The sequence below is a fragment of the Gleimia hominis genome (assembly GCF_032085515.1).
Taxonomy (GTDB): Bacteria; Actinomycetota; Actinomycetes; order Actinomycetales; family Actinomycetaceae; genus Gleimia; species Gleimia hominis.
Window position 1 is genome coordinate 599,309 of sequence record NZ_JASXSX010000001.1, and the last position, 57,671, is coordinate 656,979.

At 55.4% G+C, this 57,671-nt stretch carries 40 protein-coding genes and 1 riboswitch (2 of these 41 running past the window's edge); of the genes, 30 read left to right on the forward strand and 10 right to left on the reverse strand.

Features of this window, described 5'->3' with window-relative positions; genetic code table 11:
* A protein-coding gene (locus tag QS713_RS09195; RefSeq protein WP_512699825.1) for an ATP-binding cassette domain-containing protein crosses the window boundary here: on the forward strand, positions 1-1,698 show its 3' portion. Its footprint begins 219 nt before the window's first position; only the last 1,698 of its 1,917 coding nucleotides appear in the window; its start codon lies off the left edge, out of view; it ends in the stop codon at positions 1,696-1,698.
* A gap of 15 nt (positions 1,699-1,713) precedes the next feature.
* Here QS713_RS09195 and QS713_RS02530 read toward each other — a convergent pair whose 3' ends face one another.
* The 3 genes from QS713_RS02530 to chcB1 all read right to left on the reverse strand — a co-directional run bounded on the left by QS713_RS02530 (position 1,714) and on the right by chcB1 (position 5,581).
* A complete protein-coding gene (locus QS713_RS02530) occupies positions 1,714-3,780 on the reverse strand; it encodes a hypothetical protein (RefSeq protein WP_313272189.1) in 2,067 nt (688 codons plus the stop codon).
* Between the two features lie 132 nt (positions 3,781-3,912).
* Complete coding sequence (locus QS713_RS09115; protein WP_376779544.1) at positions 3,913-4,740, reverse strand: ABC transporter ATP-binding protein; 828 nt, start codon at positions 4,738-4,740, stop codon at positions 3,913-3,915.
* A gap of 88 nt (positions 4,741-4,828) precedes the next feature.
* Positions 4,829-5,581, reverse strand: a complete 753-nt coding sequence (gene chcB1 / locus QS713_RS02535) for a trans-4-hydroxycyclohexanecarboxylate dehydrogenase (RefSeq protein ID WP_313272191.1) — start codon at positions 5,579-5,581, stop codon at positions 4,829-4,831.
* A gap of 317 nt (positions 5,582-5,898) precedes the next feature.
* Between chcB1 and QS713_RS02540 the strand changes: the two genes are divergently transcribed.
* Both QS713_RS02540 and QS713_RS02545 read left to right on the forward strand, forming a co-directional pair.
* Entirely contained in the window at positions 5,899-6,963 is a 1,065-nt protein-coding gene (locus tag QS713_RS02540; protein WP_313272193.1) for a GIY-YIG nuclease family protein, read from the forward strand.
* A gap of 189 nt (positions 6,964-7,152) precedes the next feature.
* The gene (locus tag QS713_RS02545; RefSeq protein WP_313272194.1) at positions 7,153-7,752 is read left to right on the forward strand and encodes a riboflavin synthase; all 600 of its coding nucleotides are present in this window, start codon (positions 7,153-7,155) and stop codon (positions 7,750-7,752) included.
* Between the two features lie 217 nt (positions 7,753-7,969).
* Here QS713_RS02545 and QS713_RS02550 read toward each other — a convergent pair whose 3' ends face one another.
* Positions 7,970-9,415: a sodium/glutamate symporter gene (locus QS713_RS02550; RefSeq protein WP_313272196.1), complete on the reverse strand. Its 1,446-nt coding sequence runs from the start codon at positions 9,413-9,415 to the stop codon at positions 7,970-7,972.
* Between the two features lie 225 nt (positions 9,416-9,640).
* Here QS713_RS02550 and QS713_RS02555 point away from each other — a divergent pair, with 225 nt between their 5' ends.
* The 4 genes from QS713_RS02555 (at position 9,641) to QS713_RS02570 (ending at position 15,359) form a co-directional block, all read left to right on the forward strand.
* Positions 9,641-10,072 (forward strand): organic hydroperoxide resistance protein, encoded by a 432-nt coding sequence (locus tag QS713_RS02555; protein WP_313272197.1) that lies wholly within the window; start codon positions 9,641-9,643, stop codon positions 10,070-10,072.
* 152 nt (positions 10,073-10,224) lie between these two features.
* Positions 10,225-11,406 (forward strand): SLC13 family permease, encoded by a 1,182-nt coding sequence (locus tag QS713_RS02560; RefSeq protein WP_313272199.1) that lies wholly within the window; start codon positions 10,225-10,227, stop codon positions 11,404-11,406.
* 316 nt (positions 11,407-11,722) lie between these two features.
* Positions 11,723-14,551, forward strand: coding sequence for an FAD-binding and (Fe-S)-binding domain-containing protein (locus QS713_RS02565; RefSeq protein ID WP_313272200.1), 2,829 nt, complete (start codon positions 11,723-11,725; stop codon positions 14,549-14,551).
* 58 nt (positions 14,552-14,609) lie between these two features.
* Entirely contained in the window at positions 14,610-15,359 is a 750-nt protein-coding gene (locus QS713_RS02570; RefSeq protein ID WP_313272201.1) for a DUF998 domain-containing protein, read from the forward strand.
* 29 nt (positions 15,360-15,388) lie between these two features.
* Here QS713_RS02570 and ypfJ read toward each other — a convergent pair whose 3' ends face one another.
* Complete coding sequence (gene ypfJ, locus QS713_RS02575) at positions 15,389-16,291, reverse strand: KPN_02809 family neutral zinc metallopeptidase (RefSeq protein WP_313272202.1); 903 nt, start codon at positions 16,289-16,291, stop codon at positions 15,389-15,391.
* A gap of 73 nt (positions 16,292-16,364) precedes the next feature.
* Positions 16,365-17,321 carry a LysR family transcriptional regulator gene (locus QS713_RS02580; protein WP_313272204.1) on the reverse strand — a complete coding sequence of 319 codons (957 nt, stop codon included), beginning with the start codon at positions 17,319-17,321 and terminating at the stop codon, positions 16,365-16,367.
* A gap of 51 nt (positions 17,322-17,372) precedes the next feature.
* On the opposite strand from QS713_RS02580, the gene QS713_RS02585 reads away from it, so the two are divergent.
* Entirely contained in the window at positions 17,373-17,804 is a 432-nt protein-coding gene (locus tag QS713_RS02585) for a CBU_0592 family membrane protein (RefSeq protein WP_313272206.1), read from the forward strand.
* Between the two features lie 395 nt (positions 17,805-18,199).
* Positions 18,200-21,715 carry an AAA domain-containing protein gene (locus tag QS713_RS02590; RefSeq protein WP_313272208.1) on the forward strand — a complete coding sequence of 1,172 codons (3,516 nt, stop codon included), beginning with the start codon at positions 18,200-18,202 and terminating at the stop codon, positions 21,713-21,715.
* Between the two features lie 89 nt (positions 21,716-21,804).
* On the opposite strand, the gene QS713_RS02595 is transcribed toward QS713_RS02590, so the two are convergent.
* Both QS713_RS02595 and QS713_RS02600 read right to left on the reverse strand, forming a co-directional pair.
* A complete protein-coding gene (locus QS713_RS02595) occupies positions 21,805-22,716 on the reverse strand; it encodes an ABC transporter substrate-binding protein (RefSeq protein WP_313272209.1) in 912 nt (303 codons plus the stop codon).
* Complete coding sequence (locus tag QS713_RS02600; RefSeq protein WP_313272210.1) at positions 22,713-23,888, reverse strand: phosphotransferase enzyme family protein; 1,176 nt, start codon at positions 23,886-23,888, stop codon at positions 22,713-22,715. Before QS713_RS02600 ends, QS713_RS02595 begins: the two co-directional genes overlap by 4 nt.
* Positions 23,884-23,986, reverse strand: a riboswitch (TPP riboswitch). It overlaps the preceding gene by 5 nt.
* A gap of 295 nt (positions 23,987-24,281) precedes the next feature.
* Here QS713_RS02600 and QS713_RS02605 point away from each other — a divergent pair.
* The 3 genes from QS713_RS02605 to QS713_RS02615 all read left to right on the forward strand — a co-directional run bounded on the left by QS713_RS02605 (position 24,282) and on the right by QS713_RS02615 (position 28,007).
* A complete protein-coding gene (locus QS713_RS02605; RefSeq protein ID WP_313272211.1) occupies positions 24,282-25,724 on the forward strand; it encodes a uracil-xanthine permease family protein in 1,443 nt (480 codons plus the stop codon).
* Positions 25,725-26,105: 381 nt separating this feature from the next.
* Positions 26,106-26,411 carry a DUF2316 family protein gene (locus QS713_RS02610; RefSeq protein ID WP_313272213.1) on the forward strand — a complete coding sequence of 102 codons (306 nt, stop codon included), beginning with the start codon at positions 26,106-26,108 and terminating at the stop codon, positions 26,409-26,411.
* Between the two features lie 168 nt (positions 26,412-26,579).
* Positions 26,580-28,007 (forward strand): YibE/F family protein, encoded by a 1,428-nt coding sequence (locus QS713_RS02615; RefSeq protein ID WP_313272215.1) that lies wholly within the window; start codon positions 26,580-26,582, stop codon positions 28,005-28,007.
* A gap of 82 nt (positions 28,008-28,089) precedes the next feature.
* On the opposite strand, the gene QS713_RS02620 is transcribed toward QS713_RS02615, so the two are convergent.
* The gene (locus QS713_RS02620; RefSeq protein WP_313272216.1) at positions 28,090-28,761 is read right to left on the reverse strand and encodes a TetR/AcrR family transcriptional regulator; all 672 of its coding nucleotides are present in this window, start codon (positions 28,759-28,761) and stop codon (positions 28,090-28,092) included.
* Positions 28,762-29,038: 277 nt separating this feature from the next.
* Between QS713_RS02620 and QS713_RS02625 the strand changes: the two genes are divergently transcribed.
* From QS713_RS02625 to QS713_RS02690, 14 genes are all read left to right on the forward strand, one after another.
* Positions 29,039-29,782, forward strand: a complete 744-nt coding sequence (locus QS713_RS02625) for a glycerophosphoryl diester phosphodiesterase (protein ID WP_313272217.1) — start codon at positions 29,039-29,041, stop codon at positions 29,780-29,782.
* Positions 29,783-29,784: 2 nt separating this feature from the next.
* Positions 29,785-31,248, forward strand: coding sequence for an MFS transporter (locus QS713_RS02630; protein WP_313272219.1), 1,464 nt, complete (start codon positions 29,785-29,787; stop codon positions 31,246-31,248).
* Positions 31,249-31,439: 191 nt separating this feature from the next.
* The gene (locus QS713_RS02635) at positions 31,440-32,387 is read left to right on the forward strand and encodes a biotin--[acetyl-CoA-carboxylase] ligase (protein ID WP_313272221.1); all 948 of its coding nucleotides are present in this window, start codon (positions 31,440-31,442) and stop codon (positions 32,385-32,387) included.
* Entirely contained in the window at positions 32,384-34,288 is a 1,905-nt protein-coding gene (locus tag QS713_RS02640) for an ATP-binding protein (protein WP_313272222.1), read from the forward strand. Before QS713_RS02635 ends, QS713_RS02640 begins: the two co-directional genes overlap by 4 nt.
* On the forward strand, positions 34,281-35,882 hold the full coding sequence (locus QS713_RS02645; RefSeq protein ID WP_376779545.1) for an acyl-CoA carboxylase subunit beta: 1,602 nt from the start codon (positions 34,281-34,283) through the stop codon (positions 35,880-35,882). Before QS713_RS02640 ends, QS713_RS02645 begins: the two co-directional genes overlap by 8 nt.
* 47 nt (positions 35,883-35,929) lie before the next feature.
* Positions 35,930-45,553: a polyketide synthase gene (locus tag QS713_RS02650; protein ID WP_313272224.1), complete on the forward strand. Its 9,624-nt coding sequence runs from the start codon at positions 35,930-35,932 to the stop codon at positions 45,551-45,553.
* Between the two features lie 46 nt (positions 45,554-45,599).
* Complete coding sequence (locus tag QS713_RS02655; protein ID WP_313272225.1) at positions 45,600-46,241, forward strand: holo-ACP synthase; 642 nt, start codon at positions 45,600-45,602, stop codon at positions 46,239-46,241.
* Between the two features lie 78 nt (positions 46,242-46,319).
* A complete protein-coding gene (locus QS713_RS02660; protein WP_313272227.1) occupies positions 46,320-47,045 on the forward strand; it encodes a biotin transporter BioY in 726 nt (241 codons plus the stop codon).
* A gap of 135 nt (positions 47,046-47,180) precedes the next feature.
* Positions 47,181-47,510 carry a histone-like nucleoid-structuring protein Lsr2 gene (locus QS713_RS02665; RefSeq protein WP_313272229.1) on the forward strand — a complete coding sequence of 110 codons (330 nt, stop codon included), beginning with the start codon at positions 47,181-47,183 and terminating at the stop codon, positions 47,508-47,510.
* 96 nt (positions 47,511-47,606) lie between these two features.
* Entirely contained in the window at positions 47,607-48,341 is a 735-nt protein-coding gene (locus tag QS713_RS02670; RefSeq protein WP_313272231.1) for a phosphoglyceromutase, read from the forward strand.
* Positions 48,342-48,876: 535 nt separating this feature from the next.
* Positions 48,877-50,730 (forward strand): hypothetical protein, encoded by a 1,854-nt coding sequence (locus QS713_RS02675; RefSeq protein ID WP_313272233.1) that lies wholly within the window; start codon positions 48,877-48,879, stop codon positions 50,728-50,730.
* A 325-nt stretch (positions 50,731-51,055) separates the two neighbouring features.
* Positions 51,056-51,586, forward strand: a complete 531-nt coding sequence (locus QS713_RS02680; protein WP_313272234.1) for a CarD family transcriptional regulator — start codon at positions 51,056-51,058, stop codon at positions 51,584-51,586.
* Between the two features lie 9 nt (positions 51,587-51,595).
* The gene (locus tag QS713_RS02685) at positions 51,596-52,345 is read left to right on the forward strand and encodes an IspD/TarI family cytidylyltransferase (protein WP_313272236.1); all 750 of its coding nucleotides are present in this window, start codon (positions 51,596-51,598) and stop codon (positions 52,343-52,345) included.
* Positions 52,346-52,563: 218 nt separating this feature from the next.
* Positions 52,564-53,964, forward strand: coding sequence for an MFS transporter (locus QS713_RS02690; protein WP_313273720.1), 1,401 nt, complete (start codon positions 52,564-52,566; stop codon positions 53,962-53,964).
* Positions 53,965-54,013: 49 nt separating this feature from the next.
* On the opposite strand, the gene ispF is transcribed toward QS713_RS02690, so the two are convergent.
* The gene (gene ispF, locus QS713_RS02695; protein ID WP_313272238.1) at positions 54,014-54,493 is read right to left on the reverse strand and encodes a 2-C-methyl-D-erythritol 2,4-cyclodiphosphate synthase; all 480 of its coding nucleotides are present in this window, start codon (positions 54,491-54,493) and stop codon (positions 54,014-54,016) included.
* A gap of 456 nt (positions 54,494-54,949) precedes the next feature.
* Here ispF and QS713_RS09120 point away from each other — a divergent pair, with 456 nt between their 5' ends.
* The 4 genes in view from QS713_RS09120 to cysS are tightly spaced (at most 55 nt apart) and all read left to right on the forward strand, a layout consistent with a single transcriptional unit that may run on beyond the window.
* Positions 54,950-55,222, forward strand: a complete 273-nt coding sequence (locus QS713_RS09120; protein ID WP_376779564.1) for an ATP-binding cassette domain-containing protein — start codon at positions 54,950-54,952, stop codon at positions 55,220-55,222.
* Entirely contained in the window at positions 55,192-55,788 is a 597-nt protein-coding gene (locus tag QS713_RS02700; protein ID WP_313272240.1) for an ATP-binding cassette domain-containing protein, read from the forward strand. Before QS713_RS09120 ends, QS713_RS02700 begins: the two co-directional genes overlap by 31 nt.
* Positions 55,785-56,534, forward strand: a complete 750-nt coding sequence (locus QS713_RS02705; RefSeq protein ID WP_313272242.1) for an ABC transporter permease — start codon at positions 55,785-55,787, stop codon at positions 56,532-56,534. The genes QS713_RS02700 and QS713_RS02705 overlap by 4 nt, the downstream gene beginning before the upstream one ends.
* Before the next feature lie 55 nt (positions 56,535-56,589).
* Positions 56,590-57,671, forward strand: the 5' portion of a protein-coding gene (cysS, locus tag QS713_RS02710; protein ID WP_313272244.1) for a cysteine--tRNA ligase. 367 nt of this gene lie beyond the right edge of the window; only the first 1,082 of its 1,449 coding nucleotides appear in the window; the start codon lies at positions 56,590-56,592; its stop codon lies off the right edge, out of view.

Consider the following 57,671-nt stretch of genomic DNA (forward strand, 5'->3'; position numbering starts at 1 on the left):
GGCGTAAAGCTGGACGATCCTCTTCCTGGTTATCCCAAGCATGGAATATTTGACGGCGTGATTCCAAGGATTAAAGCATCCTATTTAGAAAAAAGTGGAGTGAGAACCACGCGGCGTGAGGATGAAGCGTTACACAGAGTTGTGCGCAGAGTTACGTGTCATGAATGTGGAGGGCAACGCGTCAACCACGCAGCGCGAGCAAGTTACCTCAACAACCTAAATATTGCGCAAGTTCAACAGTTGAGTATAGAAAAGTTCGTCAACTGGCTTACTGAAGTTACTGTTAACGCAGTGGCTGGGCCGCGGCGTAGCATCTTAACGCGATGTAAATACATGAGTGAAATAGGGTTAGGGTACTTGTCACTAGATAGGCGGGCTGATTCGCTTTCAGGCGGTGAAGCGCAACGCCTACGAACTGTGGGGATACTGGGTGCTCCTATTACCGACGCGACATTCATAATGGATGAGCCGACTGCGGGTCTTCACTCAGCGGATGTTGATCGCCTACTTGTATCGTTACAAAGATTGCGCGATAAGGGCAACACCGTGATTGTTGTGGAACATAACCCTCAGATTCTAGTTGCCTGTGACCATGTTGTTGAGCTTGGGCCGGGATCTGGAATCAATGGAGGGAACGTGATATTCGCTGGAACTCCGCGCCAATTGGTTTCGAGTACTACGCCTACGGGGCGTGCGCTACGGGGTGGAATGGAACTGAACCCAGCTGCGCGCGAATCGCAGGGAAGTGTTTGGGTAAAGAACGCATGCTTAAACAATCTGCATGATGTCACCGTAGAGTTCCCACTGGGAGTATTGACAGTTGTGTCTGGCGTGGCCGGATCGGGGAAAAGTTCACTTGTTAAATCTCTAGTTGAACAGCAGCCACGCGTGTCCATGATTGACCAAGCACCATTGATGGCAACTCGCAGATCCTCTCTGCTGACTACCCTGGGAATAGCTAGTGCTGTACGGCAAGAGTTTTCGGTTGCCTCTGGACTCGACAAGAGTTGGTTCAGTGCCAATGGCAAAGGTGCGTGTCCCGCATGCAAAGGACGCGGGGTAATACGTGTAGATATGGCTTTCATGGACGACGTAGAAACCGTGTGCGAAAGGTGTGGCGGGCAGAAATTCAATGATAAGGCCATCGGAGTAAAACTAACTCGCGGTAACCGTGAGTGGTCGATCGCTGATGTGCTCAACGCGAGTCTAGATGAAGTGAATGAGTTGTTCAGTCGGCTTCCCAAGGTTAAGCAGGTCATAAACCTGGTAAGTGATGTTGGGCTTGAATACCTCACTCTTGGACAGACTTTAGATACCCTATCTGGGGGTGAACTACAACGGATTAAACTGGTAAAGTTTCTGGAAGATTACCAAGATAGCAGTGATACTGTGATCGTTCTTGATGAGCCCACTACTGGTCTGCACTCTCGCGATGTAGCCCAATTAGCTAACTTTTGCCATGAGCTGGTCAACCAGGGGCTGACAGTTATAGTTGTTGACCATAACTTAGGTTTTATAGCTCGAGCTGACCACGTTATTGATATTGGCCCTGGGGCTGGGGAACACGGGGGTTCCGTAATTTACTCAGGTAACCCTCAGGGACTTATTCGGTGCTCTAAATCTGTTACAGGCAGTTGGCTACGCAAGGCAGTAGAGCAAGGAAACACGACCGTCAGCGGGGTAAGCTATAACGGGTAAAGCTATAGTGCGCTTTCAGACCTGCAGATTACGTCTACTATCTTGATAGATTAGTGCGCTTCCGTAGACTGCTCCGATTGCGCCGACAATAAATAGGGTTATTTGGAAACTTGGTGAAACAATCGTTGACGCCCCGAAACGTGACGAAAACCCGGTAGCGAGAGCGGAATAGGCCAAGCACGATAGGGCCGCGCACACAAGAGTGGGAAGAAAAGCTATGAGACCCGTGATCGCTAAGTTAATGCTTGTTGGGAGGGCAAGAATGTCCACTAACTCCCGCAGTTTCAAACGCTTCTTCGCCTGCTGATTGGTGGAGGTCAAGAAAGCGATAATAAGTGCTAAAGCTGCGGGGAAACCAAGAAGAATGAACCAATTTACTTTGTCTGATAGTATCTTAACCCCGCCAATCCAGTTACTACCTAGACGGCTAGTGACAGCTCCCATGGAAATAGTCGCTTGTGAAACACTTTCCATGTCTAGTTGTTGGTCTGATACTAGGAACAGTGAATGTAGAGGTACCCTCGATGGTATTTCGGTGCGAATCGAAAAAGTATCGCCACCAATTATATCTAATGCCACAGCTGACTGGTCTGTAGTAGCAAGGTCTTGGTTATCAATGTCTCTATCTGGTAGTTTTAAGACTTCCCGGGCTTTCTGGTCAGTTTTAAGCACGGTAGCCCCAGTTTTTTCCTCAGGAGAAGTAGCGATTATGATGCCTCCAGCGGAAGACAGTTTTTTCGATAGTTCCTCAGCTTCTTGCACTGTGAACCCAGGGATTTTGATTTCGAGGAACCTATTTCCGAGCCCTGCGTCAACTCTAAGTGCTTGCTTCATTGGTGCCGATAACTGTGATGCATAAAGTTGTGCGCCTGCGAGACTTACGAGGGTGAGGGACATGCCGAGAAGCGAAACTATTAATGAAGGACCATGTGCTCGTAGTTTCCGCCGCGCAATAATTGCCACTGCACTCGGATTCAGTTTATGCAGTAGATTGGACACCATTTCAGCTACCCATAGCGATACTGTCGGGATTGCCATGCCTAGTGAGAGTAGAGCGCCGAAAAAGACAATCTGTAATGTCAACCCTCTTAACTCGTTTAGGGTTGCGAATGCCCACACGAAAACTAGGGATGGCAGAACAGAGAATTGTGACAGGCGCGCTATCAGTTTGTGCAGTTTTGTTGCTGGTCGCGTGTGAAATGTGAACCAACTGTTCAGCCCGCAGGCGAAGATAACTAAAAGGACTTGGGTGCAATAAATTGTTGCTGTTAACGGAAGTTGGCTCCGTAGGTCGGGTGGGGAGAGGATCACCCCCACCAGAGGTAAGTGAATCGGCTTAACACACGTGATACCTATGATAAGAACTGTAATTAAAGTGGCTGCGGATATCGGCAACAGCATGGTTCCAACTCCGCATGCAAGTCTCGTTCTTGCTCCAAAACCGATGTCTCGTAATAGGGCACTTGCATCTCTAAGCGCGAAGCTTTGAAATATTCCTGTGAGGCATAGGAATGCGCCTGGGAAAGCTAGAAATATAACTAGAAACAGAATCGCATGAGGTTGTGGTGGTAGGTTGAGGGCATCTCCGTTAACTACCAGATCAGATCCTGAAAAACTGTCAACTGCTATTCCCCAGTGTTCGGGCAGGGGACCTGTGGGGCGAGAATAAAAGAACAGTTCAGCCGGGTCGGACAAGGCTTCCTCTGGGATTAGTGCTTGCACTCTTCCGAAAGGGCTCATTGTTCCGGGTCTGTACTGGCGTGCTAGTGCGGGTGATAGAGCTACTTCTCCTGGCGCTAGCCATTTAGACATCCCCGGTGGTAGAGGAGCATTTTCCGTGCGTGGGTCAAGCAGGTATCCATGGGCTTGGTTAGTGCCCCAACTAGGAACCCATAGCAGGCGGAGTGGTCCTTCGTTTTTCTTAGCCCCCAGTTGTGCTTCAGAATCTTGTGGTGATAAAGACGCGTTCCCTAGCTCGTCCTCGGATTGAGCTTCATGGTTCATCTCCCGGTTAGTCCCAGTAACATCATCGGTTGTTGCTTGCTGAAACCCTGGGCTGCGCAGAAACTCGCGTTCACTCATGCCCTGATATGTGCCTTCTAATGCGCCTACTCCTACGGCAAAGACTCCTAGAAACACAACACCTATCAGGACGTGGATTCTGCCGGGGCTTTTCAACTTCCAGCCCAACCGAAGTGCGGCAAACATGCCGGGTTACCGTTCTGCTTCCAAAATCGCACCACTACTGGCTGCTGGCTTTAAACGTGCTACGTGAACACACTGGTTTGCTACGTTCTGGTCGTGCGAAACCATGAGCAGAGCACGTTTTCCCCGACAAATGTCAAGCAATAGGGAAAATACGGTTTGAGCTAAGACGGGATCTAGATTAGCAGTAGGCTCATCAGCAATAACTACCTGCGGGTCGCAAATCAATGCCCTTGCCACTGCAACACGGCATGCTTGTCCACCTGAGAGCGCGAGCACTTGAGTTTTGGGATCTACCTCGACACGGTCCAGTAATGCGGTTGCTCGTTCGCGAGCCGCGTTTCTGTGTGTTTTAGAAAGTAAAGCAGGGAGCATAACGTTTTCCATTACGGAGAATTCGGGAACTAGGCGTGGAGTCTGGAATACTCGTCCGATATGTTTACGCCGCAGTTCTAAACGTTTTCTTGTCGATAAGTTCCTTAGTGGGTGATCGCAAACATGAATATCACCATTAGTCGGTACGAGTGAGCCATCTACTAGACGCAGTAACGTCGTCTTTCCTAGACCTGATCTGCCAACGATCGCTAACGACTCTCCGTATGCTAGATCAAAACTTACATCCGTCAAAACTGGCGTACCTTTTTGATACGCAAAGCAGATGTGTCTGGCGGAAATCGCCGGATTCAGCCCCGAATTCACATGCTTAAGAGTAGCATGTGAGGCTTGAACGAGCGGATAAATGTGGAATCGAAATCTAGTGACAGAGCGCGAATATTGTCGTGCAAATTTGTGAGGCACCACAGCCTCGACGGAGATAGAACTGCCGTTCACCAGCACGGGAGCGTGACTAAGTTCGGAAGCTATTGGTCACGGAGGTGCTGTGGTACCTCACATGCTATTTAGCGCAGAATGAGGGTTCTAAGTTCTACGAGTCTTCACGCAGATTGTTGCCCGCAGTTTCACCGCCATCTATAGCGATATTTGCACCACTAATGAAAGCGGAATCGTCGGACGCTAGGAACACGATTAGGTTCGAAATCTCACTGACGTCCGCGTCCCGACCAAGTGGGATCTGGCCGAAACCACGTTTGAGCCCGGCCGTTAAAGGCGTGCGAACGGAACCAGGGTGGACAGAGTTAACACGAATAATATCCGGCCCGAAATCTAACGCTGATGTCTTCGTCATCCCATGCACACCCCATTTAGCTGCGGCGTAGGCCAAACGGTTTTTAAAACCAACTAGACCCGCAATAGAGGAAATGTTAATGATCGACCCGCCCCCAGCCTCACGCATAGCTGGAACGGAGGCTTTGATTCCGTAGAACGCGCCCGTCAGGTCAATGTCAATCGTCTTTTGCCAATCCTCAACGGTCGCATCTACTGCATTGCCGCGGGTAAAAATACCTGCGTTATTAACAAGAATGTCAAGGGAACCAAACTTCTTCACAGTTTCCTCGACTGCGCTTACCCAACTGTCGTAGTCCGCCACGTTCAGGTGCACAAATAGCGCCTTGTCCGCACCAATTTCTTCAGCTAAAGCCTGACCTTCTTTGTCCGCGATGTCACCTAAAACGACTTTCGCACCCTCTTCCGCCAGACGTCGTGCGTGGGATTCCCCCATTCCGCTCGCCGCCCCCGAAATCAGAGCAACTTTACCTTCTAATTTTTCAGACATCATTGACTTCCCTTCCAAAATGTTCTTGCCGAAACTGGGATTCTGTAGTTAACCGGTCGCGTACAACAAACCGTTCTTCTTAATAAAAACGTACCTACTTCAAGGAACCGACCTGCAGATGGCAGCTACGCCCAGCTAGTCCTTTAGTCCCAAAAAGGGCCTGTTTGTGTAGTCTACGCCACTTGGGGATTCTCGTGCGAGTTTTAACCCGTGAACAGGTGCGATTAAATGCTTAATGAAACTGATCTGCATAAGCTACTCTTGCTATTATGCGCCCTGAGAAATACAAGGTATCCAGTTTAAAGTTTAAACGTTGGACTTTGACAGATCCGTCTACTGTTGCCCCACTATTTGCACCCAATGAACGTCGTGGTATCTACATTTTGGAGTTCAAAAACGGTGAACGCTATGTTGGGCAGACAGAAAACGTCGTCACCCGCTATTCCACGCATAGACACGGGTCTAAACACCATGCGGCATGGCAGTACGTTACTGCGATTTCTTTTTGTCATATTCCTGAGGGCAACTTGGATGAGCCGGAGCGCATAACCATTAGGCAACAGCGGGCAGCTCATAGGCTGCGGAACCGGGCTTTTAACTTCGGGCATTGGGAACCGACAGTGTTGGATGACTATGTTGCACCAGAGGAACAACTGCACTGGGCAACCGGCCACCCCAGTTATGATTTAGCCCCATTCGCGGAGGCTGCGAAGAACCTCAAGCAAGAAACGCCCAAGTTGCTAACAAAACGACGTGGGCAAGAAGTAATGCCGGACGGCCGGCCCGTGTGGGAAGTAGTGGTGGATGAGCTGGCGCAGATCGTGGCGCTCGCGATTCCAAACGCGACCCAAACGCAGAAGCGCTTCTGGACCCTGTCAGACTACCCAAGTACCGCGGGAGGGCGGTTCGCAACCCTAAACGTCGGCTCACTAGAGCTGGCCTTTTTTCCGCGCCACAGGATGGAATCCGATTACGGATCTTGGGAAGAGAGTCTAGGATTAGTGTTCCGTCTGAATGCTGAGATGGGTTCTTTTGTGGATGAGGAGTCCTTAACGGAACGAGAGCGCGACGAGAACATCTATTTTCCAGATCAGGTAAATGGTTACCTAACTGAGTGGTATCGGGTTCCTCATGGGTACAGTGTTCCCGTTGATTCGCTTGCGGGCCCGTTGGGTGTTTTTGGGTTTTCTGTTTTTCCTGAGGAAATGCGTGCTGGCGTCCGGTCCCTGGCGATCCATTCCATGAGGAAGCAAAGTGCGCTTTTGAACGGTAGGAGTCATAGTGAACCACTCACCCGGATGGTGTTCGAACGCATCGCATCCCCGCAGTTCCAACAGATGCTGGCGGACAACACTTCGGGTACACGTCAGCAGACCGAGTGTTAACAGTTTGCGTACTGGTAGTTTGTAAAAGATAAAGCCTTAGCCTAAAGCCGGTATCCTAGCTTAATGTGGAGAGTGTCTTTGGAGGATAAGAAAAACTTTCAGAGGCCAAAAGCTAGTGGGTAAAAATAACGTTGGGGGATTAACACTAGTGGGTAAAAATAACGTTGGGGGATTAAAGGAAGGTAGGGTATGTTCACCGGTTTAGTTGAGGGCAAAGGCGAGGTTGTTTCCGTATCAGCCAGTGGGGAAGCGCAGAACGAACAAATGGTGCTTGGCATCAAAACGCCGTTCGCGCCGCAGCTGAGACTTGGGGATTCCGTAGCTACCGCCGGCGTGTGCCTCACCGTCACTGAAATCGAAAAAGACATGTTCTACGCGTACGCAATGCCAGAAACAATGCGGCTCACCACCTTGGGGCAGTTGGCAGCGGGCGACGCCGTGAACCTGGAACGAGCCGTTCGGCCTTCGGATCGGCTCGGTGGGCACATCGTATCCGGACACGTGGACGGCATCGGCACAGTTCAAAAGATCCGCCGCGGCGAACAGTGGAAAGAAATAATTATAGAGGCACCGAAATCCCTCATGAGGCAAATTGCGCTCAAAGGATCCATTGCGATCGATGGGGTATCACTGACAGTAACGGGAGTTGGGGAGACCTGGTTCTCCATAGGGTTGATCCCCGCGACCCTGCAGGCAACAACGCTGGGAACACTAGCTGAAGGGAGCCGCGTGAACCTAGAGACCGACACCATCGCAAAATACGTGCAGCGGCTAATGGAAACAAAGTAAAAACGCACACGGTAATAAACAAGAGTCGTACCCCCGCTCTTACTAAGCGAGGGGACGACACTGGTTTTCAATATTTAACTCGGGTTTCTTGTGTGTAACTGCTTTGTGTAATTACTTGTGTGTGACTACTTTCGCCTGTAACTACTTGTGTGTGACGGTTTTGTTTAACTAGTGGAGCGTGTGCGCTGACATGTAGGGCACACGCTCCAAGAGGAAACTACTTAGCCACGTTCTTTTTATAAGACGCCCTAAGTTTCTTCTGGTCAATATCCTTACCCCAATAGAACAAACCGGTTGTCAACGCGATCACGAACAAAACAGCCATCCCAATCAATGGTGGCCACGGCCCAAACTTGAAGATCAACGGAGTCATAAGCGCGGTGATGAAACCACCACCGAAGAACGGTTCAAACACCAACTGCTTGTAACCAAACGCTTCGAAACACGGCGACTTGCCCTCGGGGTCAACAATCCGCATAAGAATCAAGCCGGTAGCAGTAACACCCATCGACTGGCCGAAGTCACCGATCCCACGTTCAAACCAGTAATCAGGAATACAACGCGGCGTAAACCACAACAAAATAAACGTATTTATAGCAATACCGGCCACGCACAACAGTAAGAACGGCCAGAAGTTAGCCGAAATCGCTTTCAACGAAACGGTTGCGATCGCGGCCGTCACCAGCAGGTCCAACCCTAAACCTTGAATCCGAGCCATCATCTGCGAATCAATCATGTGGTCATACCCCGTCCACTTCAACACCAGCTGCACAATAATCCCACCGATCATAGCCAGCGGGAACAACGGGACGTAAGCAAGCAGTTTGAAATCCGGCCAGAACGTGGTCTCTAATAATTGCAAGCCAGACAGCATTAGTTGCCCAAGAATAATCGCCAACGCCAAAATCGCGACGTGCAGTGAAAGCGGTTCAATCGAGGACGGGCGGGCCGTCATCCGAGCTGCCGGGTAGTACTCATCATTGCGGAATAAACCAATCTCTTCTTCACGCGACCGATCCGCAGTTTCATGCACCACCTTCGTGCGGCCAGTGCGTACCGCCCAGTTGATCAGCCCCACGCCAATTACAACGCCACCCACCAGGCCAACAGTGGCGGTACCAATAGCTAAATCGCCGCCCTCCGACCAACCTAGGTCCTCAAACACCTGGATCATACCGGCCGCAGTGCCATGGCCGCCCTCAAACCCAATTTCAATCAACGCGCCCGCCATGTACGGGATACCGAAAATAGGGGTGATAATCAAAACTGCCACCAGCAAACCAACCACGTACTGGCCAGAAGCAAAAGCCACCCCCAGGGACAGTTGTGGGCCTGCCAGTTCAACAACTCGCTTCGGGCCGGGCAGGTCTTGCCCTAAGAACAAGGTGGCGAACACTACCGAAATCAACAGGCCCGGCAGAGTTTTCCAAACCTCAATCATGTCTTCGGTAAACAAACCACCCGACGCGAACATGTCGGTACCCAACAAAGATGCAATCTTGCCGAACACCTCCGGGCCTGCTAACAAGCCCACTGTGCCGCCAATAATCGCGGAAGGTAAGAATAGGGATTGCATCCAATGAACTTTAATGCGCAGAACTTTACCGACAAGCAAAATGAATCCCAGTACAAGTAAAGCTAGGCCAATGGACTGTGGTGTCATGTTATCTCCTGAGAACTCGTGTTATGTGTTTGGAAAGCGGCAACTTTGCACGCGAATAATTGCGAGTCTAACGAGTATTAGAAGCATACGGGATCGTAAAAGATAACGATTTAGCAACGAAATCTTCTATTTTACCGCGCTGATTAACGCGTGCGTAGGCCCTAAGGCCCTCAGCTGTGCAAGAAAACTCTTGTTTTGTGCTGCGAATAGTGATGGACTAGAGGCATGAATACACCAGAGAAAATTGTTTACACCGCAGTAGCTGACAACAAGGGTGGCCGGGACGGTCAGGCACACACCGAAAACCCGGAGATGACTTTGGATGTGCGCCCACCAAAAGAAATGGGTGGCGACGGCAGTGGTACCAACCCCGAACAGCTTTTCGCAATGGGGTACGGCGCGTGCTTCCAAGGCGCAATGTCCCTGGCAGCGAAAGAACTGGACGTGAAAGTAGATGACAGTGCGGTGCGCGCACACGTGTCGATTGGCCCCGAAGGGGACTCGTTTGCAATCAGTGTGAAAATCGAAGTTTACATTCCCGGCATGAGTGTGGAGGAAATGCAGAAAGTAGCAGACCGCACCCACGAACTGTGCCCGTATTCGAAAGCTACGCGCGGCAATGTTCCGGTGGAGGTCGTGGCTGTCCCTGCTTTATAGTTGAGGGGCTACACGCTGCCTTAGTGGTAGAGGCAGCAACAACTGTCGCACTCGGCAACAACCAACTGTCGCACTCGGCAACAGCTGTCAAAACCGGTATGGGGCTAGAAGCGCAATTAACCCGAAGTCGTCTAGTAACGAACGGAGCCCCAATGTCTACCGCTGTGAAGAACTATGCGATTCCCGCGGCACTTATAGCCGTGGGAATCGTCGCGTTTGTGGCCGGTTGGTATCCGTGGGCTGAAATTGAGCAGATGCTCATCCGTGTCGGGCCCGTCGTAGGGTTCGCTACCGCTATGACAATTGTCGCCACATTGGCTGACGCCGGTGGCGTGTTCTCTGCGTTAGCGCGCGCACTGACGCGAGTGGGGGCGTCGGACCCGCGTGTGTTCTACCTGGTGTTTTGCTTAGTCACGATTGTGTCAACAGTATTCTTTTCGTTAGACACCACGGTGGTGTTGATGGTTCCAATCGCGGTTGCGACCGCATTGCGCCTAGGGGTGAGTGCCCGCCCGTTCGCGTACGCCACCATCTGGCTGGCAAACACCGCGTCCCTTTTACTTCCTATATCTAACCTCACTAATCTTTTAGTTGCCGACCAGCATGCGGGTACTTCACCACTGCAGTTCGCTGCTCAAATGTGGCCAGCGTGGATAGTTAGCTGCGTAGTGCCGGCAGCCATCTTGTTCGTGCTGGAATACCGCACGCTGCACCCGAGGGAACAGCATGTGGATTCCCACGCTGAAAAGCAGATAGAAAAAATGGAGAAGCGTGAGGGGAACCGTGGTGTAATCGCGCTGAGCATTATCGTTCTGGTGATTCTTTGTGTCGCTTTGGTGTGTGGGGTTACGCCGTGGATAGCTGGTAGTGTTGCGGCGCTAGCGTTGCTAATTATTGTGGGGGTAGCGTCGTCAACGGATTTACCTAAACACTTGGTTCCGGTGAAATTGGTCCTGCAGATGCTCGGGATTTTCCTCGCCACGGGCGCGCTTATTAGCGTAGCGGGCAATATGATTAACGACTTTACCCCCACCTTCCCGGGTTTTCTTGGTGCGGAAGCAAAAGCGCTGCAGGGACTAGTTGGTGCAAACCTGGTGAACAACTTGCCTGCTTACTTAGCGTTAGAGAATACGGTTTCAGACCCGCAATCGCTGTTTGCCCTCTTGGTAGGTGTTAACGTTGGGCCACTGATTACCCCGTGGGCCTCACTTGCAACCCTGCTTTGGTCACAACGCTTGCAGGCAGATGGGCAGCGTGTCCATTGGTTACGTTTTATTCTTCTAGGGTTCGTAGTAGCGCCCTTAACTACCGTTTTAGCGGTTGCGGTGCTGTAATATCCAGCCCAGGATTCTCCGTTTCCACCTGATCTTGAGGAACTTGGCTTGCCCTTAGAGGGTTTGCTGACTTTCGAGGGCGCGGGCGTAGTTTTTGCAGGCCGTGTAGGTATTAAGTCATGCACACGTTGTGGTATCGCGTTTTTATGGACCGTGAAGTAAAGAGAACCTTAGTTGCAAGAAACATCCTCAAAACTAGTTGTGACCAGGGGAAATGAAGGTAAAAGGAAGAGGGAAGGATTTCAGCGCGCACATGAAAACGCAGGTTCGTAAGCTGACTTTTGACATGTGAACCCCGCCATTTCAAGGAGGAAGAATGAGCGCCACCGCCGGACGTATTGCGATGACTGCTGTACCCGAAGAGACCGTACGCCAACTAGCGGACGTACTGGGCCCGGACGTTGAGGTGTCCACGCGTGAACTAGATCGGTTAGCGCTCGCGGTGGATGCATCCCACTACCTGGCGATTCCACAGGCCATTGCCCGCCCCAAAACCGCGAAACAAGTGGCCTCCGCAATGGCGATCGCGGTTAACGCCGGATGGCCACTGACGCTCCGCGGGGGTGGATCCTCCCTGTCTGGGCAGGCGATGAGCCGCGGCCTCACCATGGACGTGCGTCGCAACTTTAGGAATTTTGAGATTCTTGACGGCGGCCGGAAGGTCCGCACGCAACCGGGCAACACGATCGTGCAGATCAACGCGGCTTTAGCCCGGTACGGACGCAAACTCGGCCCCGACCCCGCTAGCTCCGTTGCCTGCACAATCGGTGGTTTGGTGGCGAACAACTCCTCGGGCATGACCTGTGGAACAACCGCGAACACGTACCGCACCATTGACTCAATGGTGATCGTACTGCCATCGGGCACAGTTGTGGACACGGGGGATCCACATGCCGACGAGCTACTGCGAGACAAAGAGCCGAACCTGGTGGCCACTTTGGAGCACCTGCGAGACGAACTGCGGGCACCGGATCTCAAGAAGGATATTGAACGACGCTACGCAATTAAGAACACGATGGGCTACGGGGTGAACTCGTTTATTGACTTCGATACGCCCGCGAAAATCCTTGAACACCTGATGGTGGGGTCCGAAGGTACCCTCGGGTTCGTGGCGCAGGCAACTTTCAATACGGTGCCGGTGCACAAGAAGAATTTGACGGGGTTCTTGCTGTTTAACTCGCTGGATTCGGCGAACGAGGCCCTTCCGACACTGGTGGATTCGGGTGCGGACGTGGTGGAACTGATTGACTCGGAGTCGATTGTGGCGATGGGGCAAGAGAGTGCGGCCCTACTTCCGGACGGGTTCAAGGTAAATAAAGAAGCGGTTCTGCTGGTTGAATACCAGGGGGACTCGGATGAGCAGCTGCGGGAACTGTCGAAAGAGGGGCTGGCGAAGTTCCAGGACTTCGACCTGTACGCGGACGCGGAGATGACGCAAGATCCGAAACGGCGGCAACAAATGTGGGTGCTGCGCAACGGGTTGTACACGAAGATTGCGCGTAACCGGCCGAAGGGGACGGTGGCTTTACTGGAGGACGTGGCGGTGCCCGTGCCGAAACTGGCGGGGGTGTGCACGGACCTGCACGATCTGTTCGGTAAGCACAACTACGATGGGGCGGTCATTTTTGGACACGCGAAAGACGGTAACATCCACTTCTTGGTGACGGAATCGTTCGCGGACGAGAAGGCGATGAAGCGCTATGAGTTGTTCACTGAGGACCTGGTGGATCTGATTATTGGGGAGCAAGGTACCCTCAAGGCGGAGCACGGTACGGGGCGGATTATGGCGCCGTTTGTGAAGCGCCAGTATGGGGACGATCTGTACCAGGTGATGGTGCAGGTTAAGAATGCGTGCGACCCGAAGAATGTGTTGAATCCGGGCACAATTATTCCTGAGGACGACATGCAGCACCTGCGGGATATTAAACGCACGGAGGATGTGCGCCCCGTGATTGATGACTGCGTGGAATGTGGTTACTGCGAGGCGGTGTGCCCGTCGCAGCATTTGACTACCACGCCGCGACAGCGGATTGTGTTGCAACGTGCGATCGGTGCGGCGCAGGCGATGGGGGATGAGGACCTGGTGGAAACTTTGCGTAACCAGCAGGGATACGACGTGGTGGATACGTGTGCGGTGGATGGGATGTGCCAGACGTCGTGCCCGGTGAATATCAACACGGGTAATTTGGTGCGGGAACTGCGCAGCGAGCAGGCGTCAGCGGTGGAAAAGAAAATGTGGGAAGGCATGGCGCATTCGTGGAACCTGGTTGCTGATGGTGCCGCTGGGCTTGGGATGACTGTGGCGAAGAAACTGCCGAACCAGGTGGTGCGTTCTGGGTTAGGTGTGGCGCGCAAGATTATTGGCACGGACGTGGTTCCGCAGTTGAGTGCGGAGCTGCCTGGTGGTGGTCCGCGCAGGCGCCCTGTTATTCAACATCAGCCGGACGCGATTTTTATGCCCGCGTGTATTGGTTCGATGTTCGCGTCGACGCATCCGACTCAGAAGGGTGTGGGGCCGGCGTTGATGAAGTTGGCTGCGCGCGCTGGGGTGCGGCTTTCTGTTCCAGAAGGGATTTCGGGCCTGTGCTGTGGTACCCCCTGGAAGTCGAAGGGGATGGATGATGGCCAGCGTGCGATGGGGCAGCGTTTAGTGCGCGTGTTGGGGGAGGCGTCCGACAACTGGCGGCTACCCATTATTTGTGACAACGCGTCTTGCACTGAAGGCCTGATTGTTACGTTGCGTAATGAGGGGGTGGATAACGCGCAGGTGGTGGATGCGGTTCCGTTTGTGGCTGAGCATATTGCCCCGAAGCTGCCGCGCCTGCATCGCGATGCTTGCGCTGTGGTGCATCCGACGTGTGCGTCTACCCAGTTGGGGATTAATGACGCGTTGATTACGCTGTCGGGCCTGGTGGCGGACGAAGTGCGTATTCCGGATGGTTGGCGTTGCTGCGGTTTTGCTGGGGACCGGGGTTTGTTGCATGAGGAACTAACTGCAACAGCAACTGCAGATGAAGCTAAGAGTGTGAACTCGATTGACGCGTCTTTGTACCTGTCTTGCAACCGCACTTGTGAACTTGGGATGACGCGCGCCACGGGCCATAACTACACGCACGTACTGGAAGAGCTAGCGGCCCGCTTGTAGTAGTCCTGCACAACAACTGAATGCGTTTTTGCGGGTGGACCCGTCTAGGATTATGCCTATGAGCAGTGCTAGACGGGTCCTCTTAGTGACCACGATGTGTTTGGCGATCGCAGCGTATAACCTGTGGGCGCTGGGTGGGTTTATTAACGGTGCGTTGGACCCGGTTTACGCATTCACTTCTGAGTACGCGGCGTTGAACCAGCCCACCTCCCTTTTGTTTCGGGTTAGTGACGCGGTATCAGCCGGCTTCATGGTGGTGGGCGCGACCGTAGGGTTGCGTTGGTTTGTGGGGCCACGATTCACCCTCACCACCCAAAGCATGGGCCTACCCCGGTTCGCGCAGCTCGACCTCGTGTTCAAAAAGTGGGGGAGGCGCCGCTGGTGGCGCCTAGTTTGGGGCCTCATCCTAGTTTTCGCGTTCGCCACGTTAGTGGATGCCGCGTTCCCCATGACATGTTCCCCCAGTCTGACGCATACGCACTGCGCACTTCCCTCAGACATAATGCACGAAACCGCTTCCATAGTGGCGAATACCGCAACCATAACCGCAACCCTACTTTCCGCATTACTCCTGAGGGGAACGCGAACCCGCGCGGCCATCGCAACCTTAGCTGTCATACACACCATTACCGCGCTATACACCGGCATCGTGTCCCTATTTGACGCCACATACATGATGGGCATAACCCAACGCGTGTCCCTAGTGGCGCTCGCGGTGTGGGCCATGCTGTGGACATACGAAACCTGCGTCGCCGGAACTGCCCCCCACCCGTCAGTCGCGGGTAGGGGCGGCGTAACTAGCGGGTAGGCCTCTCAACCTTTAAATAGTGGATAAGGTTACAGCGAGCCTTCGAAGGTGTCGCAGTGGGCCATGCTGCCGGTTTGCATGCCGGTTTTGAACCATTGGGTTCGTTGGGCGGAGGAGCCGTGTGTCCACGAGTCTTGGTTGATTTTTCCACCTGATTGTTCTTGGATGTGGTCGTCACCGATTGAGGAGGCGACGGACAGGGCGTTTCGGATTTGCTCGTCGGTAGGTGTTTTTAGGAACGGTTGGCCAGACTTTGGGTCTGGTGTTTTAGCGGCGCGGTTCACCCATATTCCAGCGTAGCAGTCGGCTTGCAGTTCCATTCTTACGGACTCGGATTGCGCCCCGGATTGTTGTGAGTTGTGTGTTTGGAACTGCCCGGTGAGGTTCTGGATGTGATGCCCCCATTCGTGCGCCACAATGTACTCTTGCGCGAGCGGGCCGTCCTGAGCACCGAACTTAGACAGTTCGTTAAAGAATGACAGGTCTAAATACACGGTGTTATCCGCTGGGCAGTAGAACGGACCCACCTGTGAGGTGGCGGCACCGCACTTAGTTTGCACGGCGTCCTCAAAAATATTGAAATCTGGTTTCTTATACTGCACGTTCGCTTGTTCCGAAAGGGCGCTCGACCACATTGCGTCCAACGACTGGGCGGTTGCGACCATGCGGCATTCGTCGTACTTGTTGGCATCCGCCCCTGTTTTGCAGTGCGACAGGTCTTTACCTTGCGATTCTTGCACTTGGGTTGCACTGTTCGAACCTGCGGTGCCTCCGGTGAACATGGAGAGGAAGTCGATTCCAGTAACTTGCGAGACTATGAACAGGCCGATAACGACTACGAGACCACCGCCTCCAAGTGCAACGCCGCGGCCGCGACCACGGGAGGTATTAACGCGGGAGGAATCCAAGTTCACGTTGTCGTTAAAGCTCATGCTCTAACGGTATTACACGCGTAGGTGCAACGAGAAGCGGGAGGCGAAAACCGTGGTGGGTTATGCGCATGCGTTACGTGGTTGTGTTGCTTATGCCGGGTGCTTGCGGGGTGGGGCCGGTGTTCATTTCGCCTTGTTCCGTGTGGGAAAGTGCCACTTGCCGAAGAAGTTTACACATGAGGTCAATGGCGTCTGATTGCCGTGACATCGCCGCGGATATACACAGCACTAGGCGGCGGGTGCCCAGGCCGGTGATCATGCGGGCCTCCACCCCTTCGGGGAGGTAGGTGAGGCCTAGCTTTGGGATGACGGTTGTGCCCAGCCCCGCAGCAACCATGTGGAGGGCAACATCGTAGTCGGCGTATACGTATTTACTAGAGGGCGTGAACCCCCACTGTTCCGCGAGCCTCGCGATCGCAATGCCTGCGGCGGTGCCGGGTTCCACACCAAGCCAGGTTTCGTTAGCTAACTCCATGGGGTCGTGCGGGTCGGCGAGTGTGGAAGGGTAAACCATGTACCACGGTTCTTGCAGCAGTGGCAGTACCTTTACTCCTCTTGGTCCGCGAGGTATTTCTGAGTCGAACTCCAGTACGGCAATGTCGGCTTTTCCACGGCGGATTGCGGCTAGGGCTTTGTCGGAGTCTGCTTCTTGCAGATGCAACTCGATGCCTGGGGCGAGGTCGGTGAGGGTGTTGAGGTTCGGAAGGATGAGCCCCCGGATAACGGTTTGGAAGGCGGCAAGACGAACGACACCGGTGGGGGTACCTGCGGATTCCAATAGTTCGCGTGCGGTTCGTTCGAGTTCTGTTTCGATTCGTTCGGCTCCGGCGACAACGATTTTACCTGCTTCGGTGAGGACTGCGCCGGAGTGGGTTCGCGTTAGTAGCTCGGTGCCGCATTCTTGTTCGAGTTTTCGCACCTGTTGACTTACTGCTGAGGGGGAAACGTGGAGTACGTCCGCTGCTGCTTGAATACCTCCTTCTCTTGAAACAGCCAAGAGAACGTCAAGGCGCTGCACAGATATCTCCATGTAGTAAAACTTAACTACTGGTGTAGTTAATTGCAATTGTAATTAAGTATCTTGGCTGGGAATATGGTGGTTGTGAACCACACCCTCCAGATTCTTGCGCAGAGCCTAGGTTGGCTCGGTGCCGTGCTGTACCTCGGTGCCTACTACTTCGTTTCGACGGGTAAACTTGCGGCAGACTCTTTGAGGTACCAGCTGATGTGCATTGTGTCAGGTTCATTCGCAGCGTTCCTAGCGTCCGCCACGGGGGCGTGGCCATCCGTGTTCTCCAATGCCGTGTTCGTCCTAATTGGCTTTTACGTAGTTATGACGGTTAAACGGGCGTATTTGAAACAGTTGGTTTACACGAAGGCGCGGCGCGCAACTCAACTGCGGGGGCGTAACAAGCAGGTGAACCACCACCTCAATAATCAGAGCAATAAACCCGAGCTTCCATTGCTACACGAAACCACTTCGCCTTCGGAGGGTGCGGTCGTAGCCCACTAGGAATCTTCAAAGACTGCGGTGGCCGCGTACTAAGAACCTTCGGAGGCTGCGGTCGTAGCCTGTTAGGAACCTTCAAAGGCTGCGGTGGTCGCGTACTAAAAACCTTCGGAGGTTGCGAGCGTAGCCCGCTAGAAACCTTCAAAGGGCGCGGTCGTCGAGCACCGGAAACTGGTGTGCGCTAGAGGGATTTCCGGGTGGAGTGGTTTAGCTCGCCTGCGTTTATTTATTGCGCTCTATAAATCCATGCGTTGTAATAAACTGTAGATTGAAAATAGATTTGTTTATTTCGCAAACCTGATGGGGGCAACGATGCTGCGTGATACAACACCGTTAGTCAACACTCCGGGTTCAATAAACGGATAAATCTGGTAAGCGTCTTAAGGCAGGCAATAGTCATGAATGCGGTGGAACTCCCAGATTGGAAACGCATAACGCGTTATATGATGTCCGCGCTCGAAGCTGATCGATTAGACCCCATATCGTACAGTTCCAATTCTCCTTATAACCGCGTTAATCCGGAAGAAATACGAGCCGGTCGACTGAATCTTCAGACCACTAGACATCTTTTCCAATCTGCCAGAAAGAAGTTGACGGCAAACACTCCGTCTGGACGGCAGACGTTCGTACGCATAGTTATCTCCACCAGATCCGTCCAGTGGATTCCTGGTGGCGACATCGACGGGATAATAAATCTACCTGCTAACGTTACGCGCGATGGGTCACTTTCGTTCGCGATTAACGACGACCGTCCGTGGGTTCCACTTAAGTTCTTGCAAACCCCTCATGCGGAAAGTGGAAGCGTAACTGCAGGGCACCTACATTTGTATAGAAAATTTGAGTTTGGAAGAGGCCGCGAACTCACCTCGCAAAATACTGGTGGCAATTGGCAGCGGTACCTAGCTCTTGCAGGCGAAATGTTTGACTCAATCAGAGGTGAAGACGACCCGCATCCCAGCGACCAACTTAAAGATACTTCGCATAAATACATTGCAGATGTTTGTTACGTAAAGTGCTACGAAGGTCTTTATGTAAATGCTGATTTAGTAAAGCAATACAGTTTAATCTTAGAGAACAAAGAAGGGTCACTATATAGAAACGTTCTGCAGTCACTTGGTGCGGACAATAAAAAGGTGGTTTCTGAGTCTAGTGAGGAGGACTTACGGGATAGGCAACGCGTTTCTGGCAGCATGAGCAAACGCTTTTCTCTAGCGCCATCCCAGAGAGTTGCCGTGCATGCACAGCGCAAATCAGAAGCGGGAGAGCTAGTTGCGGTTAGCGGCCCTCCCGGTACGGGAAAAACAACAATGCTGCAGTCGGTTGTTGCAAGCACAATTGTTGACCATGCTTTACGGGGTGAAAAAGCACCGTTAATAGTGGGAACTTCGACTAATAATCAGGCAGTTACAAATATTATTGACTCGTTTTCCTCGGTGTCCCCAGATGACCCGCAGAAATTTGAACAACGTTGGCTCTTGAAGGTCGATTCTGCTGGGAGCCTAACCGGTGAGGTAATGTCCAGTATTGTCGCCGCGTGTCCCTCAGAGATAAAGAAAAAAGAGTACGAGAACAAAGGCTACATTACAGAGGAAAGGAGGAAAACTGGTGTGTACTCTCGTTATTCCACTCCGGAGTACGTTGCAGCTGCGAAAGAGTTCTTCCTTAAACAGGCTGAGAAATGTGGGTTCTCCGCCTCGTCGTTGCCGGAAGTTTCAAAATCACTTCGACAGAAACTAGTGGAAATAGACCAGTGTCGCCGGGAAGCGCTGGGGCTATCTTTCAGTTTAGGGGCCCACGTTTTAGACGACGACCTTGCGCAACTGCAAGCTAACTGCGAAGGCTTAGTGCGTGAAAGAGACCGTCTGTACCATGATCAGGACGTGTCGGAAAACCGGCTTAACCACTGGGAAGAGCTACGAAGCACTTTGAGTACTAACAGGATTCTCCGGACACTGGGATCCAGAAAAGAACGCCGCATAATTGCAGACAACACGGATCCGGATAAAAAGCTTGAACAAAACGCGGGACGAATCGACACCATCATTACTCGTTACCGGAAGGCTGTTGCGTACCAGTCGACGACTGTTCAGGCGTGCGAAGAATCGCTGATGCAATGGGCAGTGGAGCACATACAACGTACAAAAGGTCTAACGAATGACAAGGAATGGTTAGAAAACCAACTGAGTATAGTCCTGGAAAAAATAAGTTCGATTTACGATAGTTTGCTCCCCTCAAATTCAGAGGGTCTATCTGCTCAAGAGATATACGAGCAGGCTAATGCACTACAAGGCGACTACGTTAAACTAGACGAACTATTCGATAAAACGGTGCGTTACCTAGAGTTCTGGCTAGCGATACACTACTACGAAAGTAGGTGGTTGCAGACGTGCGATCCGAAAGAATTGTTGACTAATGACGATAAGTTTAAGAATACTCGACCAGTCCAAACCAAGTACTGGTCACAGGTAACGGCGATTACTCCATGTTTCGTCATGACGCAGTACAAGCTTCCCAGTTTCTTCACTTTATTTGTGGGGGGTAGTCCGAAAGAAGTAGTAGATGCAGATCGGATAGATCTTCTAATCGTTGATGAAGCTGGGCAGGTCAGCACACCCGCTGCGTTACCGGCCCTTGCGTGCGCAAAAAAGGCGATTGCAGTTGGCGATACCCAACAGTTGCCTCCAGTTTGGGGGCTAGACAACGAAGCGGATAAGGCCATCGCGCGTTATAACGGCATCAGCGATGGACAGTGGGAAGAGCTTCTCCACAAGTATGGTGTTAGCGCCTCAAGCCGTTCGTCATTCATGGAACTTGCCATGAACGTGTCCAAGTGGTTGCCAAGCGACTACGCAAAAACCGGGCAGAATAGTTTGCTTTTACGCGAGCACTACCGTTGTGCGAGAGAAATCATAGAGTTCTGCAACGACCTCGTCTACGACGGGCAACTAATTCCGTTAACTAAGCGCTCTAACGTGTTGCCAGAATCTACCGTCCCACTCCAATTCAAACTGGTTGAGCACTCGACGGATACGCGCGTTGCCGGCAGTAGAAAGAATGAAATTGAGGCAACTGAAGTGGCTCGGTGGATTGCCCGCAACCGTCACGAACTACTCCAACTGTATGGGGTAAATAATCCTGATGTGACACTTGGGAGCATACTGGCGGTCATCGCCCCGTTCCGCGCACAAGCCGAAACTATTAAGGCCAAATTGCGGAGAGTCTTAATCGAAGAAGGTATGGAGGAGAAGCAGGTATGGAAGTTAACCTCGGGCATTACAATCAGCACTGTGCATTCACTGCAGGGATCCGAAAGACCCATTATCCTGTTTTCCGCCACCTATGGTTCACAGTCATATAGTCGAACATTTATCAACGCGAATCCAGACTTGATGAACGTGGCTGTCTCTAGGGCGAAAGATTTGTTTATTGTTTTTGGCTCTGAAGCAGTAAAAGCAGACGATGGAAGCGTGTTGAAACCCCTGATTGAATATGCGCAAACGCTAGAGAAAACCTTCGGTGAAGTGTCTGAAAACGATTCGTCTACTGCCACCGCGTGCCAGGTGGAGAAATCGATGATGCTTGAAGAAACTTCAAAAGCGTGGGTCGACGATGTGGACAGGGAAAGGTATCTGTCTATGACACTCTTACTAAAAGAAATGGTGGAACAAGAAGTTATCCCAGCGGGTCCTCCATCGGTTCAGGCGATAAATAAAATACTCGTGAACAATAGGTTAATTGAGAAACAATACTACGAGCCGTTTGATGAAGACGTGTGGGTGCCAACTGACGTCGGTTTCCTCCTTGGTATCAGGGAGGTAAGAGGAGGACGCGGTGCAGACGAATACGTGAATGTAGTGTACCCGCGCGTGTTTTCTGCGGTAGTAGCCGAGATTGTGCGGGATCTGAAAGGCTAAACACCCTTCACCTCGACGCATGCCTTAAAGTTTAAAAGCTCACCGCGTCCTCGCTAATTATCAATAACGCGTCAATTACTAAGAGGTCGCTAGCTTTCCAAGAACTCGTTTGTGTGCGCTTGCGCAACCGAGTCCACGTTTGCGTCACAGAACCCACCGTCGGCCATCCACTGGGCGTAAGAGCGCATCAGATCCTCATCCATAAAACCCCACTTACCATTAGGTGCAAACCAAGTGGGCGTCATGAACTCCAAAGAATTACGCAAAATATCCGGATCCGTATTGCACATCGTTGGAGCAAGTATTTCAAGGGCTTCTTGAGGGTTGTCGCGTGCAAACTCGTAGCCCAAGGCCGTGGCCTGCACGAAATCACGCACCAAACCAGGGTTTTCCTCAACAAAAGAATCTGTTGCACACAAGTAATACGCGTGGTGAGGGGTCACACCAACATCATCAAAACTAAGCTGCACAACCTCAGAAACAGGGGACACCCCCTGGTAAGACTCCCAACCTAAAACGTTAAAAACAGCGTCATACACGCCCTTCTCAACAGAACGAATGTCCGGCTCATAGGGGAACGGATCCAACACGTTTACCTTAGAAAAATCCGCTCCCTGAGCTTCCATCGCCTCCACAACCATGTTCGTTAACCGGGGAACCGGCGGGATCGACACCCGCTTGCCCTCCAGGTCCGCGAACGAAGAAATCCCCTTCGACTTCAAACTAATGACCCCGCCCAACTGATTTTGGTTAAATGTCGCCAAAGCACGCATCGGATTATCAGTAGAACGCGTTTCTAACAATTCGCCTAGGCGCACGGCGGCGAACTGGAATTCCCCAGCCACCGTTAAATCAACGGGGGTGCCACGATCCCAACCATCCCACACGATATCCACGTCGAAACCGCGGTCCGCGTAGAACCCCTTCTTGCGAGCCACGAACATGCCCGCGTGATTCGGCCACGCCGTAACATATTCCAACCGCATCCGAACAAGCATCATAACTCCTTACAAAATGTGTTAATCATGGATAAAAACTGGTGTCCCTCACCGGTTAAAAACCAGCGGGAATGGCCAAGCAAAGAAAAGTCGTACGCCCAATCCGCCAACCCCGCCGTTGCCGCCGGCGCGTGCGCGGCATAGCGGATCATATCTAGTGAAAACTCAACATGACTAAGCGCAACCATGGGGCCCAACGCACGTTTTTCCGACGACGAGAACGCCACCAACTCGCTGTAACCAGTCAGAATGTCCTTTGCCACTTGAGGGCGGAAACGACGGTCAGACTGCGGTTGCCCCTCGGTTATCGAAATCCAATCAATCGCATGTCGCTCCAGCGCGAGCGCCAAATCGAAAACCGGGGGATTCAAATACGCCAAACCGAAATCAATCACGTCACTAACCCGGTGCCCATCCCAGAACGTGTTCGAAACGTGCAGATCACCATGCGTCCACCGCAACGACTCACCCGCGACCGCACAAGCTTGCTGCCGAAGCGGTTCCAGCGGAGCCAAATCTGCCAGCAAATCCCTATCCGTCTGTGCAAGGTACTGCGCAACCTCGGGTCTATCATCTAGAAACCTGTCCACCGCCTGGGGGAGGTCTTGAGCCAGCATCAGGGTGAACCGGTTTTGATACGGCCCCTGAGGGATTTCCCTCGGTTCGGGGGTGCTCACGGTTTCCATTGCTAAACGCACGCGAGCAACCGTACGGCCCGCTTCCCGCGCGTCCGCACGGGTAAACGGTGGACTCCAAGAGGGCTGGTCGCGATACCGGTCTTCGCCGCGAGCGGCCTGACACATCTCGTACATCCACGGCCCCTCAAGCGCAATCGTTTCACCACTAGGAAAAGGCAAGAAGCGCGGAGCCCGCAAGCCGTTGCCGATTGCTTGATTCACTGCTTTATGCACAGCTTTCAGGGTTTTAGTGGGCACCAGGGTGGGGTCGTAACGCTTCAAGAACACGCGCTGCCCATCCACGTCCGCAAGGGAACCCGCGGCCATTGGGCGGTTACTATTTTGAACCACCTGCACTTTTGAAGCGCTTGTAACCGCTTGGATTTCGCGAGACGTCATCGCCGGCCAAATCGGATCCACCACCCGCATCTGCTCATCCTTATCCATGTGCTGCGTGGTGTCCGTGGTGGCGTGCTTATTCTTCTGATCGCTCGGCATGAAAACTTCCACTTCCCTTCGCCAGCATGACCTGGATCAGGTTCAACGGTCGGAGGTAACCTCCCTCTCAGCCTCAACGGGCTCCCGCGTTCAAGCACAGGCTACCGAAAACCTAAAGTGCTGTGCAACACAGGCTCGCGGATGGCAGCGGAGGTACCTCGCGCTCAAAAACGAAAGTACCCGCGGCAAAAACTATCGGTATTGCTCTCAGGCGAGCCCAGGTACCCTCGTGCAAAACAGAAGCGGCGACGCCGAGGTGAGCCCAGGTACCCTCAGGCGAAAAATACGTGAAACGCGCTACAAGATGGAGGATAATGCGGGAAAAATGGTTGGGACAGCATAGACTATCTGCGGCTTAAAACAAGTCCCAGATAATACACAAGGAGTGCCCAAATGGCAGTGAAATGGAAACTGCACGGAGACGGCGTGCACATCGCCCCCGGTGACGTGGTCCAGCCCGATGAACGGCTCGCATGGCCCGCCACAATCGGAATCGGGATGCAACACGTGGTGGCAATGTTCGGAGCCACATTCCTAGTTCCGTTATTAACTGGTTTCAATCCTTCAACAACATTATTTTTCACGGGGATTGGAACCATTCTTTTTATCCTCATTACAGCCGGGAAACTTCCAAGTTATCTCGGCTCTTCTTTTGCCCTCATCGCCCCAATCACCGCAATCACCGGATACGTTCAAGGTGGAGGTGCGATCGACCCGCACAAAATGGCTGTTGCCCAAGGTGGTATCATCTCCGCAGGCCTGGCGCTCCTAATCGTCGGCCTGATCGTCATGGTGGTTGGGCACAAGTGGATTGACGTGCTCATGCCCCCAGTAGTGACAGGCACCATCGTTGCCCTCATCGGCTTCAACCTGGCGCCCGCCGCGTGGAACAACGTTAAACAAGCTCCCGTAACCGCAATCGTCACCATCGTGTCCGTACTCCTCGTGACCGTGCTGTTCAAAGGAATCGTGGGGCGCCTATCGATCCTAATCGGTGTGCTCATCGGCTACGCGTGCGCAGTAATCCGTGGGGAAGTCGACTTCTCCACCCTGTCCGACGCAGCCTGGGTTGGCCTACCGAGCTTCCACGCTCCCGCATTCGACATCTCCGCACTCGGACTTTTCGTCCCCGTGGTCCTCGTGCTCATCGCAGAAAACGTTGGGCACGTGAAATCCGTGTCCGCCATGACCGGGCGCAACCTAGATACCCTCACCGGCCGTGCACTGTTTGCCGACGGACTCTCCACCGTATTCGCAGGTTCCGGCGGTGGTTCCGGTACCACCACGTACGCGGAAAACATTGGGGTTATGGCCGCCACCCGCGTCTACTCGACAGCCGCCTACATTGTTGCCGCACTAACCGCGCTCGCGCTGTCCATGTTCCCCAAGTTCGGGGTTCTTATCGCCACGATTCCAGTGGGGGTACTTGGTGGGGCCGCGACAATCCTGTACGGCATGATCGGCATGCTTGGCGTGCGCATCTGGGTGCAGAACCGCACCGACTTCTCTGACCCCGTCAACCTGAACACCGCAGCAGTCGCCATGGTGGTTGCGATAGCGAACTACACGTGGCACTGGGGTGACATGGTGTTTGAGGGAATCGCACTCGGCTCGTTCGGTGCCCTCGCGATGTACCACGCGATGCGGTGGATCTCCCGGCTAAGGGGTACCTCGCTTGAATCCGCCAGCCCTGCCTCCGCACCAGCCGGTTCCGAACTGGAACCGGGGCAGCTGGAACGCTCCTGGGATCGCGGTGCAGACGGTAAGCAAGCCCGCACCCACCACGACCAGCGCTTTGAATCCGCCGGAACCAAACCAGGTACCCCCAACGCGTAACCGGGTTTAGTGCAGCTAGTGCCATGTTTGTGTTGTTGTAGCAAAACGCTCACGTGGCAAGTTTTCCAGCCGGCATGTAGCGCCGATTAGGCATGTCCGCCGCTCCCTCCTCAGCGAGGAAAAACTCGAATCAAAACCGAGCTTGACCTAGCTGGGGAGGGAGCGTTTTCTACTCCTCTAATTATGTGGCTTCAACTCGTTATGTGTCTTCAGTGTGCCTTTAGTTGGCGCGTACTCTCTTGGACATGCGCGGATCGTTTTGAACGTACGCGGGCTCTCTTGGACATGCGCGGATCGTTTTGAACGTACGCCGGCTCTCTTGGACATGCGCGCCGGCCCAACTAGAAGTACTGTCATTAGGCAACTTACTGAAAGGCCGCCATGTCAATAAACGCTAAACAACGCGAAAAAACCGCGCGTGAACTGCAAGAACTGTGCAATAACCTCACGGTCTCGCCCGCGTGGATTACTAGAAAGCTGGGGTATGCAAACGAGCAGTATTTGCATGAGGTACTTGCAATCGCGCCCGGTGTTGACCCCGCAGAAGTGTGGCGGGTGCGCGACTTCTTGTGCGCGGTAGCGGCGAAAGAAGGGGTGAGGGTACCTCGGTTCTCGGTGCTGAAAAGCAGTATGCGTTCCACTGCGAAAATGTGGTTCGGCAACTGGGAGGTGCCGGCTGTCGACTAGTCGTTGTTGCTCTAAAACTAGGCGTTGCTGTAGAACTATAGGTTGCATAAAGCCCGCACGGTAGGTGAAAACGCTTGCAGGTACCCCCGAGCGTTGATGAGAACTGTTCGCGACTAAGGGTAGGGTAAGTACGTACTGAACCTCATCGCATAATAAGGGGAAAAGAGCATGTCGCACGCGCATCACAACCACCGGCCCCTAGAGCTGCCTCACAAACGCCTACTCAGAATCCGGCTCACGCTCGCCGCGATCGTGCTGCCATTAGCGATCGCCACGGTCGTTGGGCTGGTGCTGCTGTGGCCGGCAGGGAAAACCCCGGTCGGAAGCGTGGATGCCGTCCACAAAGATGCAACTGCGGGTACAGCTACCATAACCGATTTGCGTACAGAGTCGTGTGAGGAAGTAGGGGGTACCTACGGAGGGGAAGGGGGTACCTCGGGTGGAACAGGGGGAACCTCTGAGGAGGAAGGGACTTCCCAAGGGGAGGGTACCTCGGGCGCAGACGGGACTGGCCAAGCTAACGCAGTGTGCGCTCGCGTGGACCGCGGGTTGAACGTTGGCCAAACCGTGGTTGTGCAAGTACCCCCAGAGGTGTACCAGTCCCTCAAGAAAGGAACGCACCTGAAAATACTGCAAAACAAACTCCCCATCGCAAGCAGTGTGGAAACCGCCGAACCAATGGCGGAAACCGAACCAAATCAAGAGGGTACTTCTGGCGCCGACGCTACCCAGCCTCAAAACCCGGACGCTACCCAGCCTCAAAACCCGGAGGTAATCACCTATTACTGGGACATTGAACGCGGTACTTCGATGGCGACCCTTATCGCTATATACGTGGTGCTTGTGCTGATCGTGGCGAGGGTACGTGGGGCAGCTGCGATCTGTGGGCTGGCTGCGTCCGTGCTCGTCCTCCTATATTTTGTGATGCCCGCACTCATGGGTGGGGAACACGCACTCGCGGTAACAATTACGGGAATCAGTGCAATGATGTTCTCTTCCGTGTATTTAGCGCACGGAATCTCTATCCGCACAACAACTGCGCTGCTGGGCACATTCGGCGGGGTCGTGCTGACTGTTGTAATCGCAGTTTGGCAAGTGGGAACCAACCATCTTTCGGGCGCGTCCAACGAAGATGCGCAACTGATCTTCGGTTTCATCCCCGCGATTTCTCTGCAGTGGCTCTTGATCTGCGGAATCGTAATTGCGGGGCTGGGCGCGCTCAACGACGTGACCATCACGCAAGCGTCCGCGGTTTGGGAGCTGCATGAAGCTAACCCGCGGATGGGGCGGGCGCGTTTATTTGCCCGCGCCATGCGCATTGGACGTGACCACATTGCCTCCACCGTTTACACCCTCGCGTTCGCGTACGCAGGTACCGCCCTGCCCGCGCTCCTTTTAGCGCTCATGGTTCGGCGCAGCGGGTGGGACCTGGTGACGTCCGCATCTATCGCCGAAGAAGTGGTACGTACCCTCATCGCTTCCATCGGGTTGATTGCCGCGATACCGCTCACCACCGCCGTAGGTACCCTGCTTGTTTCCATCACGAAACCACCTGCCGCCGAGCCACAAATGCGTTCCGATAAGAAGTCTGCATAAAGCAAGCCCCGCCTCGGGTGCATTTATGTCGCCTGGGCGCATCTATATGCGGTAAAAAAGTTTAGGCCGGTAGCGTAGCTAGTTATTTTTCCTGAGGTTCTGCCGGGGCAATCTCTTGAGGTTCTGACGCCGCCATCAGGAGTATCAAAATGGTCTCCAGGATGTCCCGCACCGGCGAATCCGCTGCACTACTAACCAGAGGCAGAGCGGAAGCGGATCGGCGCCAAGATTCCACTCCCGCTGCGCGCATCGCGATCCCAATAACCGCGTGCGTTAACGGGCGCATCGGGATTGTGGGGGTGCGCCCCGACGCCGCGAGGATCGTTTCCATGCAGCGCGCTAGTGCCTCATTAAATTCATTATTAATTTCTAAAAGCCGCTGCGCCCAATCCGTGTCCCGCACCGCCCGCATCATCAGTTCAGAATGCAGGGTGTAAACGTTACCCTGCACCCCAATGGCGTCTAGGAAGTCAAACAACAACACCTGCATAACCGTGCGGGTATCCCCATCGATGTGACGGGATTGCCACTGCTGCATCTGCTCTTCAAGAGTGTCAATCAGGTTCGCGTACTCCTCTTCTGCCATAGCTGCCAGCAGTGAATCCTTAGACGCAAAATTTGAGTAAAACGCGCCCCGCGTAAACCCCGCTTTCGTGCAAATGCGTTCCAGTGAGCAGTGCTCCACACCCTCCGTCATTATCAACTCGCGGGTAGCTGCGATTAAACGATCCTGGGTCTGAAGCCTGTTAGACACGGACGCTCCCTTCACTCAAAGTTGCTAAGCAGGATAATATCAGCCCGCACCACCACCACCGGCACCGCACGCACGCGACCACCGGCACCGCACGCACGCGACCACCGGCACCGCACGCACGCGCATAAACGTGCATTCTGTTCTAAGGAAACTGGGCAAATGTTCGGCGAGAGGAAAGAAATTTCTTAGATTCTCGTAAATCGTACTATGATGTTCTGCGGCTGTACACAGCGTGGTGAAAAAAGACGCTCACGATGCAGTGACGAAAGAAGGAGAAATGAATACCGAACGAATAGTGTTTGCACACCGAGGGCTGAACTCCCAAGCCCCAGAAAACACCATGGCAGCGTTCCGCAAAGCAGTGGAATGCGGCGCCCGGTGGATTGAAACAGATGTGGACATAATCGCTGATGGTACCCCTATCATCTGCCATGACACGCAGCTGGATCGCACCACAAACCGCGGGGGTACCTACTACGAAATCAGTAGCCAGGACCTCAACACGATCGACGCGGGTACCTGGTACGACCCACAGTACGCCGGTGAACGCCTACCGAAACTAGCGCAACTTGTGGACTACATGAACGAAACCGGGTTGAACGCAAACATCGAAATCAAATCCAACGAACAGGGCCGCGAACGTACCCTCAAACTGATCGATACCGTTATTGAACACCTGGAACGCGTTAAGAAATCCAAGATTATAATCTCGTGCTTTAACCACGTACTGCTGTACGAACTGCATAAACGCGCGCCTAAATTGCCGATCGGTGCGCTTTACGAAACCTGTGCCCTCTACGACGACTGGCGGTCAACCTGCGAAATGGTGGGCGCTTCCTACATTCACCCAGAAAACGAGGGGCTAACCAAGGCTCGCGTACAGGCCTTCCGGGATGCGGGCCTGGGTGTGAACGTGTGGACCGTTAACTCGCGCGCACGCGCTAACGAACTATTCAACTGGGGCGTGACCGGTGTGTTCACGGACTACGCCGACAAACTACTAGACCTGGAGCAAAACTAAACGTGAGCAACAATATTAATCCCATCCAAGACACAGCTGCCATAAACCAGGCAGCGCAGCAGGCGCAGCAGAAGAAGTCGCGCCTCCCCATCTTCTTGAGGCGCGGCCGGGTAGGCGGATTCCTCACCGTCGTCATGGCGGGGCAGCTGACGTACAGTGCGTTCGAAGCATTTAAAGGTTCCCTAATGCTTCCGCTGTGTAACGCGCTGGGAATCACGGTGGGCCAGTTCGGTACCCTCATGAGCTTCATTGGGATCGCGATGTTCCTCTACCCAATTGGTGGGTGGGTGAACAACCGGTTCACAATCCGTTCCCTCCTGATCACGTGGAGTGCGTGGCGGCTCGTCACCTTCCTCGCGCTCTACATTTGCGCGCTCCCGTTCATGCCGGACATGCCGTTCAAAGTGATGATCGCGATCGCGATTTCGTGGGGCGTGTGGGACGCACTCGGTTGGCCAGCGGTAGTTAACGGGGTGACGCTGCTTTCTAAAGACGCGAACACACGCGGGCGCGGTCTGGCAATGAGTTTGCTAGAAACCATCCGCCGCGGCGCCGAATTCCTCATGAATGCCGTGATCTTGCTGCTGCTGTGGATCTACCCGGGCAGTGCGAAAACGATCATGCTGGCATTCGGGTTTGGCTACACGTTGCTGCTAGTACCCCTCATTATTTTCATTTTGCGCACCGTACCGAAGAACGCGATTGCGGAGCACGAGAACATGTCGAAAAACACCGCTGCCCTGTACGGTTTGTGGCAGGTGCTGACACGTCCGCGCGTGTGGCTTGCGGGGGTTGCGGGCATGTGCCTGTATTGGACGTACGTTAACTTGATTTACTCGTCCGCGCCTTACGTGAAACTAGTGTTCAATGCGTCCGATTCTGTTTCCGGGGTGTTCGGAATTATTACGACCGGAGCAGTGGGGATGCTAGTTGCCCTGGTTGCAGGTGGTTTAGCGGACTACGTGTTCAAGTCTTCCACTTTGATGCTCGGTGTGGCGCTTGCGATTTGTGCGGTAGCGGCCGGAGTGGTCTATCTGCTGCCTGCAGACCAGTCTATGCTGTGGTTTGCCATGATTTTGCTGGTTTTGATGTCCGTTGGGATTTTTATGGGTAAAGCGGTTATTTTGGCGCCCATTGCGGAGCTGAACCTGCCAGACCAGATCAACGGTTCCGCCATGGCCATCGGTTCCCTAGCGGTGTACGCACCCGTGTTCTGGGGGAACTTCATGACGGCAGGCATTATTGACCGCCACGCCGATAACCCGTACGAGGGGTACCAGGTGATCTTCCTGATTACCCTGGCCGTGGCTGTTATCGGAGCGGTGTGCGCGTTCGTGCTCGCGATGATTAACCGTCGGATCGACCACCGGCACGCGCAGGCGGACCACCGGAATGCGCAGGCCGACCAAGAGCAGGCGGGCGACCGGAATGCGCAGGCCGACCAAGAGCAGGCGCAGGTGAAGTAGTTCTCGCCCTGATTTTGGGCTTGTCTTTACCCTGAGGCTGTGCCCGCACCTAAAGCTAGGTGCGGGCGGCGGTGGGGTGGGCTGTTGCGGAGCACGCTGTGCTGCGCAACAGCTTATTTTTCGCTTAACTGCAGGAAATATACAGAGGTGTATTTGTCTTTGATACTCGTTCTTTCGATGATGAACGACAAATGAGTATTCAACGACACAATGATGACGTGCTAACAGGCGCGCAAGCGAAGCAAGACGACGAGTGGCAGCTGTGGGCCCAGTTCCCAACCAGCGTGTGCCCCGATTTGACGTACATGCGCGAAACCGATTCGACGAACGCGCAACTAGTGCAGCAAGTAGAAAACACGATTGCGCAAGGCCAGGCCAGTAGCTTAGAGCCATACACAACGGTGGTGGCCTCGCAACAAACGCGGGGCCGGGGTAGGTACGCGCGCGCATGGATGGACGCGCCGGGCGCGCTACTGTTCTCCACCCTCGTGAAAGTACCGACCCCGTACCTATCGTGGGTGACCTTGGTGGCCGGGCTGGCCCTCAAGAAAGCAACCCAGGTGCCGAATACGCAGCTGAAATGGCCTAACGACCTGCTGCTGGACGGGCGGAAAATCGCGGGAATCCTCAGTGAACACGTTGCAGCCGCCGGGCAAACTGAAGCCGAGGGAGAGCAGCACTGGGTAGTGGTCGGCGTGGGGCTAAACATCGGCCAGGTACCCTCGGTGGAAAACCCATTGAATGCAGTGCCAGCAGGGGCGTTAGAGACTGATCCAAAAGAGCGCCCCCAGATCCTCAAGCGATTTCTAGAAGAACTACGCACCTACCTGCAAGACCTGACGCAAGTAAACGCGGGCGAAGCAAAACTGCGTGAATGGCAAGCAGAATACATGGGCGCGTCAATCGGTGCGGGCAGTGAGGCGTCGGTGACGCTCGCGACCGGGGAACGGTTGGAAGGCACCATGCTGGGCGTGGGTCTGCTAGGAACCCTGGAGCTTGAAGTGGACGGTGAACGCCGGTCAGTAACCACAGCTGATGTGGCGCTGTCAGCCAAAGCAGGCACTGCCCCCTCGCGCGTGGGCCACGTTGAAATACGTGATGAGGGGAGCGAAGCGGCTAACGCGGAAGGCTCGCAATGAGCGTTACCAAAGTTCTGGTCGCAAACCGCGGAGAAATCGCGGTGCGGGTGATCCGCACGCTGCGGCAAATGCGGATCCCATCCGTGGCGGTTTATGCAGATCAAGATCTGAACACGTTACCGTGCGACCTAGCCGATGAAGCGTGGGCGCTTGAGGGTACCACGGTTGCGCAAACCTACATGAACGGTGCTGCGCTGCTAGAGGTCGCGCAAAAATCAGGGGCGGACGCGATCCACCCCGGATACGGTTTCCTCTCTGAAGACGCCGCGTTCGTGGCCGACGTTGAAGCCGCCGGCATCACCTGGCTGGGCCCGAGTTCCAGTGCAATCGAACGCCTGGGTGACAAAATGCAGGCCCGCAGCCTCGCCCACAGCGCCCACGTGCAAACTATTCCCGGCTGCGAAGTACCCCTGGACGAAAACGGGGTAGAAACCGTACTAAAGTTCGCTTCCGAAGCTGGGTACCCCCTCGTCATAAAACTAGCGAACAGCGGGGGTGGGCGTGGTATCACCCGCGTGGATAGCGATGCGGATGTACAGCGGTACTTTGACGACCACGTAGGCGATCCGAACCTCGAGCACAGTTTTGTCGAAAAACTGATGCTGAACTGCCGCCACGTAGAAACCCAGTCTGTGCGCGACCAAGCGGGGCACTTCCAAGTGGTGTCCACAAGGGACTGTTCGGTGCAGCGCCGAAACCAAAAAGTGGTGGAAGAAGCACCCGCCCCATTTTTGAAACCACGCACTAACGAGATGCTCGACGCATACTCAAAAGCCCTGTTCGAAGCCGCCGGCTACGTGGGGGTGGGGACGTGCGAGTACCTGGTGGACCGCGACGGCAATGTGTTCTTCCTGGAAGTCAACCCGCGCCTGCAAGTGGAACACACGGTGTCGGAGGAAGTGGCTGGCATCGACCTGGTTGCGGAGCAGGTGCGGATCGCGCGTGGCGAAAACCTACGTCCGGTGACGGGGGTACATGGATGCGCGATTGAGGTGCGGGTGACAAGTGAGGACCCGGCGAATGACCTCATGCCCGCATCCGGCACGGTCACAAGCGTCGTGTGGCCCGGTGGCCCGGGGGTACGTATCGATTCTTACCTGCGGCCCGGGGATGCGATTGGGGGTGCGTTCGACTCACTGATCGGCAAAGTGACGGTGACTGCAGCGACCAGGCCCCGAGCAATCCGCCTGCTGCAAGGCGCGTTAACCGAGTGTGCGATCCAGGGGGTACCTACGTCGATTCCGCTTTTGGAAGCGATTATCGAACACCCCGACTTCCAGTCTCTAGACCCGTCGGATGAGTCCGAAACAGCGGCGGATAACGCCGAAACCGATGCGGACAAGGCTGGGGACCACCAGTACGACGTGCACACGAAGTGGCTTGAGCAGTCCCATATTCTTGAGGATCTTGCGGAAAACGGCGCGGAATCCAATGAGGGTACCTCCGGCGAACCTCAAAGTACCCCCGAGGAACTAGACACATCCCTAACCGACCTGAGTATTGAAATCGATGGGCGCAGAACGAAGCTTCGCGTGCCCCAGTGCCTCATCACTAAAAACGGTGGGGGTGGTGGTGTGGTGGGAAAAGACGCAAAGCCACTTACCGCTCAACCGCTGTTAGGTAAACGGAAAACTAACCTGGCGAACCAAACCGGTGGGGATGGTCAGGTGACTGCCCCAATCCAGGGCACCGTTGTGAGGGTAGTGGCGAAAGAAGGGCAAACCGTTGAACAAGGGCAGACACTGCTGGTCCTCGAGGCGATGAAGATGGAAAAACGCGTGGATTCCCCGTGCGACGGCGTGGTGGAAGACATTGCGGTTGAGACAGGGGACGCGGTTTCTGCGGGGCAGTTAATCGTGACGGTCAATAAAGCTGAGCAGGCAGGTGAGGGCGATGAGTAAAGTACAGTTGCTACCCGCGCGTGACGCTGACGCGGAACAAGACGATAAAGAGATCGGACGTAATAACTTCCGTGATCGCGCAAATGAAATGCTGGAACTGGCCGAAGAGCGGGCCCGTGACCGGCAACATCCGAAGGGCCGAAAGACCGCGCGGGAACGGATCCGGATGCTTCTCGACGAGGGTACCTTCGCGGAAATCGACCGGTTCGCCGGCGGAGACATCGACCAGGGGTACCTGGGGTGCGGGGTGATCACCGGGTTCGGAACGGTAGAGGGGCGCCCGGTAGCTGTGTACGCTCAGGACTTCTCGGTACTAGGGGGTACCTTGGGGCAAACTGAGGGACGCAAGATCATGCACCTGATGGACCAGGCGATGCGCCTGCGCATTCCCGTCATCTCACTGCTTGACTCCGGTGGTGCGCGCATCCAAGAGGGCGTGGCTGCGCTGGCTCAATACGGGCACATTTTCAAAGCAATCTCAGACGCATCGGGCGTAATCCCGCAGATCAGCGTCATTTTAGGTCCGTGTGCGGGCGGGGCGGTGTACGGGCCGGCACTCACTGATTTCATCATTATGACGAAACGCTCGTCGTACATGTTCGTCACCGGCCCGGGTGTGGTGAAGGCCGTTACCGGCGAAGACATTTCCTCCGAGGAACTTGGGGGCGGTGACCTGCACAATATTGAATCCGGTGTAGCGCACTTCTTAGCGGAAGATGAAGAGCAGGCGTTGGAATACGCTCGCGGCCTCCTCACGTACCTACCTTCGAATTGTCAGGAGGAACCACCCCGGTACGCGTTTGAGGAGGACCCGCAAACTACAGCGAATGCGCAGGCAGTTGCAGACCTCGTGCCGGAATCCCCGAAGGAGGGGTATGACTGCCGTGACGTGATTGAAGCGCTGGTGGACCACGGGGAGTTCCTGGAGGTGCATTCGCTGTTCGCCCCAAACGTGGTGGTGGGGTTCGCGTGCTTCAACGGTACCCCGGTGGGGATTGTGTCGAATCAGCCGAGTGTGGATGCGGGTACTTTGGATGTAGCCGCGTCTGAGAAGTCCGCGCGGTTTGTGCAGATGTGCGACGCGTTTTCGCTCCCGATTGTCACACTGGTGGACGTGCCGGGGTACCGCCCTGGTTCAGAGCAGGAGCGGGCGGGCATTATCCGCCGCGGCGCAAAACTCATCACCGCGTACTCCACCGCGAGCGTGCCCATGGTGACGATCATTGTGCGCAAAGCCTACGGGGGTGCCTTCATTGTGATGGGTTCTAAGTCTTTGGGTGCGGACTTCAATTATTCGTGGCCGTCCAGTCAGATTGCCGTAATGGGGTCTGAGGGCGCGGTCGACATCGTGTTCCGCAAGCAGCTGCGCAAAGCGGGTGAAGAGGGCCGCAACGTTGCGGAGCAAAGAGCTTACTACCAGGAGTTGTATTCGAAACAGTCGGTGAACCCGAACTTGTCCCTCAATATTGGGGAATTAGACGCGTTAATAGACCCGAAAGATACGCGGTCAATTATTTGCAGGTCGTTGCGCGTGCTGGAAAGTAAACGGCGCAATGTAGCTTCTGACCGATACCACAACAACCCGCCCCAGTAGAGGGTACTGCGGCGATACAGGCGAGATAGAGGAAAGAAAGAGTAGACATGAAAAGCAGTTTCCTAGCGGACCTGACAGGTGACTATGCGTTGGCGTTCGCCGGGCAGGGAAGCGCCTGGTACGAATCTTTGGTACGTACCCTTTCCATGCCACAGGCATCTACGCGGGTGAAATCCGTTTTCGAACAGGCAGAGAAGCGTCTTGCCCCCTTGGCGTTGCCCTTACTTACGGCAGCTCCTGAGGCGGGAGCGCGGCTAAAGCAGATTCTGCGCACTGCCCCGCAAGCGGAGAGCGAACGTGAACCCGTCGGTGTAGATGCCGGCCGCAAGGCCGCTGGTGTGGAGAGTGAACGCAAGTCCGTAGGTGTAGAGGGCCAGCGCAAGCCGGCGGGCGCGGACGGCGGAAGTAAATCCTCTGGCGCGGAGGGCCCAGGCACGCCCGCCGGTGCGGAGGGTAGTTTGGCGGTGGACACCGACCCCGCGGTTTCGGTACCGGCGATTTTGCTGGCGAACTATGGGGCGCTACTAGATTTAGCTGGGACAAGTTTGGATTTGTGCCAAACCCCGCCTACCCAGGTGGTTGGGCACTCTCAAGGCCTGCTGGGAGCACAGTTGGCACGCGCCTTCGTGCAAGATGATGAAGAGCAGATTGTGCAACTCGTGGTGTTGGCGCGCCTGATTGGTGCGGCGGCGTCGCAGTGCACCCGGCAGATCGGTGCAGTGGCCGATGGCGAGCACACCCCGATGCTGTCGCTTCGCGGGCTGACACTGGAGCAAATCCAGGCTCTTGAGGTGGATGAGCGGCCGCAGGTGGCGGTGGTGAATGGTGCGCGCGCATACGTGTTTTCTGGGCGTCCAGCTGCATTGCAACGGTTAGCGAAGGCAGCGCACGCGCTTGAGGATTCGCTTAACACGGAACTGGCGGAGCGTAAGCGCGGGGGGAGCCAGGCGGTGGTCACTGCGGATTACCTGCCGGTGGGCGCACCGTTCCACTCCCATCTGTTAGATGACGCGCTGGAGCAGGTGCTTGACTGGCTAGGTACCCTCAAGAATTCCCAGGTGAGTGACGCGGATTTTGAGCGGGCGAAAGAGCTCAGTGAAGCGATTTTGACGCAGCAGTCGGATTGGCCTGCGCAGCTGCGCGAGTGCACGCAAGCGGGGGCGCATTATGTTTTGGATTTGGGGCCGGGGCCGATGCTCACTCGGGCAAGTACCGCGTTGCTTGAAGGGACGGGCGCGCGGATGGTGGACGCGTCCACGTCTACTGCGCGAACTGATTTAGACACCCCCGGGGTAGTGGTGGAGCCGGCGCAAACGTGGGAGGGGTACCTACCGAAAAAGGTGACGCTCCCAGATGGGCGCGTAGTGCTCGACACCGCGTTCACCCGCCTAACGGGTCGCGGGCCGATCATGCTGCCGGGCATGACCCCCACTACCGTGCATCCGCAACTGGTTGCCGCAGCGGCGAACGCGGGGTTATGGACAGAAATGGCTGGCGGTGGCCAGTACTCCGAAGAAGTGTTCCAACGCCACAAGGACGGGCTGATTGAACGGCTCGACGAGGGGCGGGCCGCTGGTTTCAACGCGATGTTCTTTGACCGCTACATGTGGAACCTCCAGTTCGGGGTCTCAAAAATTGTGAACAAGGCCCGGCAAAACGGAGCCCCATTCGACTCAGTCACAATCGCCGCGGGCATCCCGGAAGTAGAGGAAGCGCGGGACCTCATAAAGGAATTACAAGGCGACGGGTTCGCATACATCTGCTTCAAACCGGGAACGGTGGAGCAGATTAACCAGGTGATCGACATTGCGCGCGACAACCCGCAGGTACCCCTCATTATGCAGGTGGAAGACGGCATGGCGGGTGGGCACCACTCGTGGGAATCACTTGACGACCTCCTGCTCGCTACCTACGGGCGGACGCGGGAAACGAAGAACCTGGTTCTCACGGTTGGAGGTGGCCTAGGTACCCCCGAGCGGGCTGGGGATTACCTAACGGGGGAGTGGTCTAAACGATACGGGCGGCCATTGATGCCCGTGGACGCGGTTGCGATTGGTACAGCTGCGATGGCCACCAAGGAGGCACGCACGTCCCCTCAGGTGAAAGAAATGCTGCTGAAAACCAAGGGGATCCCCGAGGGTACCTGGGTGGGGCGTGAACAAGCTAAAGGTGGGGTCGCTTCGGGCTTGTCGCACCTGGATGCGGACCTGTACGAGGTTGAGAACTCTTCTGCCCGGGCAGCGCGGCTGATCCGTGAAGTGGGAACTGACCCAGCGGACATCAAACGTCGCCGCGGCGAACTGATCGACGCGCTCGCGAAAACAGCGAAACCATATTTTGGGGACCTGCAAGAAATGACGTACGCGCAGTGGGCGCAGCGGCTCACGGACCTGGCGTACCCCTACGAAGACTGGACGTGGAGCGACCGGGTACTAGATGTTTTCCATCGGATTGAAGCGCGGCTTTCTGAGGTGGATAGCGGCCCGGTGCAGACTTTGTTTGCGGACGAATACGCGATCGCGAACCTCCCGGAAGCGTTGGAACGCCTGTTGGAACGCTACCCGAGTGCGCATACCACCGGGGTGAGTGCGAAGGATGCGGCGTGGTGGCCAGGTCTGTGCCGGAAGCACGTTAAACCAATGCCGTTCGTGCCGGCGCTCGATGGGGATTTGGCGCGTTGGTGGGGAACGGACACGCTGTGGCAGTCAGAGAACCCACGGTTCCCCGCGGACGCGGTGCGGATTATTCCCGGGCCGGTTTCGGTGGCTGCGATCGACCGTATTGATGAGCCCATTGGGCAGATGTTCACCCGCTACGAAAACGCGGTGGCGAAGCGGGTGTCGGGTCAGGCTCCCACTGTGTTCTCGCGCCGTGCGGCCGCTGCGGATCCGGTGACGTTCTTGCGTGCCACCACTAATATTCAGTGGAATGGGAACCTGGTGACGAATCCGGCGTGGTCCATGCCTCAGGCAACAGAAATTTTGGAAGATGAGGCGGGGGTATCTATCCGCGTTAACTGCGACACGTCGTGGGACACGGGTGGGCAGGCTCCGTTCCACGTGGAACATATTGATATTCCAGTTACGTTTTCGCCTGCGTGTGCCACTGGGGCGTACCCGGTGGTGGATATGCAGCGGTTGTCAGTTGGGGCGTACGACCTACTTGCTGGTGCGGCGGGCGTGGGTACCACCACGATTACCGGTGACCACATTGAGGCATTGCCGAGCGTCGAAACCTCGCCTGAAGCTGCGGAAATCTCGCCTGACGCGGGGCGCGCGGAAGTGGACGGTGCGGGCCACGCGAAACTGAACGCTGCGGGGCGCGTGGAAGTGAACGCGGCCGAAAGCGACGCGGGCCGGGTGGAAACAAACCCAGGTACCCCCGACTTTGGCCAGATCACGGGAGGTTTCACGTTTACTCGCAAACTGGGGTTGGCCCATGGCGCGGCAACGGGTGGTGCGCTGCAGGCCCAGTTGGCGGATTTCGTGCCCGACGCTTTGGTTGGGCCCTGCTGGCCATCCACGTACGCAGCGTTAGGTACCGCGGTTAAAGACGGTATTCCAGTTATTGAGGGGCTTGTGAACGCGGTGCATCTTGACCACACGGTGCGCCTGACGGGACGTTTACCGCATGAGGGCGCCTCCGTGGTGGTTAAGAGCCGGTGCGCGTCACTGACCGAAGCGTCGTCGGGCCGCGTGGTGCGCGTGGAAAATGACCTGTACGACGGGCAGCGACACTTCGCGCACCTGGTGGAGCGTTTCGCGATTCGTGGGCGCGTCACCACAAGTACTCCTCCGCCTGCCGCACCCGCGGTTAACGAGGACGTGCAAGTGCAGACCACTAAGCGATCCTTCTTGCGGGATGCGCGGGTTAAAGCCCCGGCGGACATGACGGCATTTGCGAACATTTCGGGTGACTTCAACCCAATCCACACGTCTTACGCGGCAGCGGGGTTGTCTGGGTTGCAGGCTCCGTTGGTGCACGGCATGTGGTTGTCCGCCACCGCGCAGCACGTCATTTCCACCCCCAGCGTGCGCAGCGCGGACAGTCCGGCGCTGCCCGGCGTAGTTCGATCCAGTACCCGTACCCCCATGCGGATAACCAACTGGGTGTACGAGATGTACGGCATGGTGAACTTGGGTGACGACGTGGAGATCACCGTTGAACGCGTCGGCCGGGGCAATGGGGACATGTTCGTGGAAGCCACATGCCGCGTAGATGGCGCCGTGGTTTCTATTGGCCGCGCCCAGATTGCTGCGCCCACCACTGCGTATGTGTATCCGGGCCAGGGGACGCAGCGTCCCCTCATGGGAATGGATAAGCCGAACCCAATCATGAGGGACGTGTGGACGCGGGCGGATAAGTTCACGCGCGAGCATCTTGGTTTCTCGATTGAGGCGATTGTGCGGGATAATCCGAAGGCCGTGGTGGTGCGCGGAGAGCGTTTGAAGCATCCGGAAGGCGTGCTCAATCTAACGCAGTTCACGCAGGTGGCGTTGGTGACGCTGGCGTATGGGCAGACCCGGTCGCTACAGGCCGATAGTGCGTTGGTACCCCATAGTTTCTATGCGGGACACTCGCTGGGGGAGTATGCGGCGTTGGCTGCGTTCGCGCGGATTTTCCCGTTGGAGCAGGTCATTGAGATTGTGTATCAGCGTGGTTGCGCGATGCATAACTTGGTGGAGCGCGATGCGGCTGGTCGTTCGAACTATCGGATGGGGGCGTTTCGGCCGAACCAGTGTGGGATTGCGCATGAGGATGTCGCGGAGTATGCGCGCAGTATTGCGCAGGAGTCGGGTGAGTTTATTGAGGTTGTGAACTTCAACTTGCGGGGTGCCCAGTATGGGGTTGCGGGCACGATCGCGGGTTTGAAGGCGTTGGAGGAGGATGCTTCTGCCCGCGCAAAGGCTCTGGGTGGGAAGCGGCCGTTCATGTTCATTCCGGGGCTTGACGTGCCGTTCCACTCGTCTGAGTTGCGCGCGGGGGTACCTGCGTTCCGCGAGAAACTGATGGAGCTGCTGCCGGACGAGATTGATGTGGACGTGCTGGTGGGGCGGTATATTCCGAACTTGGTGGCGCGCCCATTTGAGGTTTCGAAGGATTTCGCGCAGTCAATTCTTGAGGTAGTGCCTTCCACAATGGTGCAGGAGGCCGTCGATAACTGGGCGGAGCGTTCGCAGCACCCGGGGAGGTTAGCCCGCACGTTGCTGGTGGAGTTGTTGGCGTGGCAGTTCACGTGTCCGGTGCGGTGGATTGAAACGCAGGACCTGTTGCTGTCGCCCGACAAGTTAGCGGTTCAGCGTGTGGTTGAGGTGGGCTTGGCTTCTGCGCCCACGTTGTCTGGGTTTGCGCAGAAAACTCTGGCGCTCCCGCGGTACGCGAACGCGGATGTGGAGGTCCTCAACGTGGACCGTGACGAAGCCAAGGTGCTGATGGAGGAGGTACATACCCCTCCGGCTGGTGAGGGTGCGTCTGCTGATGCGGAACCGGAAAACACCCCAGGTACCCCCGCGGCTGAGACCCCAGGTACCCCCACGTCCGGGGAGCGTGCGAACGCAGGTACCCCCGCGCCTGAGACCCCAGGTACCCCCGCCTCCGCAGAGGCCGCAAAGGCTGGGAATACGCAAAATAGCACGCCTTCCAAGCCTGTTTCGAGTCCGGCATCCAACACGGTGCCAGCCTCCGCCGCATCTGCGTCAGGAGGCGACGCCGGGCAGGCATCCGATGCGGCGCCGGTACCCTCTGGGTCAGCGCCAGGGCAGGCATCAGCTCCGGTGTCCAATGCGCCCGGCCAGGCACCAGATTTGCCGGTGGATGCGGCGCAGGCGGTGCGGGTTCTGTTGGCGTTGTCGAATAAGATTACGCGCGCTCAGATTGAGGATTCGGACACGGTTGAGTCGTTGACCAATGGGGTGTCTTCTAAACGTAACCAGTTGCTGATGGACATGGCTGCGGAGTTGGGGGTACCTACGATTGAGGGGGCTGCTGAGGCAAATATTGGTGACCTCATGGACGTGGTGAATACCGCGGCGGGCAACTACAAGGCGTTCGGCCCCGTGCTGGAAGCGGCGATTACCGCTCGCCTACGTACCCTCTTCGGAGCAGCCGGCTTGCAACCCACGCGGGTGGGGGAGAGGATCCGCGACACCTGGGGCCTGCCCGCCTCGTGGGAAGACCAGGTGAATGCGCAGATTCTGCTCAATACGCGTGAGGGAGATTCCGTGCGTGGCGGTGCGCTTGCCTCATTACCAACGGAAGTGGATGTGGCGGCGGATGCGGATGCGTTGATTGACGCGGCAGTGCAGGAAGTGGCGCAGGAAAACGGCGTGAGCGTGTCGTTGTCGTCCGGTTCCGCGGGCACCGACCAGATGGTGGATTCGGCTGCATTGTCACAGTTACGTGAGGAACTGCTTGGTTCGTCGGGGGTACTTGCAACGCAGGCGCGGCAGCTGCTCACCCGCCTGGGCGTGGAATCGCCTGGCGGGGAACCAGAAACCGACGGCAGTGCCGCGGTGTTAGAAACGCTGGATCGCGAGTTGGGTGCCGGCTGGTTAGACACCGTTGCTCCGGCATTTGACCCGCGCCGCGCGGTTTTGCTGGACGACCGGTGGGCAACTGCCCGCGAAGATTTAGCGCGCCTGTTCTCCGGCCAGTTAGAAGCCGTGAACGCATGCCAGTTTGAGGGTGGGGGTACCTCACTCGCGGACTTGGCGAACTGGTACGCGCGCCAAGTACCCTCATCTGAGAAGCGGCTGCGTACACTGTTTGAAGAAGTAGCGAAGTCTTGCTGCGCGAAGAACATGGGGCCATTTAAGAACGAGATTGCGCTAGTGACGGGTGCGGCACCGAACTCGATCGCCGCGCAGATCGTTGCGGTATTACTATCGGGCGGTGCGACAGTGGTTATGACCGCGTCGCGGGTCAGTGAAGCTCGGTTGGCGTTCGCGAAGAAACTGTACCGCGAGCACGCGGCGATCGGTGCGAAACTTTGGTTGGTACCCGCGAACCTCGCGAGCTTCGCTGACGTTGATGCGCTGGTGGAGTGGATCGGTACCGAGCAGACGGAAACGGTGGGAGCCACCACGAACCTCATTAAACCAGCGTTGCTCCCAAGCCTTTTCTTCCCATTTGCCGCACCCCCGGTGCGTGGCACTATGGGTGGTGAACCGCAAGAAGCAGCGCGGCAGATGCGGCTTCTGGTGTGGAGTGTGGAACGGGCGATTAGTCAACTGGCTGCGCTGGGTAGTTCCACTGCTACGGACCACCGGGTGCATGTGGTGCTACCGGGCTCACCGAACCGGGGTACCTTTGGCGGTGATGGTGCGTATGGGGAAGCGAAAGCGAGTTTCGACGCGATCGTTAATAAGTGGTCGGCGGAATCGGGTTGGCCACAGCGGGTAACTATCGCTCATCCGCGTATCGGTTGGGTGATGGGCACGAGCCTCATGGGTGGTAACGATGCGCTCGTTCCGGCTGCTCGCGCGGCGGGGGTACATGTGTTTACCCCGCAGGAGATTGCGGATGAACTCATGGAGTTGGTGACCCCTCAGGCGCGGGAAAAAGCGAAAGAAAAACCGTTGGATCGTGATTTGACGGGCGGGTTGGATACGGTCCCGTTGGATTTAGCTGCGCTCGCGAAGCAGGTGCGGCAAAACCAGGGGGATACGGACTCGAAATCCCCCCAGGTACCCCCAACGATTTCCGCACTACCAAGCGTAAAAACCCCGCATTTGGCGCAGCGTCTCGAATGGGGGAAGCCGAAGACGAAACTGGCGGACCAAGTGGTTATCGTAGGGCTGGGTGAGGTCAGTACGTGGGGTTCGCGCCGCACCCGCATGCAAGCGGAAGCGGGAGCAGATTTGGATCTGACCGCGGCGGGGGTGCTGGAAATGGCGTGGATGATGGGGCTGGTGCACTGGTCTAACGCTCCCACTCCAGGCTGGTATGACGCGGATGAGAATCCGGTTGCGGAAGAGGACATTTACGAGCGGTACCGTGATGAAGTGATTGCCCGCAGCGGGATCCGCCCGCTGGTGGACGATTCGACGATTGTGGATGGTGGTTCGGATGATGTGGCGACCGTGTATTTGGATCAGGATCAGAGTTTCACGGTGGAGTCTCGCGATCAGGCACAAGCTTATGTTCAGGCGGATCCGGCACGTACCCGCGTGAGTTTTGAAGAGGGTACCTGGCGGGTGACTAAGCTGGCTGGGGCTGCGGTACGGGTACCGCGGCGGGCAACTTTGTCCCGTTCTGTTGGTGGGCAGATTCCAACTGGGTTTGATCCGGCTAACTGGGGTATTCCAGCGAATATGCTGGAGGCTTTGGACCGGGTTGCGGTGTGGAATTTGGTTACCGCTGTGGATGCGTTCATTTCGGCTGGGTTCAGTCCTGCTGAGTTGTTGCAGGCTGTGCATCCAGCGGAGGTGTCGTCCACGCAGGGCACTGGTATTGGTGGGATGGAGTCGTTGCGGAAGGTGTTCCTCACGCGTTTCTTGGGGGAGGATCGGCCGCAGGACATTTTGCAAGAGGCGTTGCCGAACGTGGTGGCGGCCCATGTCATGCAAAGTTATGTGGGGGGCTATGGGCAGATGATTCACCCGGTAGGTGCTTGCGCAACTGCGGCTGTGTCCATTGAAGAAGCGGTGGACAAGATTAAGTTGGGTAAGTCTGCGTTTGTGGTCGCCGGTGGGATTGACGATATCTCCGTTGAGTCTCTAACGGGTTTTGGGGATATGAATGCCACTGCGGATTCGCAACAGATGTATGACAAGGGCATTAGTTACCGGCATTTCTCGCGCGCCGGGGACCGTCGTCGGGGTGGTTTCTTGGAGGCTGAGGGCGGCGGCACGGTGCTGGTCACTCGCGGTGATATTGCGGCGGACTTAGGGTTGCCGGTCTACGGGGTGGTGGCGCATGCGCAGTCGTATGCGGATGGTGCGAACACGTCGATTCCGGCGCCGGGCATGGGGGCGCTCGCGGCTGGTCGCGGAGGAGTGGATTCTGCGTTGGCTCGGTCGTTGCGTGGTTTGGCTGTGGATGCTGATGATGTGGCGGTTGTGTCTAAGCACGATACGTCTACGAATGCGAATGATCCGAATGAGGCTGAGTTACATTCGCGGTTGTGTGCGGCTTTGGGCCGTGAGAGTGGGAATCCGTTATACGTGATTTCGCAGAAGACGCTCACTGGCCACGCGAAGGGTGGGGCTGCTTTGTTCCAGGTTGCGGGGTTGTGTGAGGTGTTCGCGTCACAGCAGGTGCCGGCGAATCGTTCGTTGGATTGTTTGGATCCGCAGATGCGCCAGTTTACGCCACTGGTGTGGTTGCGGGAGCCTTTGGATATGGGGAAGCGTCCGGTTCGGGCGAGTGTGTTGACGTCGTTGGGGTTTGGTCACGTTGCTGCGTTGATCGCGTTGGTTCACCCGAGTGCGTTTGAGGCTGCGCTTGCGGCGGAGTGTGGGGCGGATCAGGCGGATGCGTGGCGGGCGCGTGCGAATGCGCGTTTGCGTGAGGGCCGGGATCGGTTTGAGGCCGCGATGTGCGCAGGTACCCCCTTGTATGAGGCGCCGAAGGGCCGGCGTTTGCCCGATGAGGATGCGCGTAACGTTGAGGCCGCTATGCTGCTCAATCCGTCTGCGCGTCTGGGTGAGGACGGGAGGTACCCGCGGTGAGTATGAGCGGAGGTACCCGCAGTGAGTTGGACGGGAGGTACCCGCGGTGAGTGTTGGTGATCTATTGACCCGAGTTGCTACGGAAGCTCTGCCGGATCCTTCCGGCGTCCGGCTCACCGTTTCGTCTGACGATCCTTCTAGTGAGCCTTCAGGTGGGTGTGCTCCGGGGCTGGTTCTGGGCCACGGGATTGACCTGGTGTTTGTCCCAGATTTTGCGGAGCAGTTGCATCAGCCGGGCTCTGTGTTCGCACGCGTGTTCACGGATCGGGAGTGGGACCGGGCGCAGCGCCGGCCCGACCCGATGGCTTCCCTGGCTGCGCGTTGGGCTGCGAAGGAGGCTGTGGTGAAAGCGTGGTCCAGTGCGCTTTTCGGCATGCCCCCACCACTGTCTGAACCGGGAGGGGGTACTTGGCGTGATCGTCATCGAAGCCTCGTTCACCAGAGCGACTTTCCCCCCTCCGGATTTGAATCCGTGCCCGCGGCGCCGGTGAAGGAGTTTTCGTGGCGTGAAATTGAGTTGGTTTCGGACCGTTATGGGCGTCCTTCTGTAGGTTTTACCGGTGAGGTACTGTCGGCTCTGGAAGATCTGGCGAACGCGGATTGGTGGGTGTCACTTTCGCACGATGGTGACTACGCGGCCGCATCCGTGATCGCTTCGTCTAATACCAGCGCCCTGGGGGAAAGCTAGCGCAAGCCCCGCGAAGGGGTTTTTGTAAGAAACTTAGTGGCAGCAAAAGTTGTTGTGATTAATAGGAATGGAGATGAAATGAGTCAGTCGGAAAAGAGTTTTTCGCAAGATAGTGAGCGGCGCTCGCAGCGCACTGGTGGGCAGTCCGCGTCCCGCACCGCAGGTACCCCCGTTCAGGTGGCGCGTGCGCAGAGGCGTGGAAACGGCGCGATGCTTGGACAGTTGTCGATTAACCCAACGGTGATGATGATCATCCAGGTGCTGTTGGGTGCAGCTGTGGTTGGTTTATTAGCGCAGGTGTCGGTTCCGTTGTGGCCGGTGCCGGTTACAGGCCAGACGCTGGGGGTACTTTTGGTTGGAGCAGCTTTGGGGCCGCGCCGCGGTGCCGGGGCGATGGTGGCCTACATGCTCTTAGGTATCGTGGGGGTACCTTGGTTCGCAGATTTCACCGGTGGGATCGCTGCGGTGCTTAAACCGTCGTTTGGTTTCATTATTGGTTTCATCCCCTCTGCGTACGTGTCTGGGAAGGCTCTTGAGGGGCGGGGTCCGCATTCGTTGTTGAAACTGTTCGGTTGGTTTACGTTGGCGACGGTGTTGCCGTTCGTGTTTGGTTTGCCGTACATGTGGGGGGTTTTGTACTCGCTCGGTAAGACCCTGTCGTTTGGGGGCATCATGTCGGCTGGTTTGGTTCCGTTCATCCCGGGTGGGATTATCAAGGCGGCTCTTGCAACGATAATTTTGCGCGTATTTATCATTGCTAGACGGGATGATTCATCCGCTACCTATAGCGGTGATACGAAGTAAAGGTCGAATTTGTTTTAAAAAATGGAATAAACTACTTCTTCGTCTTATTTCATGCGATAATGCTAGCGTTACGAGTTGACGTTTCTACGTCTCTTACTCAAAAACTCAACTTTACAGGAATAGCGGTATATAAAGATGGCTAGCATAACTAAGGTCGTATTGATCGATGATGTGAACGGTGAAACTGCGGATGAAACGGTTTCTTTTAGCTTAGATGGCGTTCGGTACGAGATTGATTTGACGAGTGATAACGCGAAGCGTTTACGCGCAATGATGGATGAGTGGATCCAGCATGCGAAACGCGTTGGGGGTCGTCGTCGTAGTGCCGGAAGTGTTGTTGAGGGGAGTCGTTCTGAGGCTAGTGTGATCCGCGAATGGGCTTCGATGCAGGGCATTGAGGTGGCGGACCGCGGCCGGATTCCTCATGAAATTAGGGAAGCGTTTTATCGCGAACAGGCCCAGTAGGCATGGGAAATAACTGCGGGTAGAAGAAGTCCATGTGGGAAGTGTTCGTGCTCGTAGTCCTAGACGCTGCTGATTGTTAGGTGGAATACTAGTTATATGGCTTATAAATTGATTTTGCTCCGCCATGGGCAGAGCGATTGGAATATGAAGAATCTGTTCACCGGTTGGGTGGATGTTCCGCTGACTGAGCAGGGACGTGAGGAAGCCGTTCACGGTGGTGAGTTGTTGAAGAAGGAGGGGATCCTTCCGGATATTCTGTTCACTTCTTTGCTGCGCCGCGCGATCATGACGGCGAATTTGGCGTTGGATGCCGCAGACCGGCATTGGATTCCGGTTAAGCGTGATTGGCGTCTTAACGAGCGTCACTACGGGGCGTTGCAGGGTAAGGACAAGAAGGAGATCCGCGACGAGTTCGGTGAGGAGCAGTTCATGCTCTGGCGTCGTTCGTATGATACGCCACCGCCTGCGATTGAGAAGGGCAGTGAGTTCTCACAAGACAGTGATCCGCGGTATGCGGGCCAACCAATTCCGGATACGGAGTGTTTGAAGGACGTGTTAGAGCGTCTGCTCCCGTACTGGGAGGGTGAGATTGTCCCGGAGTTGAAGACGGGTAAGACCGTGTTGGTTACCGCGCATGGGAATTCTTTGCGGGCTATTGTTAAGCATTTGGATGGTATTTCTGATGAGGATATCGCGGGTGTAAATATTCCCACAGGTGTGCCTCTTTATTACGAACTTGATGAGGATATGAAACCACTTAAGAAGGGTGGTACGTATCTTGATCCGGATGCGCAAGCGAAGATTGATGCCGTGGCAAACCAGGGTAAATAATACTTGAGGACCAAGACTTGGTTAAGTGGGCTCCCCAGCCGGCGCTGGGGAGCCCACTTTTGTACGTGGAGTGCAATAACGTATGCCGCTGAGGGTTAAGGACCGCGGTGTGCACAACATATTGTCCAGAGTTTGAGAATTTCGGTTACGCTGTTCATGTTGCGTTTCGCTCGGGGCCCTGCGCGGTGGGGGCAGGACTGCAGATCCATGACGCCGGATTTAGTGTAAATGACTAACTTTACTGCGTGTTCTGGGGGTTTTAATGTTTGTCCGCGGCGTGTCTTTGCAATTCGTTATCGTGTGATGTGGTGCACGTGTCTGTTTAAGAGTTGTATGTCGGTTGACTTGTTTGCTTAGAATGAGGGTACATCCCGTTGGTGCAACTTTGTCAACGGTTTGAAGGCGCAGCAAGTTTAATCAGGTCATACAGGCAAGGTTGAGTTTCTGCGTCCGACCTAACAACTCAAATTTGATTGAAGGATAAACAACATGTCGATTCGTAAAGCTGCAACTGGAGCTACGGCAGCTCTCTTGCTTGCTGGCCTCGCGGGGGGGGGGGCTTGCACAGGCTGCTGATGAGGTAGCTGCCCCAGAGAAGGCCCCTACTGGTGACACCACAGCACAGGTAACTGAGAAACAGAACGTAACTGAGGCTAAAGCGAAACTAGCTGAGGCTCAGAAGGCATACGACAAAGCGGAAGCAGTGCTTGAAGCGCGACAAGGTGATCTTGAAACCGCTAAGCAGGCTGCTGCCAACGCTAAGGCAGATCGTGAAGATGCCCAGAAGGGATACGACGACGCGGCCGCTGCTTTTAAAGCGGCTAACGAAGCGTACAAGGCAGCTCAAGAGGATGTAAATAAGGCTGAAGCTGCGGTTGCCGAAGCCAAGAAGGCTCAGGATGCGGCTGATGAAGAGTACATGGATGCTCAGGATGAAGCTGCAGACGCTGAAGTAGATTTCGACAAGGCCAATGCTGAACTGAAGCCGGTGCAGGACGCGTTGAAGAAGCTCCAGCAGGCGGCTAAGAACGCTAAGGCTGACCGTGAGGATGCACAAGCAAACTACGACAAGGCTGTCGCCGACCTCGAGGCTGCTAAGAAGGCAGCTGCAGAATCAGTTCCGAATGCTGAGGCTCGAGTAGAGACCGCTAAGAAGACTCAGGATGCGGCTGATGAAGCGTACATGGATGCTCAGGATGTGGCTGCAGACGCTGAAATCGCCTTAGAAAAAGCGGAAGCTGCTTCTGACGAAGCGAATGCGGCTCGCGACCAGGCTGTCGACGCGCTGAACGCTGCGAAAGGTGTAGAGAACGCAGCGTTGGCAGAGTACCAGGATGCTGAACAAGCCCTGAACAATGCTGAGCCGGAAGCCAAAGAGTACTACCAGGCGGCTGTTGACGCTGCAAAGGTGAAGTTGGACGATGCCACTGCCAAGCGGGTAGCACTTGAAGGCCCGGCGGCAGAAGCTCAGGCGAAGCAGGATGCTGCCGATGAGGCTTTTGTAAAGGCTCAGAATGTGTACACGGATGCTGAGAACGCTTTAGACGAAGCCTCCGATGCTTCAGATAAAGCTAACGAAGAGGTTGACGCGGCCGAGAAAGCTCTTGAAGAGGCAAAGGCTAACCAGCCAAAGTTGGAAGAGGCTGTCGCTCCAGCTGAGGCGCTAGTTAATGGCGCTAAGACTGCTTTGGACGACACTGTAGCTAAGGAAGAGAAAGCAAATAAGGCCCTTACCGCGGGTGAGCTGGCTGTTTCTGATGCTTCCGCTAAGGTGTTTGAGGCGAAGAAGGCGTTGGATGCTGCTGAGGCGAAGCTAGAGGCTGCGTCGGAGGCTTCTGATCAGGCTAACGAGGCTGTTGATAAGGCTGAGGCAGCTTTGAAGGATGCGCAGGCTAAGGTTCCGGCGCTGAAGGAAGAAGCCCAGAAGGCCGCTGCGTTGGCGAACGGTGCTAAGAGCGCTCTCGATGATACCTTGGCTAAGGAAGCGGATGCTAACAAGGCTCTGAAGGCTGTTGAGATGGCTGTCGCGGATGCTTCCGGTAAAGTATTCGAAGCTAAGAAAGCTGTTGACGCCGCCAAAGCGGAGCTAGCCGAAGCTGAGAAGGGTGAGGAAACCAAGCCTGGCGATGAGAACAAGCCTGGTGAGGAAACCAAGCCTGGCGATGAGAACAAGCCTGGCGATGAGAACAAGCCTGGCGAGGAAACCAAGCCTGGTGACCAGACCAAGCCTGCTGGCACGTCCACTGTGAAGGTGACGAAGGCTGAGAAGGCTGGTTCGCAGCTAGCTAGGACCGGTGCGGACAGCACTGCAGCTGCGATTGCCTCGATGGGCCTGTTGGCGCTTGGTGGTGCCGGTATCGCTGCTCGTCGCGCCGCGCGCAACAAATAGTTTGGCTAGTGAACTTGAGGCTCTAAATGGCTTTACAGTCAGCTCGGGCCTCAAGTTCAAAACACGCCAACCTAACTTGAATAACGAGCAAGACCTGTGTTGGCGTCGTTCCTAGTTGTATCGGAACATCGGCTTGCGCCAACGCGGGAACTCCCCGGACTCATCCCATAGAGTCCGGGGAGTTTCATATACCTCGAAACGTCCCCTGCCGAAGAACAACGGGTCATATATACCAGGCGGAACTCCCGCCTCATAAACTTGTTCCGCACGAGCCATACGAAAGCTGGTAAAATAGGCTTATTACAACGGTAGGAGAAATGCGATAATGACTTTCAAAGTGGGCGAAACGGTCGTCTACCCACATCACGGCGCCGCAACAATTAAAGAAATCACAACCCGTAAATTCGGTGGTGAAGATAAAACATATTTAACTCTGCAGGTGGCGCAAGCTGACCTCACAATCCAAGTACCCGCAGACAACGTCGAAATGGTGGGCGTGCGGGACGTGGTTGATGAAGAAGGTTTCGAAGAAGTCATGGACACGCTCCGTGAAGAAGATATTGAGGAACCATCCAACTGGTCACGCCGATACAAAGCGAACCAAGAAAAAATCGCTACCGGCGACATCGTGCGCGTCGCAGAGGTAGTGCGCGACCTCAGCCGACGTGACTCCGCCAAAGGCCTTTCCGCAGGAGAGAAACGGATGCTCGCCAAAGCCCGGCAAATCCTCACATCTGAACTGGCGCTAGCCCGCGAAGTGGATGAAGACACGGCGAACGAACGGCTCGACGAAATCCTCGCGGAAGCTGAACCTGAAGAAACCGAAGACTCCAAAGACACCAAAAAGAAGAAGTAGAGCACACCCTTGCGTGACGTCTTCGTCATAGTAACCGCTGCCGGGTCCGGCACCCGCCTAGGGTTCGACATGCCTAAAGCACTCGTCGACCTCGACGGCAAAACCATTGTGCAACACGCAGTCGAAGGCGTCCTGCAAGTACCCTCAATCGCAGGAATAGTAGTAACTGCCCCATCCGGACACGAATTCGAAATCGCCGGATACTTCGAACCCCACCCAAACATCCAAGTTGTCACGGGTGGAGCCACCCGGCAAGAAAGCGTATTCCACGGCCTGCAGCTACTGCCAGAATTCGCCGAAAAAATAGGTGCGCCACTACGCCCCAACACACCCGTACTCATTCATGATGCGGCCCGTTGCCTCACCCCCGTGTCCGTGTTCGCCGAAGTAATTGCTTGCCTGAGGGGCGGTCTGCCCGCAGTGATCCCAGCAGTGGCCGTAACCGACACGCAAAAAATGGTGGCCAGCAACCCCGTAATCGCGGGGGACGGCATGCAAGTTGACCGTGTCATCGGCCAAGTGGACCGCGCGCAGCTACGCGCAGTGCAAACCCCACAAGGATTCCACTGGCACACCATCTGGCAGGCACACGACGAATCCAAAAACCTATGGAAAACCGGGGGAGCAACCGACGACGGCGCCCTCGTGGAAGCCAAAGGAGTCCCAGTGCACCTATCCCACGGATCCGGCCAGTCCCTCAAAATAACAACAAAACTAGACGTAGCGATAGCCCGCTACCTACTGCAAACAGAACGTTAAACGAGCTGCAAACAGAACGCCAAACGAGGCGAAACGGTCTCCTACTTATTCCAACAGAACATATTTATTGCAACAGAACATATTTATTGCAGCAGGACGCTAAGCGGACCAAAACAGTAAACGACAGCTCGCAAACGGAACGCGGGGCATGCGAACAGCACACATCGTAGATACAAGTATGTATTAACCGGGTGATGGCCTAGTCTGTAGGTGTGACTATAGATCCTCGCCACGAGCATGTAAACGAAGGTAATACCCGCAAAAAACTGCCCAGAGCATCGATAGTGAACAAAAAAGTTCTCGCCTGGTCTGCGTGGGATTGGGGTTTCGCAGCGTTCAACGCGGTCGCTACCACATTTGTGTTTTCCGTCTACCTAACATCCGGGTTGTTTGGGGACAAAGACATGGCGTCGGGCGCGCTCGCGAACGGACTCACCATCGCCGGTATCGTCATCGCCTTGCTCGCCCCCATTTCCGGTCAACGTGCCGACCGTAAAGGCAAAGGTACATTCTGGCTGGGAGTAAACACTTACCTCGTGGTCGCACTCATGTTCCTCATCTACTTCGTGGCGCCCGAATCCCCCCTCGGGAAAACAGGAGCGCTCTGGCTTGGAATCGCCATACTTGGGTTGGGGAACGTGTTCTTCGAATTCGCGTCCGTTAACTACAACGCTATGCTCGGGCGCATTTCCACACCAGAAACCATGGGGCGCATTTCTGGTCTAGGTTGGGGAGCTGGTTACGTAGGCGGGATTGTGCTGCTTTTATTCCTCTATTTCGGGTTCATTAACCCTGAGGTAGGGCTGTTTGGTGTCACCAGCGAAAATGGTTTAGATATCCGCGTGGCAATGCTGATCTCCGCAGCGTGGTTTGGGTTATCCGCCATTCCCGTGCTCACCACAATCCGTGGGCGTAAACACAAAGACGCGCACATGGATAAACACGAATCCATCATCACGTCGTACAAACTCTTGTGGCGGACCGTGAAGCGGCTCGCGAAAGAAGCACCACACTCCCTGTTCTTCCTCGCTGCCTCCGCGGTTTTCCGCGACGGGCTCGCCGGCGTATTCACGTTCGGCGCGATCCTCGCTGCCGGCGTGTTCGGGTTCAGCGCGGGGGAAGTCCTCATTTTCGGGGTGGCTGCCAACGTCGTCGCCGGTATCGCCACCATCGCGTTCGGTGCTCTTGACGACCTACTTGGTCCCAAAACCGTCATCATATTTTCCCTCACGTGCATGGTGATCTCTGGCCTGTGCGTGTTCTTCTTCCACAACGGTGTAGGTGGCCTCAGCCCCCACGTGGTGTTCTGGATTTTCGGTCTCCTACTATGTATCTTCGTGGGGCCGTCACAATCTGCGTCTCGCTCGTTCCTGGCGCGCGTCATCCCCGAAGGGCGAGAAGGTGAAGTGTTCGGCCTCTACGCCACCACGGGTCGCGCCGTATCGTTCCTGGCCCCACTCATGTTCTCGGTATTCCTATCCATTGGTAAAGCAATTGAAGGGCCTGAGGTTTCCAGCCAACACTGGGGAATCCTCGGTATCGTCCTGATTCTCTTAGCAGGGCTCCTCATGATGATCCCCGTGAAAGCGGAAAAAGCGCATCTGGGATCTATGAAATAAAGTGCCCTAACCAAACCGTGGATGCCTGCTCGCGAGGGAAAAGTTGGCGTTACCGGGTAACGAGTGCAGTGGCGACCGCCGCTAACCCTTCACCACGCCCAGTGAATCCTAAACCGTCCGTGGTGGTCGCCGAAAAAGATACAGGTACCCCCACTATGTCGCTTAGGTGCGCGCTGGCTTCCTCCCGGCGAGCACCAATGCGGGGGCGGTTACCAATCAGCTGAACGGACACGTTAACGGGGCGCCAGCCTGAACTAGATAGAATCCGCAGGGTCTCACGCAGCAGTGTTTCCCCAGACGCACCAGCGTACTCCGGCCGATCAGTGCCGAAATTAGTGCCTAAATCCCCCAGGTCCGAGGCCGCCAAAAGTGCGTCACAGCACGCGTGAGCAACTACGTCCGCATCAGAGTGCCCAGCACACCCGACCTCACCGGGCCAAAGCAGGCAAGCAAGCCACATGGGCCTAGACGCGTCAGAAGAAAACGCGTGAGTGTCCGTACCTACCCCAATGCGCAAATCAAAACCCATACCCACCAGAGTACCCCCTGACCAGAACCAGTGAAGCCATGCGTCAAGATGAGGCCTGAGGTTAATGAAAGCAAGATCGTAGCGGGCGGTGTTTACTGAACACAATCGTTACTTTGTATGCGTGCGGAGTTCCCGGTTACACGCTAATCGCATTCCACTATTTGGAAGCTTCCAACTTTTATCTCTTAACCATTGACACGTCAGTGTGATGCCGCTTACTTTTGGTTTCGGTAATGCTCCTCACAATTGCAGGAAGTGAGTCACATGCCGCGAACGCTCCGAAAGCTCCGAATGCTGTGGGAAATGGTTGCGCAACATATTATCTCGCGTGTGATAGTTGTGCGCGGGCACTGTTGCTGCAGCCAGGTATTAATCCCTTAGAAAATATGGAGGACCATGCGCGCTCTCAAAACCACTGCTCTCAAAACCACTAACGTTACGAAAACCTACGGAGCTATGCGCGCCGTCGACCGGGTAAACATAGACGTCCGCGCTGGCGAGATTGTTACCCTGCTCGGGCATAACGGATCAGGTAAGACCACACTATTGGAGTGTGTAGAAGGATTGCGGCGTCCAGATTCTGGTTGCATAGAAGTTCTTGGACACGAGCAAACATACCCAGCGCGCATACCTGACGGGCTTGGTGTGCAACTACAAGAAGAACAGCTGCCTAGCCGGATCAAGGTACGGGAAGCATTATGGTTGTACTCCCATATATATATGCGGTAGCTAACCCACCACAAGATCTAGTTGAAGCGATGGACATCGCTACGCTGGTTGACAAACGGTTCGATACGCTTAGCGGAGGGCAGAAACGGCGGGTCAATCTATGCCTCGCATTTATCGGGCAGCCCAAACTAGTGTTGCTTGACGAACCTACTTCTGGTCTCGATCCCGAATCTCGTAGAGCCTTGGTGCACGTATTGCGTAGGCGTCGCAATGAAGGACTTGCGGTGCTCATGACACTGCACGACGTTGAGCATGCTGCTGAACTTGCGGATCGCGTTATTGTGATGGCGCACGGTCGGGTGGCTGCTACGGGAACAGTAGATGAACTAATAGGCCGACTAAATGCAGCTGCTTGCGCGGTACTTCCGGCAGGCGTTGATACTGTCGCGTGGCAGCAAGTCGGGGAACTTCGACGTGGTCCGGACGACACGTGGTTGGTATTCGGTGACCGAAATACTCTTCAACGGGCCATTTCTACACTTCCAGGCGGTGATGCCGCCTTACTTAGACCCGTTGGATTAGGCGATGTCGTAACCCGTTTAGCGCAGCAGGAGGAAACTAAGTGAGAAACTTGCGTTCCACATATGCGATGACAGTGGTGGAAACCCGGTTGTTTCTGCGTGAACCTTTTGCTCTGTTCTTCTCCATAGCGTTCCCGCTGATACTACTGTTGTTTGTAGGATCGATTGGGGGAACAACCCCAGTTCCTGGCGGGGGAAGATTCATCGACAGTTACATGGCAGTCATGGTAGGGGTAACTGCCGCCAACGTCGGCCTCATGGGCATGTCGATTCACATTGCAGAGAACCGTGGGCAAGGGGTGCTCAAGCGATATCGTCTCTCACCGCTACCTGCCTGGGGGTATTTCGCGGCACAGTTCTTCACTGCTTTAATTGTTCTGACACTTTCGATTCTTGCGCTAGCTATTATTACTTTCACGATCTACGGGCCACCGCAGCGTGCGAACTGGCTGGTGTTCATCGCCGTAAGTTTTTTATCGCTCTACGTGACCATGAGCTACGGAATCTTCTTGGGTGGTTTACCGCTGCCGGTACGTAGCGTACAGGTAATCTCTGCAGCCGTGTTCTTCCTAGCCTTCTTTGCAAGCGGAGCTGCTCTACCTAGAGATTCGTTCCCCGACTGGCTACACCGTGTTTCAGACTTCAATCCCCTAACTATTCTCAACGAATCCCTTATGAACTCGTACATTAACCATTCGATCGACTGGCTAGCTTTGGGAATCCTGGTCGTGTCGACCGTTATCGTCAACCTGATCTGTTTTCGAATATTTGACTGGGAAGGTAATCATTGACGGTAGCTCGGCACCTGGCTGCAAACTGGTGTGGAAAGCATATATCCTAGGGGGCGTGACTATATCGTTATATGACACGAAAACCCGTCGTCTGCAGGAGCTGCATCCGATCCATGAAGGTGAGCTGAGCATTTACCTGTGTGGTGCCACGGTCCAGGGGAGTCCTCATATTGGCCACTTGCGTTCCGCTGTAGCGTTTGACACGTTGATCCGGTGGGCTCGTCGTTGCGGGATGACGGTCACGTACGTGCGTAATATAACGGATATTGATGACAAGATACTGGCGAAATCCGCTGAAGCTGGGGTGCCCTGGTGGGCGTGGGCGTCTAAGTTCGAACGGGAGTTCACCCGCGCTTACGATGCTTTGGGTCTGCTCCCTCCTACTTTTGAACCGCGAGCCACTGCCCACATTCCGCAGCAGATAGAACTTGCCCAGCGCCTCATTGATAGGGGGCATGCGTACGAAGATGGGCGTGGGAACGTGTATTTTGATGTGCGTTCCCTGGATGATTACGGTTCGCTCACCCATCAGCGTCTTGAGGACCTGCGTTCCACTGAGGACGAATCACAGCTCGATGCCGGTGTGGAAGCGGGGAAGCGGGACCCACGGGATTTTGCTTTGTGGAAGGCCCGCAAAGAGACGGAGCCTGCGACCGCGTCTTGGGAATCACCGTGGGGGTGGGGTCGGCCCGGTTGGCATTTGGAGTGCTCCGCCATGTCACAGCGGTACCTTGGGGATGAGTTCGATATTCACGGTGGTGGAATCGATTTGCGGTTCCCCCACCATGAGAATGAGCAAGCCCAGTCGCATGGAGCCGGGTACCCGTTCGCTCGCCTGTGGGTTCATAACGCGTGGGTGACTATGAAGGGGGAGAAGATGAGTAAATCCCTCGGTAATTCCCTTGTTGTTGCAGATATTTTGCGTGAGGTTCCCGCACCTGTTCTACGTTTCGCACTCGGTACAGTGCATCACCGTTCAACTGTGGAGTATTCGCAGGACACGCTGGATGCTGCCGCGCAGGCGTGGGATCGGCTGGTCGGGTTCGCAACGCGGGCCACGGAGCTCGTTGGTGTGGTGACGGGCGCCCAAGTGGAGCAGCACCTTGTCCCTCAGGAATTCGCGGACGCGCTGAACGA

Bases quoted from the DNA above. Each gene is read 5' to 3' on its own strand.
- QS713_RS02625 (WP_313272217.1), top strand. From the start codon at position 29,039: ATGAATACCGAACGAATAGTGTTTGCACACCGAGGGCTGAACTCCCAA.
- chcB1 (WP_313272191.1), bottom strand. From the start codon at position 5,581: ATGATGTCTGAAAAATTAGAAGGTAAAGTTGCTCTGATTTCGGGGGCG.
- QS713_RS02595 (WP_313272209.1), bottom strand. From the start codon at position 22,716: ATGATGCTTGTTCGGATGCGGTTGGAATATGTTACGGCGTGGCCGAAT.
- QS713_RS02555 (WP_313272197.1), top strand. From the start codon at position 9,641: ATGAATACACCAGAGAAAATTGTTTACACCGCAGTAGCTGACAACAAG.
- QS713_RS02570 (WP_313272201.1), top strand. From the start codon at position 14,610: ATGAGCAGTGCTAGACGGGTCCTCTTAGTGACCACGATGTGTTTGGCG.
- QS713_RS09120 (WP_376779564.1), top strand. From the start codon at position 54,950: ATGCGCGCCGTCGACCGGGTAAACATAGACGTCCGCGCTGGCGAGATT.
- QS713_RS02680 (WP_313272234.1), top strand. From the start codon at position 51,056: ATGACTTTCAAAGTGGGCGAAACGGTCGTCTACCCACATCACGGCGCC.
- QS713_RS02670 (WP_313272231.1), top strand. From the start codon at position 47,607: ATGGCTTATAAATTGATTTTGCTCCGCCATGGGCAGAGCGATTGGAAT.
- QS713_RS02665 (WP_313272229.1), top strand. From the start codon at position 47,181: ATGGCTAGCATAACTAAGGTCGTATTGATCGATGATGTGAACGGTGAA.
- QS713_RS02660 (WP_313272227.1), top strand. From the start codon at position 46,320: ATGAGTCAGTCGGAAAAGAGTTTTTCGCAAGATAGTGAGCGGCGCTCG.
- QS713_RS02615 (WP_313272215.1), top strand. From the start codon at position 26,580: ATGTCGCACGCGCATCACAACCACCGGCCCCTAGAGCTGCCTCACAAA.
- ypfJ (WP_313272202.1), bottom strand. From the start codon at position 16,291: ATGAGCTTTAACGACAACGTGAACTTGGATTCCTCCCGCGTTAATACC.
- QS713_RS02605 (WP_313272211.1), top strand. From the start codon at position 24,282: ATGGCAGTGAAATGGAAACTGCACGGAGACGGCGTGCACATCGCCCCC.
- QS713_RS02590 (WP_313272208.1), top strand. From the start codon at position 18,200: ATGAATGCGGTGGAACTCCCAGATTGGAAACGCATAACGCGTTATATG.
- QS713_RS02635 (WP_313272221.1), top strand. From the start codon at position 31,440: ATGAGTATTCAACGACACAATGATGACGTGCTAACAGGCGCGCAAGCG.
- QS713_RS02640 (WP_313272222.1), top strand. From the start codon at position 32,384: ATGAGCGTTACCAAAGTTCTGGTCGCAAACCGCGGAGAAATCGCGGTG.
- QS713_RS02645 (WP_376779545.1), top strand. From the start codon at position 34,281: ATGAGTAAAGTACAGTTGCTACCCGCGCGTGACGCTGACGCGGAACAA.
- QS713_RS02545 (WP_313272194.1), top strand. From the start codon at position 7,153: ATGTTCACCGGTTTAGTTGAGGGCAAAGGCGAGGTTGTTTCCGTATCA.
- QS713_RS02530 (WP_313272189.1), bottom strand. From the start codon at position 3,780: ATGAGTGAACGCGAGTTTCTGCGCAGCCCAGGGTTTCAGCAAGCAACA.
- QS713_RS02560 (WP_313272199.1), top strand. From the start codon at position 10,225: ATGTCTACCGCTGTGAAGAACTATGCGATTCCCGCGGCACTTATAGCC.
- QS713_RS02565 (WP_313272200.1), top strand. From the start codon at position 11,723: ATGAGCGCCACCGCCGGACGTATTGCGATGACTGCTGTACCCGAAGAG.
- ispF (WP_313272238.1), bottom strand. From the start codon at position 54,493: ATGGGTTTTGATTTGCGCATTGGGGTAGGTACGGACACTCACGCGTTT.
- QS713_RS02700 (WP_313272240.1), top strand. From the start codon at position 55,192: ATGGTTGTACTCCCATATATATATGCGGTAGCTAACCCACCACAAGAT.
- QS713_RS02610 (WP_313272213.1), top strand. From the start codon at position 26,106: ATGTCAATAAACGCTAAACAACGCGAAAAAACCGCGCGTGAACTGCAA.
- QS713_RS02580 (WP_313272204.1), bottom strand. From the start codon at position 17,321: ATGGAGATATCTGTGCAGCGCCTTGACGTTCTCTTGGCTGTTTCAAGA.
- QS713_RS02650 (WP_313272224.1), top strand. From the start codon at position 35,930: ATGAAAAGCAGTTTCCTAGCGGACCTGACAGGTGACTATGCGTTGGCG.
- QS713_RS02550 (WP_313272196.1), bottom strand. From the start codon at position 9,415: ATGACACCACAGTCCATTGGCCTAGCTTTACTTGTACTGGGATTCATT.
- QS713_RS02600 (WP_313272210.1), bottom strand. From the start codon at position 23,888: ATGCCGAGCGATCAGAAGAATAAGCACGCCACCACGGACACCACGCAG.